At 39.5% G+C, this 57,671-nt stretch carries 50 protein-coding genes (1 of these 50 running past the window's edge); 21 read left to right on the top strand and 29 right to left on the bottom strand.

Translation table 11 applies throughout. The features are described 5' to 3' along the window. The 6 genes from folE to ycaO form a co-directional block, all read right to left on the bottom strand. On the bottom strand, window positions 1-250 hold the start of the coding sequence (gene folE, locus H5116_RS17200; protein ID WP_002962341.1) for a GTP cyclohydrolase I FolE. 305 nt of this gene lie to the left of the window's left edge; only the first 250 of its 555 coding nucleotides appear in the window; the start codon lies at window positions 248-250; its stop codon lies off the left edge, out of view. Window positions 251-272: 22 nt separating this feature from the next. After that, on the bottom strand, window positions 273-992 hold the full coding sequence (folM, locus tag H5116_RS17195) for a dihydromonapterin reductase (RefSeq protein WP_182716707.1): 720 nt from the start codon (window positions 990-992) through the stop codon (window positions 273-275). A gap of 223 nt (window positions 993-1,215) precedes the next feature. Next, window positions 1,216-2,046, bottom strand: a complete 831-nt coding sequence (gene nadE, locus H5116_RS17190) for an ammonia-dependent NAD(+) synthetase (RefSeq protein ID WP_182716706.1) — start codon at window positions 2,044-2,046, stop codon at window positions 1,216-1,218. Between the two features lie 68 nt (window positions 2,047-2,114). Beyond that, window positions 2,115-2,744, bottom strand: a complete 630-nt coding sequence (locus tag H5116_RS17185; protein WP_182716705.1) for a YceH family protein — start codon at window positions 2,742-2,744, stop codon at window positions 2,115-2,117. 43 nt (window positions 2,745-2,787) lie between these two features. Beyond that, on the bottom strand, window positions 2,788-6,150 hold the full coding sequence (locus H5116_RS17180; RefSeq protein WP_182716704.1) for an ATP-binding protein: 3,363 nt from the start codon (window positions 6,148-6,150) through the stop codon (window positions 2,788-2,790). Between the two features lie 115 nt (window positions 6,151-6,265). Continuing rightward, window positions 6,266-8,026, bottom strand: coding sequence for a 30S ribosomal protein S12 methylthiotransferase accessory factor YcaO (gene ycaO, locus H5116_RS17175; RefSeq protein ID WP_024595461.1), 1,761 nt, complete (start codon window positions 8,024-8,026; stop codon window positions 6,266-6,268). Window positions 8,027-8,182: 156 nt separating this feature from the next. On the opposite strand from ycaO, the gene H5116_RS17170 reads away from it, so the two are divergent. The 4 genes from H5116_RS17170 (at window position 8,183) to H5116_RS17155 (ending at window position 13,313) form a co-directional block, all read left to right on the top strand. Beyond that, window positions 8,183-10,468, top strand: coding sequence for a penicillin acylase family protein (locus H5116_RS17170; RefSeq protein ID WP_182716703.1), 2,286 nt, complete (start codon window positions 8,183-8,185; stop codon window positions 10,466-10,468). A 58-nt stretch (window positions 10,469-10,526) separates the two neighbouring features. Next, window positions 10,527-11,375, top strand: coding sequence for an MBL fold metallo-hydrolase (locus H5116_RS17165; RefSeq protein WP_138489820.1), 849 nt, complete (start codon window positions 10,527-10,529; stop codon window positions 11,373-11,375). Between the two features lie 88 nt (window positions 11,376-11,463). Beyond that, window positions 11,464-12,996, top strand: a complete 1,533-nt coding sequence (locus tag H5116_RS17160) for a bifunctional GNAT family N-acetyltransferase/carbon-nitrogen hydrolase family protein (protein WP_024595458.1) — start codon at window positions 11,464-11,466, stop codon at window positions 12,994-12,996. Next, entirely contained in the window at window positions 12,996-13,313 is a 318-nt protein-coding gene (locus H5116_RS17155) for a multidrug efflux SMR transporter (protein ID WP_182716702.1), read from the top strand. The genes H5116_RS17160 and H5116_RS17155 overlap by 1 nt, the downstream gene beginning before the upstream one ends. A 66-nt stretch (window positions 13,314-13,379) precedes the next feature. On the opposite strand, the gene H5116_RS17150 is transcribed toward H5116_RS17155, so the two are convergent. Then, window positions 13,380-14,258, bottom strand: coding sequence for a DMT family transporter (locus tag H5116_RS17150; protein WP_173400220.1), 879 nt, complete (start codon window positions 14,256-14,258; stop codon window positions 13,380-13,382). A 239-nt stretch (window positions 14,259-14,497) separates the two neighbouring features. Here H5116_RS17150 and H5116_RS17145 point away from each other — a divergent pair, with 239 nt between their 5' ends. Continuing rightward, entirely contained in the window at window positions 14,498-14,881 is a 384-nt protein-coding gene (locus H5116_RS17145) for an MAPEG family protein (protein WP_024605945.1), read from the top strand. Between the two features lie 73 nt (window positions 14,882-14,954). Here the strand turns inward: H5116_RS17145 and H5116_RS17140 are convergent, their stop codons facing one another. From H5116_RS17140 to H5116_RS17130, 3 genes are all read right to left on the bottom strand, one after another. After that, a complete protein-coding gene (locus H5116_RS17140; RefSeq protein WP_182716701.1) occupies window positions 14,955-16,163 on the bottom strand; it encodes a TonB family protein in 1,209 nt (402 codons plus the stop codon). 9 nt (window positions 16,164-16,172) lie between these two features. After that, entirely contained in the window at window positions 16,173-16,547 is a 375-nt protein-coding gene (locus H5116_RS17135; RefSeq protein ID WP_007377323.1) for a BlaI/MecI/CopY family transcriptional regulator, read from the bottom strand. A 101-nt stretch (window positions 16,548-16,648) separates the two neighbouring features. Further along, the gene (locus H5116_RS17130) at window positions 16,649-17,341 is read right to left on the bottom strand and encodes a pseudouridine synthase (RefSeq protein ID WP_024594609.1); all 693 of its coding nucleotides are present in this window, start codon (window positions 17,339-17,341) and stop codon (window positions 16,649-16,651) included. 89 nt (window positions 17,342-17,430) lie between these two features. On the opposite strand from H5116_RS17130, the gene H5116_RS17125 reads away from it, so the two are divergent. Then, the gene (locus tag H5116_RS17125) at window positions 17,431-17,736 is read left to right on the top strand and encodes a DUF6482 family protein (RefSeq protein ID WP_002961002.1); all 306 of its coding nucleotides are present in this window, start codon (window positions 17,431-17,433) and stop codon (window positions 17,734-17,736) included. Between the two features lie 41 nt (window positions 17,737-17,777). After that, complete coding sequence (locus H5116_RS17120) at window positions 17,778-18,185, top strand: GNAT family N-acetyltransferase (protein WP_182692771.1); 408 nt, start codon at window positions 17,778-17,780, stop codon at window positions 18,183-18,185. Between the two features lie 10 nt (window positions 18,186-18,195). Here the strand turns inward: H5116_RS17120 and H5116_RS17115 are convergent, their stop codons facing one another. The 8 genes from H5116_RS17115 to lptM all read right to left on the bottom strand — a co-directional run bounded on the left by H5116_RS17115 (window position 18,196) and on the right by lptM (window position 24,316). Then, window positions 18,196-18,552 carry a HopJ type III effector protein gene (locus H5116_RS17115; RefSeq protein ID WP_182716700.1) on the bottom strand — a complete coding sequence of 119 codons (357 nt, stop codon included), beginning with the start codon at window positions 18,550-18,552 and terminating at the stop codon, window positions 18,196-18,198. A gap of 21 nt (window positions 18,553-18,573) precedes the next feature. Beyond that, complete coding sequence (locus H5116_RS17110; protein ID WP_149603365.1) at window positions 18,574-19,677, bottom strand: retroviral-like aspartic protease family protein; 1,104 nt, start codon at window positions 19,675-19,677, stop codon at window positions 18,574-18,576. A 28-nt stretch (window positions 19,678-19,705) separates the two neighbouring features. Further along, entirely contained in the window at window positions 19,706-20,413 is a 708-nt protein-coding gene (locus H5116_RS17105) for an HAD-IA family hydrolase (protein WP_024594612.1), read from the bottom strand. 10 nt (window positions 20,414-20,423) lie between these two features. Beyond that, a complete protein-coding gene (locus tag H5116_RS17100) occupies window positions 20,424-21,368 on the bottom strand; it encodes a tyrosine recombinase XerC (RefSeq protein WP_182716699.1) in 945 nt (314 codons plus the stop codon). Continuing rightward, entirely contained in the window at window positions 21,365-21,976 is a 612-nt protein-coding gene (locus tag H5116_RS17095) for a DUF484 family protein (RefSeq protein WP_182696170.1), read from the bottom strand. The genes H5116_RS17100 and H5116_RS17095 overlap by 4 nt, the downstream gene beginning before the upstream one ends. Continuing rightward, the gene (gene dapF, locus H5116_RS17090) at window positions 21,973-22,803 is read right to left on the bottom strand and encodes a diaminopimelate epimerase (RefSeq protein WP_002960987.1); all 831 of its coding nucleotides are present in this window, start codon (window positions 22,801-22,803) and stop codon (window positions 21,973-21,975) included. The genes H5116_RS17095 and dapF overlap by 4 nt, the downstream gene beginning before the upstream one ends. Before the next feature lie 64 nt (window positions 22,804-22,867). Next, window positions 22,868-24,121, bottom strand: coding sequence for a diaminopimelate decarboxylase (lysA, locus tag H5116_RS17085; protein ID WP_002960983.1), 1,254 nt, complete (start codon window positions 24,119-24,121; stop codon window positions 22,868-22,870). Next, complete coding sequence (gene lptM / locus H5116_RS17080; protein WP_024594615.1) at window positions 24,122-24,316, bottom strand: LPS translocon maturation chaperone LptM; 195 nt, start codon at window positions 24,314-24,316, stop codon at window positions 24,122-24,124. It lies immediately after the preceding gene. A gap of 168 nt (window positions 24,317-24,484) precedes the next feature. On the opposite strand from lptM, the gene cyaY reads away from it, so the two are divergent. The 8 genes from cyaY (at window position 24,485) to add (ending at window position 34,251) form a co-directional block, all read left to right on the top strand. After that, window positions 24,485-24,808, top strand: coding sequence for an iron donor protein CyaY (gene cyaY / locus H5116_RS17075; RefSeq protein WP_002960979.1), 324 nt, complete (start codon window positions 24,485-24,487; stop codon window positions 24,806-24,808). Next, window positions 24,805-25,461, top strand: a complete 657-nt coding sequence (locus H5116_RS17070) for an alpha/beta hydrolase (RefSeq protein WP_002960978.1) — start codon at window positions 24,805-24,807, stop codon at window positions 25,459-25,461. Before cyaY ends, H5116_RS17070 begins: the two co-directional genes overlap by 4 nt. 22 nt (window positions 25,462-25,483) lie before the next feature. Further along, window positions 25,484-26,461 carry a DUF2914 domain-containing protein gene (locus H5116_RS17065; RefSeq protein WP_182716698.1) on the top strand — a complete coding sequence of 326 codons (978 nt, stop codon included), beginning with the start codon at window positions 25,484-25,486 and terminating at the stop codon, window positions 26,459-26,461. A gap of 35 nt (window positions 26,462-26,496) precedes the next feature. Next, complete coding sequence (gene hemC, locus H5116_RS17060) at window positions 26,497-27,435, top strand: hydroxymethylbilane synthase (protein WP_024605933.1); 939 nt, start codon at window positions 26,497-26,499, stop codon at window positions 27,433-27,435. Then, window positions 27,436-29,277, top strand: coding sequence for a uroporphyrinogen-III synthase (locus tag H5116_RS17055; protein WP_182693358.1), 1,842 nt, complete (start codon window positions 27,436-27,438; stop codon window positions 29,275-29,277). It abuts the gene before it with no gap. Further along, window positions 29,274-30,383, top strand: a complete 1,110-nt coding sequence (locus H5116_RS17050; RefSeq protein WP_024594619.1) for a heme biosynthesis HemY N-terminal domain-containing protein — start codon at window positions 29,274-29,276, stop codon at window positions 30,381-30,383. The genes H5116_RS17055 and H5116_RS17050 overlap by 4 nt, the downstream gene beginning before the upstream one ends. 51 nt (window positions 30,384-30,434) lie before the next feature. Beyond that, window positions 30,435-33,122, top strand: coding sequence for a CHASE domain-containing protein (locus tag H5116_RS17045; RefSeq protein WP_182716697.1), 2,688 nt, complete (start codon window positions 30,435-30,437; stop codon window positions 33,120-33,122). 127 nt (window positions 33,123-33,249) lie between these two features. Next, window positions 33,250-34,251, top strand: coding sequence for an adenosine deaminase (gene add / locus H5116_RS17040; protein ID WP_039486862.1), 1,002 nt, complete (start codon window positions 33,250-33,252; stop codon window positions 34,249-34,251). Window positions 34,252-34,305: 54 nt separating this feature from the next. Here add and H5116_RS17035 read toward each other — a convergent pair whose 3' ends face one another. From H5116_RS17035 to H5116_RS17015, 5 genes are all read right to left on the bottom strand, one after another. Beyond that, window positions 34,306-34,716, bottom strand: coding sequence for a CBS domain-containing protein (locus H5116_RS17035; protein WP_182716696.1), 411 nt, complete (start codon window positions 34,714-34,716; stop codon window positions 34,306-34,308). Window positions 34,717-34,883: 167 nt separating this feature from the next. Then, window positions 34,884-35,597, bottom strand: a complete 714-nt coding sequence (gene fre, locus H5116_RS17030) for an NAD(P)H-flavin reductase (protein WP_182694198.1) — start codon at window positions 35,595-35,597, stop codon at window positions 34,884-34,886. A 109-nt stretch (window positions 35,598-35,706) separates the two neighbouring features. Beyond that, window positions 35,707-37,173 carry a 4-hydroxy-3-polyprenylbenzoate decarboxylase gene (ubiD, locus tag H5116_RS17025; protein WP_182712540.1) on the bottom strand — a complete coding sequence of 489 codons (1,467 nt, stop codon included), beginning with the start codon at window positions 37,171-37,173 and terminating at the stop codon, window positions 35,707-35,709. A 71-nt stretch (window positions 37,174-37,244) separates the two neighbouring features. Then, on the bottom strand, window positions 37,245-39,275 hold the full coding sequence (locus H5116_RS17020; protein ID WP_182716695.1) for a methyl-accepting chemotaxis protein: 2,031 nt from the start codon (window positions 39,273-39,275) through the stop codon (window positions 37,245-37,247). A gap of 66 nt (window positions 39,276-39,341) precedes the next feature. Continuing rightward, window positions 39,342-39,623 (bottom strand): MliC family protein, encoded by a 282-nt coding sequence (locus H5116_RS17015; RefSeq protein ID WP_182696161.1) that lies wholly within the window; start codon window positions 39,621-39,623, stop codon window positions 39,342-39,344. A gap of 145 nt (window positions 39,624-39,768) precedes the next feature. Here H5116_RS17015 and H5116_RS17010 point away from each other — a divergent pair, with 145 nt between their 5' ends. Together H5116_RS17010 and H5116_RS17005 are read left to right on the top strand one after the other, a co-directional pair. Then, complete coding sequence (locus H5116_RS17010) at window positions 39,769-40,674, top strand: DUF808 domain-containing protein (protein WP_024595166.1); 906 nt, start codon at window positions 39,769-39,771, stop codon at window positions 40,672-40,674. Between the two features lie 83 nt (window positions 40,675-40,757). Next, window positions 40,758-42,719, top strand: a complete 1,962-nt coding sequence (locus H5116_RS17005; protein WP_024595165.1) for a S9 family peptidase — start codon at window positions 40,758-40,760, stop codon at window positions 42,717-42,719. 33 nt (window positions 42,720-42,752) lie between these two features. Here H5116_RS17005 and H5116_RS17000 read toward each other — a convergent pair whose 3' ends face one another. From H5116_RS17000 to H5116_RS16990, 3 genes are all read right to left on the bottom strand, one after another. Continuing rightward, window positions 42,753-43,694 (bottom strand): tetratricopeptide repeat protein, encoded by a 942-nt coding sequence (locus H5116_RS17000; protein ID WP_024595164.1) that lies wholly within the window; start codon window positions 43,692-43,694, stop codon window positions 42,753-42,755. An 86-nt stretch (window positions 43,695-43,780) separates the two neighbouring features. Further along, window positions 43,781-45,181, bottom strand: a complete 1,401-nt coding sequence (locus tag H5116_RS16995) for a M20/M25/M40 family metallo-hydrolase (protein WP_182716694.1) — start codon at window positions 45,179-45,181, stop codon at window positions 43,781-43,783. Between the two features lie 180 nt (window positions 45,182-45,361). Beyond that, window positions 45,362-47,440 carry a TonB-dependent siderophore receptor gene (locus tag H5116_RS16990; protein WP_182696157.1) on the bottom strand — a complete coding sequence of 693 codons (2,079 nt, stop codon included), beginning with the start codon at window positions 47,438-47,440 and terminating at the stop codon, window positions 45,362-45,364. A gap of 189 nt (window positions 47,441-47,629) precedes the next feature. Here H5116_RS16990 and dbpA point away from each other — a divergent pair, with 189 nt between their 5' ends. Beyond that, complete coding sequence (gene dbpA / locus H5116_RS16985) at window positions 47,630-49,018, top strand: ATP-dependent RNA helicase DbpA (RefSeq protein ID WP_002960948.1); 1,389 nt, start codon at window positions 47,630-47,632, stop codon at window positions 49,016-49,018. Window positions 49,019-49,040: 22 nt separating this feature from the next. Here dbpA and H5116_RS16980 read toward each other — a convergent pair whose 3' ends face one another. Next, window positions 49,041-49,613: a DNA-J related domain-containing protein gene (locus H5116_RS16980; protein WP_182716693.1), complete on the bottom strand. Its 573-nt coding sequence runs from the start codon at window positions 49,611-49,613 to the stop codon at window positions 49,041-49,043. A gap of 76 nt (window positions 49,614-49,689) precedes the next feature. Here H5116_RS16980 and H5116_RS16975 point away from each other — a divergent pair, with 76 nt between their 5' ends. Further along, window positions 49,690-52,509: an ATP-binding protein gene (locus H5116_RS16975; protein ID WP_182716692.1), complete on the top strand. Its 2,820-nt coding sequence runs from the start codon at window positions 49,690-49,692 to the stop codon at window positions 52,507-52,509. A gap of 63 nt (window positions 52,510-52,572) precedes the next feature. Here H5116_RS16975 and rho read toward each other — a convergent pair whose 3' ends face one another. After that, window positions 52,573-53,832: a transcription termination factor Rho gene (rho, locus tag H5116_RS16970; RefSeq protein ID WP_002960945.1), complete on the bottom strand. Its 1,260-nt coding sequence runs from the start codon at window positions 53,830-53,832 to the stop codon at window positions 52,573-52,575. 186 nt (window positions 53,833-54,018) lie between these two features. Beyond that, window positions 54,019-54,345, bottom strand: coding sequence for a thioredoxin TrxA (trxA, locus tag H5116_RS16965; RefSeq protein WP_002960942.1), 327 nt, complete (start codon window positions 54,343-54,345; stop codon window positions 54,019-54,021). A gap of 91 nt (window positions 54,346-54,436) precedes the next feature. On the opposite strand from trxA, the gene rhlB reads away from it, so the two are divergent. Together rhlB and gppA are read left to right on the top strand one after the other, a co-directional pair. Further along, entirely contained in the window at window positions 54,437-55,714 is a 1,278-nt protein-coding gene (rhlB, locus tag H5116_RS16960; protein WP_002960940.1) for an ATP-dependent RNA helicase RhlB, read from the top strand. A 43-nt stretch (window positions 55,715-55,757) separates the two neighbouring features. Beyond that, entirely contained in the window at window positions 55,758-57,251 is a 1,494-nt protein-coding gene (gene gppA / locus H5116_RS16955) for a guanosine-5'-triphosphate,3'-diphosphate diphosphatase (protein WP_182716691.1), read from the top strand. The last annotated feature ends 420 nt before the right edge of the window (window positions 57,252-57,671 follow it).

Raw genomic sequence — 57,671 nt, 5'->3', positions numbered from 1 at the left:
CAATAAAAGGCAGTAAATGATGCTCACACATAGAGTAGAGCTCTATGTCTTGTACTAATACCATGTCGTCAGCGTCAGATGTAAATACTGCTTTATTAGTTATTTCATCAAGCGTTTGACGATACCCTTGCGTTAAATATTCCATTGCTTTTGCAGCACGTTTTGGCGTATCAAGTAAGCCTTCGCGGTTAGCATCTTCGCCTACAGCGGTGATGATTTTTTCATAACTTTCTTTTAATTCATTGTGCATAAATATCTCAGTTTATTTATATTTACTTTAAATGACGACCGCCATCAATAGGCAAAGAGCGCCCTGTGATGTAGTGGCTTTGTAATAGTAAATCAATGCTATTGATAATTTCTTGGCATCCGGGTTCAATGCCCATTAATGATTTTTTAAGGGTCTTAGCTCGATATTGTTCATCGTCATGTTCATTAAAAATAATGAGCGATGGAGCAACCGAGTTCACTTTTATATTTGGCGCATATTTAGCGCTAAACGATTTGGTTAGGTTGTCGAGTGCTGCTTTACTTGCTGCATAAGCTAAGTGTTTAGGGCTGCCTGTTTCAACTACATAATCAGTAAGATGTATTATATCGGCAGGTACTTTTTCATTTTGCTGATAGTTTAAAAGCAGCTCTGCGCACATTAAATTAATTAAATACGGTGTTTTGGCATGTATCCGCATCATATTATCAAACAGTGCTGCAAAGTCAGGGTTGTTAGCTTCGCAGTCCCAGCTTGATGCGTTATGAACAATAGCGCGCAGCGATGTTGTATGCTCTTTAAGCGTATTTATAAATGTACTAATACCTTCATCGGTACTAAAATCGGCATAAATACATACAGCGCCTTGTTGCTCTAATTTATCAACAGCGGCGTGACGAGTACGATACGTGATAATAATACTCTGCCCTTGGGCTATATAATGCTGAGCGAGTGCTAAACCAATGCGTTGGCCTGCGCCGGTAATTAAAATGGGCGATGTCATATAAGGCAGTGTTCTCTTTGGCGGGTAGTTATACCAATATAATTAAAAATATCATCATTCTATCGCTATTTCATAGGGCTATAATAGCTCACTAATTTAATGCAATTGGTATTATAAAATTCAAAGCGTTAATTTATTAAAATATACGCAGCTTCTTAATCTGTCGATCAAAAAAGCAATTAATCCTCAAAGGCATTAATTGCTTTATTTTAGCTACTAAACCTTAATCGTAAATTGTCGGAATTGGTTGACGCTTATGTTGTGTACGCGTGTAAATGTTTACAAGCTTTTGTTCAACATCATTAGACACAGGTTTACCTTCTAAAAAGTCATCAATTTGCTCATAGCTCAAACCAAGTGCTTCTTCGTCTGTTAAACCTGGGCGGTCACTTTCTAAATCAGCTGTAGGTGCTTTATCTACCAATAAAGCTGGCGCACCTAGCGCAGTAGCAAGTGCACGAACTTGGCGTTTTGATAAACCAAACAGAGGGGCTAAATCGCACGCGCCGTCACCAAATTTAGTATAAAAACCAGTAATGTTTTCAGCACTATGATCGGTACCCACTACTAGGCCTTGGCAAAAACCTGCAATTTCGTACTGAGCAACCATACGTTGACGCGCTTTGACATTACCTTTAATAAAATCTATTTGAGCTTGCTCAGGCAGTGCTTCACCACAGCCAACTACGGCAGCTAGCGCTTGCTCATGCAATGCATCAGCCGCAGGTTGTACGTTTACGGTCATACGTTTACTTGGCTGAATAAAATCAACCGCCATTTGTGCTTCATCTTCGTCAGCTTGTACACCATAAGGTAGGCGCACTGCAATAAACTGATACTTGTCAGTATCGTGTTCTTTATTTAGCTCGTTTACAGCAAGTTGACATAAGCGGCCGCAGGTTGATGAGTCAACACCACCGCTAATACCCAGTACTAACGAGCGTGAATGAGCTGCTACCAAACGTGTTTTAATAAAATTAACTCGGCGAGTTATCTCAGCATTTACATCAATCGTTGGCTGAACCTTCATTTCAGCCATAATTTCGGCGCGCATTGCCAGCTCCTTATAAAATTTAATATGTGATACGCAATAAACTTATTATGTGATTTAGTTTTAGTTAATTAAAGTTTTAAATGAGCTTTTATTTGGCGAAGCTCTGCTTTTAATTTTTCTACTTCTTCAAGTAAATCGCTTAATTCTTTGTCTTTAATTACTTCGCTTGGTAGAGCAACGAAGGCATCGGCAGGATTATTTTGTTGTTCGCCAAATAAATGAATATATCGGCTGTCACGTTTACCAGCTTCACGCTCTAGCTTTGTGACGTACTCGCTTTCAATCAGTTTATTGAGCGCTGTCTCTACTTCATTTACGTTATTAAAATCAGCAAGTCTAGCACTGCGGGTTCTTAATTCACCAGGGGTTTGAGCACCACGCAAAAGTAATAAACAAACAATGGCACGCTGCTGAGCAGAAAATTGCAGATTACTAAATTCAGTGTTGCAAAAGCGGTGATCGTATTTATTTACGCGACCCGAAAGACCTTCATCTATTGTAACCAAACGCATTTTTATTAGTTCATCAAGTGCGTTTTGCACGTCTTCATCTGTAAGACTTAACACAGGATCGCGATTAGACTTTTGGTTACATGCGTTCACGAGAGCGTTTAACGATAGCGGATAATGCTCTGGCGTCGTGCTTTGTTTTTCTAATAGGCAACCAAGAATACGTTGTTGATTTGTTGATAACTGCATAAATAATCTCAAATTAGTAAGCGTATTTTATTAGCTTACACCTTTATTGAATGCCAAGCCATTGTTGAAGCTTTGGTTGTAATGCAGCTAAATCGAGAGGCTTACTTAAATAGTCGTTCATGCCTGCGGCTAGACATTTTTCTTTATCGCCCTGCATGGCATTGGCTGTTAGCGCAATAATAGTAATATTTTCATTATCTTTACCTGCATCACCTTCTCTAATGGCTTTAGTGGCTTGGTAGCCATCCATTTCGGGCATTTGGCAATCCATTAAAACTAGCTTATATGGTTTACCTTGTTTTGCATTGAGCTTTACAATTGCCTCAAGGCCATTTTCGGCAATATCAAAAGTAACACCCGCCTGCTTTAATAGCGCAGAGGCAACCACTTGGTTTATTTTATTGTCTTCAACAAGCAATAGTTGTGGTTCTGATGAATCGAGTACTGGCGCTTTAGTTAGCTTGTTTTGAAGCTGTGCTTGTTGCTGCTGTTGTTCAATGTATTTATCGTTTGTGAGTGAGTCAAACAAATCAGACGGTGTGAGAGGTTTGAAAATCATACAGTCGACTTCCATACCTACTTTAGACTCCTCAGACGAATAACTCATTGGCGCCATAATAACTAACTTGCAACTATGCATATTTATAAAGTTTTTAAGCGCGGTGATATGCGTTTGTGGGGCTTTTTCAAAAAAGTAGTAATCAACTAAAATAGCACCAGGGTGGGTGGTTACATTACTTAAGTAATCATCAACCTCAAGATAGTTATGTATACAATTAACTTTTGCACCCCAAACAGTGAGCTGCTTATTAGCGGTGTTAGCATTTAACGAGCACTCATCAATAATTAAAATATGTTTGTTTTTAATTAAATGACTCGGTAAATCTTGTTCTTTACTTAAGCGCGGTTGTATTTGTACTGTGAAAGAAAATGTACTTCCTTCACCTTGCATACTGTTTACACTCACTTCACCGTTCATCAGTTCGCACAATTGTTTTACTATGGCAAGGCCAAGCCCTGTGCCCCCAAATTGGCGTGTTGTTGAAGCATCGGCTTGTGTGAATGAGTCAAATAACGACGCTTGTTTTTTAGGGTCAATACCAATACCAGTATCAATAATCGAACATTGAAGGAACGAGCCATCCGTTGTTTCATCTATTCTGGCAGTAATGACTACTTCGCCATCAATAGTAAATTTAACCGCGTTGCCAATTAAGTTATTTAAAATTTGGCGCAAGCGGTTAGGGTCACTAATTATCTCGCTAACAGTTATTTGAGTAGCATCTAGAATAAGTTTTGTATTGTTTTGTTCTACCTTTAAAGCAAAGGATTCCACCACTTCGCCTAATAACCGAGGTAAATTAAATTGCACGTTTTCAATATCGAGCTTACCGGCTTCAATTTTAGAAAAGTCTAATATGTCATTAATTATATTAAGCAAAGATTGAGCTGATGATTGAGCAAGTTCTATATGATGTTTCTGCTGTAGGTCCAATTGAGTTTGCTTAATTATGTTAAGCATCCCTAAAACACCGTTCATTGGGGTGCGAATTTCGTGGCTCATACTCGCTAAAAATTCACTTTTAGCTTCAACAGCTTGTTCGGCGGTTTCTTTGGCAGAAACTAGTTTTTGTTCGGTTTCAATTCGCTGTTGGCTTGAGTGCAAGCTGCCTATTAACGCAGCAACGGCAATTAAAAAGCTTTCTTCGTTTTTAGACCAGTAGCGTTTTGATTGACATTGCTCTGCGCAGACGACTCCTATAGCGCCACTTCCTGCAGGGATTATTACGCACAGCATTGATTTAATCTCGAGAGTCATTAAATACTGTTCTTTAATTGGCTCGAGTATTGGGTGTTCTTGGGCGTCAGGCACATTAAATACAGGCTGGTGATCTATTGCATTAAAAAAGCCGGGAAGATTTTTTCTTAGCCAAATAGAGTCAATTTTATCACTAGACGAATGTTTACTATGTATGGCAAAAGGGCTTAGTTGGGATTTGTCTTCATTAAAAAACCAAATACTGGCACGTTTAATATCAAATGCTTGGCAGATTGCTTCAGTGATAATATCTTTCGATTGGCTCAGCTGCCCAGTTAATATTAATTTATTAACGGTAAGGGAAGCTAAAATTTCGTTGTGTAATGCTGTTTTATTATTTTCTAATTCAATCTTTTTACGGGTATCAATATTCTGTAATGAGCCAAAAATACGTGTGCATCGTCCATTTTTTCGTTCTGCTTCACCATGTACGAGTACCCAAACAGATTCACCTTCTTCATCCATTACTTCTAATTCAACTTCGTAGCTTTCACCATATTTTATGGCTCGTTCAATTAAAGGTTTAATTGTTTCTCTGCTAGTGCCTTTTTTAAAGTAATTTAAATCTTTAGGCCATTCTGGTTGGCTATTTAATGGGTATTTAAATAGTTTTTTGGTCATATCAGACCAATACACTTGTTTCGTTTCTAAGTTAAATGACCATGCGCCTATTTGGGCTAGATCACTCATTGCCTCAAGCATTTTTTCGTTTTGTTGCTGGCGATTAAGCATTTTCAAAAAGAATAAAAAGGCCCAAATTAATAACCCGCAAATAATTATAATTGATAGCCTAAGTGGCCATACAGCTGAATTTGGTGGGCTCCAACCTATTTTAGGTGCTACGTAAAGTTGCCAATTGCCACCTTGAAAGCTTAACGTAAACTCAAGGGGGTCTTGCTCTATTATATTTTGATTACCGTAAAAAAACTCCCCTTTGCTGCCAAGTCCATGCCTGCCTTGTAAAGCGACGTTGTATTCTTTTTCTAGCTCATAAATACCTGAATTTTCATAGACTTTGTCAATGTTGAGAACAACTGAAAGTAATCCCCAAAAGCGATTATCTGGCGGTATGTAAACAGGAACTCGGGCTATAAGTGCTATGTCACCTTGGATTAATTTTAATGGGCCAGCCATTACAATGGTATTTGTATCACGAGCTCTAATAGCATCAGCGCGTTGGTTTTTTTCTTCTAAAAAGTTTAAACCGAGTGCTTTTTCATTACCTTTTAAGGGGTAAGTCATACGAATTACCATATCGGGTGCGCCACCAATATTGCGAAGCTCATTTGAGGTTTTAAATAGTGGTTGGGCAATTTGTTCAAACTGTGTTTGCTGTAAATCAGGCTGCGCTGCTACGGCAACACCTAAGCCTCGAACTAGTTGGATATTAGAAACTAAAATAGATTCTAATTGAGCTCGATATGTACTTACTTCAGAAAGAATTTGTAGGCGATGGGCATCTTTAATACGATTGTAGTTAATACGATCAAGTACGATACCAACTAGTACAGTTAGCGTAAGCGATAACCAAAAGGTCAACTTAAAGTTATGAACGTTCGTTTTTTTATTGTTAGTAGATGGTGGCATTTGCTACATCGTGGCGTTAATTTAGGCAAATTAACTATAGCTAATTTATTACACAAATGAAAACGGCGCATTAACAAATGCGCCGTTTATTTTTTATAATTAGTAGTTTAGCGAGTTACGAGTCGCTAACTTCACGCGCCCAGTGATTTTGCTTTGCTACATGTAGCTTGCGGTAACCATCAAGTAGCGCCGCATGCTTTTTAAAGCCTTCAAGCGATAAACCAGGGAAAGTTAAACCGTTAAACTGCTTTTTACCTTCGGCAATTTCTATAGCCAGCGCTACATTATTAGCACCAAACATTAAGCCTAGTGCATCTTGGTAATCTGCGTATTCGCGCTCGTCATCGTATTTAATTTCAAGAACTGCTTTTAAACAGCGGAAGTGGCGCATTGCCTCTTCGTTTACTTGGCCTGTATGAAGTATCCAGTCAACCCAATCAATGGCTTCTTCGCTGCCTGCAGCTAAACATAGGTGTGCTTTAAGCTCACCTATACGCAGTGTGTGCCATGGTGTGTCGGCATCGGTTGCAAGGCCAATAAATTCTGCGGCGCGGATAATATCGCTGTGGCCTGCTTCTTCTAGGCTGTCGTAAATTTCCATCCATTGCTCTGCATCGTACTGATCAAGCGATAGGAATGTTTCGCGAAATTTTGCGCCTTCGTTGTTGTTACGCCAAATAAGCTCATCAACAGGGTAAATGTCAGACATGCCTGGTACTAAAATACGACACGCGTATACGTTTAGGTGCGTGTAATCCATGATGTAGATATCATGATCCATGCTATGAATTAGGTCAGTACAGAAGTTATATTCTTCTTCAGTTGTTCCGCTAAAGTCCCAGTGTACAAATTCAAAATCAGGTTTTGCACGGAAAAAATCATGCGAAATCAAACCGCTTGAATCAATAAAGTGCAGTTCAATGTTCTCTGGTGTTGCTACTTCATCGTTATCAAATGTTGCAGGTTGGAATACATCTAGCTGATCAAGACGTCGACCTTGTAGTAACTCAGTCACGGTACGCTCAAGTGCAACTTCAAATGATGGGTGAGCACCAAAAGAAGCAAATACAGAACCATCTGTTGGGTTAATAAGCGTTACGCTCATTACAGGGTATTTACCCCCAAGTGACGCATCGGCAATACGTAAATGAAAGCCATGGCTGCGAAGCTCTTCACACGCTTCGTGAATTTTAGGGTATTGCTTAACAACGTCTTCAGGCACGATTGGTAAACAAATACCTTCGGCGATGATACGGTTTTTAATAGCACGTTCAAATACTTCTGATAAACCTTGTACGCGAGCTTCAAACTTGGTGTTACCTGCGCTCATACCGTTAGATACAAAAATATTACCGATAACGTTTACCGGAATGTATACGTCTTGGTTATCGCGTTGGCGTGTGTATGGCAGGGTACAAATACCACGATCGATATTGCCTGAGTTAAAATCAAAAAGGTGTGATGCGTTTAGTTCGCGCTCTGGGTCAAAGTAATCCCATAAGCTTTCATCCATAATGCCCTCTGGCACTTCATCGCCTTCAACTTTAAACCATTTTTCGCTTGGGTAATGAGTAAACTCGCCATTAGCAAATTCTTCACCTAGATAAAAGTCTGCAAAAAAGTAGTTACAGCTTAAGCGTTCAAAGTATTCACCGAGTGCTGAAGCAATAGATGCTTTGTCGGTTGCGCCTTTACCATTGGTAAACATAACACCGCAGTCGCTGTCTTTTATATGAACCGAATAACAGTTAGCTACAGGGTTAAGCCAAAGCGCTTCTTCAACATTAATGTTTAGGGCTTTAAGCTTGTTTTGCATGGTAGAGATTGACGATTCTAGGTCGCGGTCTTTACCTTTGATAAATGTTTTTTCAGTCATATTGATCTCAACTAGTTCTGCACGATGTGTGGAGCTGACATTATCGTGGATTTTGATGTTTATTTCACCCTTTGCGAGCAAGAACATTATTATTTAATAAAACTGTGGTTATTATATGTGCTTAACGCTTGGTCAAAACGTGCAAAGGAAACGGTGATGTTTAAAGTAATCAAACGCTTGTTGTTATTAATTGTGATATTAGGGCTGGCAAGTACCGCTGTTGTTTATGGGGTACTTAGTTTAAGTTTACCCACCCTTGATGGAAACGGACGCAGTAACGCGGTAGTAGAGCCTGTAAAAATTTCGCGCGATGCACTAGGGCAAGCAGTAATAAACGCCAATAGCCGAAACGACGCTGCCTATGGTTTAGGTTATGCGCATGGGCAAGACCGATTTTTTCAAATGGATTTACTAAGGCGTAATGCCGCAGGTGAGTTAAGTGAATTATTTGGCCAAGCAGCGTTGGGGCTCGATAAAAAAATGCGTTTTCATCAATTACGTAAACGTAGCCAAATTATTTTACAAACCCTGCCAGAGGCAGATAAGCAATTACTTAAAAGTTACGCTCAAGGTGTAAACGAAGGCTTAGCGCAAGTAGGGTATTCAAGCTTTGAATATTTACTAACCGGTGCAGCACAAAAGCCATGGCTAAGTGAAGACAGCCTACTTGTGATATTTAGCATGTACCTTGATTTACAAAGCGCCACATTTGAGCGCGACCAAGCACTTATTCAAATTGAGCAAGCGTACACAAAGCAAATGGTTGATTTTTTAACGCAACCGAGTAATTACCAAGCCGCGCTTGATGGCAGCAAATTAGCGCCTTATAGTGACGGCATACCTACCTTTCCAACTCAAACAAAGCATATAGTTAAAAATATTGAATCAAACCAAGAGCGCGGCAGTAATAACTGGGCTGTTACAGGAGCGCTTACTAAAACAGGGGCTGGAATGGTGTCGGATGATATGCATTTATCGATGGCAGTACCTGTAATTTGGTACAGGGCACAATTAAATTACATGCACAGTGGTGAGCAGACTCAGGTGACCGGTGTATCGCTGCCCGGCGCACCTGCCATTGTTGTTGGCACTAACAACAATGTTGCATGGGGATTTACTAACGGTTATTTAGATACAGCCGATTGGATTGCATTAAACGATGATAGTAAAACATGGCAAGTTGATGAACCTATTGCATTACCCGATGGGGAGGTTGAAAACTATTCATTAATACTCAGTGAATACGGACCTGTAAAATATATTAACGAAAAACCTTATGCGTTGAGCTGGGCTGCCCATCAGCCTTATGCCGTTAATATGCAGTTATTAAAATTAGAGCAAGCTAAAACAGTAGATGATGCACTTACTGTAGCAAGCGATGTGGGCATTCCGGTACAAAACCTTATGGTGGTAGACAGCCTTGGTAGCGCAGCGTGGAAAAACATGGGCGGTATACCGGCTCGTAAAACGCCAAGTGAGCTTGGCGTAAATGCCGATGACTACTCAGCGCTTTGGCAGCAAAATGAACTACAACGCCCTTTTATTAAAAACCCGCAAAGCGGTCGATTATGGACTGGTAATTCTCGCGTGGTATCGGCTGAGGATGACGCGCGTTTTGGTAATGGTGGTTATGCACTCGGCGCACGTTCGAGTCAAATTCGCGATAGATTATTTGAAAAACAAACATTTGCTGAGAGCGACTTTTACGCATTACAACTTGATAATCAAGCTCGCTTTTTAATGCCTTGGCATGCTCTGCTATTAAAGCAATTAAAAGCCGATCAAACTAAAAATCAGCAATATATAACAGCGCTTGAAAACTGGCAGCAATGTGCGTGTTCAACCTCCACAGGGTATACCTTAGTTAAGCGCTACCGCGATGAAGTGATTAATATTTTATTTAGCAATATGGAAGATGAATTAAATAAACAACAAGGCACACTTAAATACGTAAAACGAGATTTAGAGCCCGCTGTTTGGCAGCTTATAAACAACAAGCCCGACGCATGGATAAACCCACAATTTAAAAGCTGGGATGAGCAGCTACAAGGAGCATTTAGCCAGACTATTACTAAGCTTACAGAACAGTTTGGTAATAATGTACAAAACTGGCAGTGGGGCAAGGTAAATGAGTTAGTGATAGAGCATCCGTTTGCAAAGCAAATGCCGTTACTTGCTAAGTTATTAAATATGCCCACAGCAGCGGGTTTTGGAGATAGTTATATGCCCGCCGTACAAGGGCGTAGTTTTGGCGCATCGCAGCGTTTTATTGCTCAACCTGGGCATTTAGAGCATGCAATTTTAGCTATTCCTGGTGGGCAATCGGGGCACCCTCTTTCTGAATTTTACAGAGCGGGGTTTAGTGATTACGTTGAAGGTAAGCATACACCTTTATTGCCTCAAGAATTAATACATCAAATAGTAATAAAGCCGACACGATGAACTAAAGTATAGCTAAACACGTTCTATATAATTACCAATAAAACAACAGAGAACTAAAATGAAAAAAATACTACCCGCATTAATAACAGGTTTATTACTAAGCACTACAGCGCAAGCAGATGATGGCCCAGTAACAGCACAAAAGCTAAGTGACCATGTATACGTACTATTTGGGCAAGGCGGTAATATTGCAGCAAGTGTAGGTGATGATGGCATTTATATTATTGATGATCAGTTTGCCAAGCTCTCAGATGATATTAAAAAAACCATTAGCGATTTAAAACCAGGCAGTGCAGAGTTTGTCATTAATACTCACCATCATGGCGATCATACCGGTGGCAACGAGAACTTTGCTAAAGCGGGTGCGCATGTTATAGCGCACGACAATGTACACAAACGTTTAGAAGAGCAGCACGGGGAGGGGTCAGACTTTTTACCGCGCATTAGTTTTGGTCACGACTTAAAACTACATTTTAATAACGAACACGCCCATGTAGTGCATTACGAACATGCACACACCGATGGCGACTCCGTTATCTTTTTTAGTAACGACAACATAGTGCACATGGGCGACATTTACTTTAATTTTGGCAGCTTACCGTTTGTTGATGTAGATAGCGGCGGCAGCGTTGATGGTATTTTAGCGGCAGTAAACGATGTAGTTAATCAAATTGACGACAACACTAAAGTAATACCAGGACACGGCAAGGTAAGTGACCGTTCAGGACTGATAGCGTATGGTAAGCTAGTTCAAAACGCGAAAGACGTAATGCTAAAAGCAATGCAAAATAATGCAAGCTTAGAGCAAGTACTTAAAGCCGATCCATTGGCTGAGCTGAATCTTGAATACGCAGGCTGGTTACCAAAAGAGAAAGTAACCACACTTTTTTATCGTAGCTTAAAGTAGTACGCGTAACGTAAAAAACATGATACAAAGCTGAGTGTACTTTAACGTACATTCGGCTTTTATTTTCTTATGCCCAAAGGAGTTGTGTATGTCGGCAGAAAAAACCCATCTTGAAATTTGTAACTTAACCAGAGAGCAATATCCGCAAATTAAAACCTTGATGGATCAAGCGTATCCCGACTTAGGCGGTGCGTGGCCAAGTCATACCATTTTTAGATTAATAGACCAGTTTCCTGAAGGGCAAATAGGTATTGTGGATGACGGCGTGCTGGTGGGCTTAGCATTAAGCGTGCAGGTTGATTACACGCGTTTTTCAAACCCGCATACATACGAAGATATTGCAGACGGTCACGACCGTGTATTTAGCGATACCGACGGCGATGCGCTATACGGCTTAGATGTTGCTATTAGCGAAAGTCACAGAGGCATGCGTTTAGGTCGTCGCCTTTATGATGCCCGTAAAGAATTGTGCCGCCAATATAACTTACGCGCTATTTTAGCAGGTGGGCGTATTCCGCGTTATTACAATCACAGCAGTGAAATGACGCCAATGGAATACATTGCAAAAGTAGATCAAAAAGAATTATACGATCCTATTTTAAGTTTTCAGTTATCTAACGATTTTCAGGTAAAACGATTACTTAAAAAGTATTTACCGGAGGATCAAGAGTCTGTTGGTTACGCCACTCTACTTGAGTGGAATAACATTATGTATGAGCCAACCGACACGGTACTTGAGTCAACTAAATCGATAGTGCGCGTAGGTGCTGTGCAATGGCAAATGCGTTGTGTTGAATCGGTTGAAGAAATGCTAAAGCAGGTTGAATACTTTGTAGATACCGTATCTGACTACAAAAGTGACTTTATACTATTCCCTGAGTTTTTTAATGCGCCACTAATGGGGCTAGGAAATCAAAGTAATCAAACAGAAGCGATTCGCTATTTAGCGGAATACACCGAGACATTTAAAAACGCCATGTCGCGTATGGCAATAGAATACAACGCTAATATTATTACCGGCTCTATGCCACTTGCCGAAGATGATAAAATTTATAACGTAAGTTACCTATGCCATCGTAGCGGTAAAATAGACGAGCAACGTAAAATACACATAACCCCGCATGAGCAAAACGATTGGGTTATTCAAGGCGGCGATAAAATTGCCGTGTTTGATACCGATGCCGGTCGTGTAGGTATTCAAATTTGTTACGATGTAGAGTTTCCTGAGCTTTCACGCATATTGGCCAAACAAGGGTTAGATATTCTGTTTGTGCCATTTTGGACTGATACTAAAAACAGTTATTTACGTGTGCGCCACTGTGCACAAGCGCGTGCAATAGAAAACGAATGTTATGTGGTAATTGCAGGTTCGGTGGGTAATTTACCAGAGGTAGAGAGTCTTGATGTGCAGTACTCACAATCGGCGGTATTAACGCCATCGGACTTTTCGTTCCCGCACGATGCAACACTTAACGAAGCCACACCAAACACCGAAATGCTGCTATTTAGTGACCTTGATATGGATAAGCTTAAAATACTTCACAGCGAAGGCACAGTGCGTAATTTAAAAGATCGCCGCGAAGATTTATACGAAGTGATTGTTAAAAAGAGAGACGTTTAATGGCGTGGGTGTACTTAATTATTGCTGGGTTACTTGAAATTGGCTGGCCGATTGGCTTAAAAATTTCGCAAAACGCTGATACACGCTGGCAAGGCATAGCAATAGCGGTGGTATTCTTAGTCGCTAGTGGTTTTATGTTGTGGCTTGCACAAAGGCAAATATCAATGGGTACCTCATACGCCGTATGGACAGGTATTGGGGCCGCCGGTACGTTTTTAGTGGGAATATTTTTTTATAACGATGCAGCTACATTTGGTCGTATTGCGGGAGTATTAATGATTATTAGTGGTGTGATAACACTTAAAATAAGCTCTTAGAACCAGTTCTTAAAGCTATAAAAATTATAACAGCGCAGGTATAAAAGCCTGCGCTTTTTTATGCCCTTAATTCGGCAACATAACCAAAACAGCGGCAATGGCTATGAGTATTAAGCCAGCAGTATCTTGTTTCTTAAGTGGCTGCTTTAACCAAAGAACGGCAATTAGCATGGTAAAAAACACTTCAACCTGTCCAAGTGTTTTAACGTAAGCAACGTGCTGTAAGCTCATTGCACTAAACCAGCCAATAGAACCGACACAACTAAAAACACTAATTGCGGCTGTAGTACCTTTGTATTGCCACAGTTTACTAAGTGTTTGCGGCTCTTTTAATAATAAATAGCCCAGTAGTATTAGTGTTTGTAAGCTAATTACAAACAGCAAAACCCAAGCTGCTGAGTGAGGAAATAATAATCCTGAATTTAAGCTCGCTTCTCGTACCCACAGCGATGTAAGTGCAAAGCAAGTACCACAAGCCAGTCCTAGTAATGCTGTTTTAGCATTAAAGTGTTTAACGCTTGTTATGCCACTGAGTAGCAATACGGCAATAGCGCCAAAAAACACACCAAGCCAACCGAGCAAAGAAAGTGCCGAGCCAAAAAATAATACACCTAAAATGGCTGCTACTAACGCCTCGCTTTTGGCAAGACCAGCACCTACGGCGTAATTATTCATTTTAAATAACTTAACCATTAAACCAGTGGCAAGTATTTGCATCACACTTGCGCCTACAATAAATCCCCAAAAGGCATTATTAAACGTAGGCATGGCTGTATCTTGATATTGATACAAACCATATAAATACACCGCAGCAATAGGGCCTGCGATAATAAAGCGAGAGAGTGTTACGCCAGCCACACTCACATCGTTACTTAATTTACTTTGCAGGGCATTACGCCATGCTTGCATGAAGGCGGCTAAAAAAGTGAAAAATATCCAGGTCATGGTCGTCATCGTTAAAATGTAAGGCAGTAAAGTTAACAAGCTTTGTGAAGTAAAGCGATGCATTAACTATGATGTTGAATATTCATCATCTGCGATATTATGTCGCATGAGTTTGAGGATAAATTTAGCTATAGTAGGTCTGATGTTATTGTTAGCCGCCAGAGTTTGTCATAAAACGTATCTGGCGGCTTTTTTATTACGCTTATGCTAAATTATCCGAAACATCAAAAGGATAAATTATGACAACATTAGTTGTATGTGCATTACTTGCGGTATTAATGCCTTATTTTGCAAAAGTGCCGGTTGCTATAGCAATGGCAAAATTAGGTCGATACGACAATAAACACCCAAGGGCGCAACAAACAAAATTAACCGGCTTTGGTGCACGGGCGCTCGCTGCTCATCAAAACTGTTTTGAATCGCTTGCTGTTTTTGCTGTCGCTATTGCAGTTGTACTGGGCACTAACTCTGTAGGTGCAGTGACCGAAACGCTAGCGGTTACGCATATTGTGTCGCGTATTTTGTATTGCGTATTTTACTATATGAACCTAGATATAATTCGCTCATTAGTGTGGTTTATTGGTTTGGGTACAGCCATTGCCATGATTGTGGTGAGTTTGTAGGTTTATATTTTAAAACCACAAAGCAAGCAGCCTAAAAGGGCGCTTGCTTTGTAGTCTTGAACAACTCGTGGCGTTAATGCGATACTTTAATTCGCTCAATTAAATCGGTAGGCGCCACTTCACTATTAATCGCAAAATCTAGTTGTACAAGTACATCTTCAAAACCTGAATCAGATGCTTTATATTTCCATTTTGCTAGCGCCTCTTTCGCTGATTTATCAAAAATATCTTTAGGTTTAGATTGAATAACACTAATGTTTTTTGTTTTACCGTTTGCTGCAATATCGTATTTTAATACAACAGAGCCGCTGATCCCTTGTTGAGCTGCTTGTATTGGGTAAGCAGGTTCAATGCGTATTGTTGGTGAAATGTAATCCTCTTTAGTCATTGCTTCTGGTTGCTTTGCAATTGCTAAGCCGCTTAGCATGCTTGCGGCTACAAGTAATAAGCCACCTTTAGCAAACTTTGAACGCTCCCCGCTGTGTTTTATATTAATTAGTCGTTGTAACATGGTTTTTTTATCTCCGTAGTGTGAATAAGCCATAAGTCCTGTGGGCGCATTTGCCGCGCAGTTTATTAAGGCTTTGCTATATAAAATATGTTGTTGTGTGGTTTTATTGGCAAGTACCCGTTCATCACAAGTCAACTCTTGTAGTCGGCGCATGCTTGCGTAACAAAACCAAGCTAGTGGGTTAAACCAAAGTAAAATAGTAGGTAGTAATATAAGTGCGTTTGTTAGGTTGTCTTTGCGTTTTATGTGTACGTTTTCGTGCTCTAAAATAAGCGCTAATGTGGCTTTATCAAACTGGGTATTGTAGTTCCTCGGTAACACCAGCTTGCTGTTTAAAATACCGACCACCATTGGCGTGGCTACATGTTGGCTGGTATAAGTTTTAACATCAGCGGTAAGAGTGCCTTCAAATTGTGTTAACTCAGTTAACTGCAGGCTTTTAACAAAGCGGGTATGCGTAATAAAGCTAGCTATTAATAACCCAGCGGTAATAAGTACATACATGAGCGCCCAGCTAATACCTACCTCGTTTGTAAAAGATTGGTTAGGGGTGATTAAGTAATGGCTAATATTGCTATTTTGCAGTGGTTTAATCGCATTTGGTAAATTAGCAATCACCAATGCCGCAGGTAATAGCCATGCTAATTTATATACAAACCGCGAGCCAAGGGCTTTTAAACCAAATCGCTCGAGTAAAATAAAACCACAAAACAAAATGCTTAATAGTAATTGCTGCTCAATTAACCAATTAAAACCAGTTTGAATAACCATGTTAATCCCTTACTTTTGGTTTTTTTCCCAGTCATCTATAACTTTTTTAAGCTCGTTTATATCTTGCTGAGAAAGCTGCTCCGATTTAGCAAAGCCACTCACAAGTGGCGCAATACGCCCACTAAAAAATCGCTCAATAAAGTTTTGGCTTTCTTTTAGGGTGTAGTCGGCGCGCTCCATACAGGGAGTATAAATATATTGGCGACCTTCTTTTTCAAATGTAAGTGCGCCTTTTTTTACTAGTCGACCTAGCAGGGTTTTAATGGTTTTTTCGTGCCATTGCTTATCGTCGCTTAAGCGCTCAATTATTTGGCTCGCGGTGGCGGGGTAGTTAATCCAAAGTGCGTCGAGCACGTCAAACTCTGCTTTTGATAATTCAATCATTTTATCGCCTACAAGTGTAATCTTTAATTTAAGACTACACCTGTAATCTATTTTTGCAAGTTTATTTTTAACTTTTTGAGATATAGTTAAGTGACTTGGTATTAGATTTTTGAAATATCGGTTTTATTAATTTGTATATATTGGTTTTCAGGTAGGTTTAGCTTTGAAAGGGTGAGGTCACTAAATTGCACTCTAAATAAGTCAATTACTTTGTATCCGCAGTAATGCGCCATTTTACGTATTTGTCTGTTTAGCCCTTGTTTTAAAACAATACTAAACTGATTGCTGGCTATTTTATTTACCTCACAAGGCAGGGTTATGTGTTTATCAACGGGTACGCCTGCTGCCATTTTTTTACAAAAACCATCGTCTAAAGGCTTATTTACGGTGACTAAATAATGTTTAGGCTGGTGGAAGTCAGGATGTATTAGTTGATTACAAAAATCCCCATCGTTGGTCAAAATAAGCAAACCGCGAGAGTCTTTATCTAATCGACCAATAGGGTAAACGCGGGTGAGTGTGGGCAAATGGTGAATAAGGCTGGCAGGGTCATCAATATTTAATTTGCAGTCAATACCTACTGGTTTGTGGTACGCAAAATAAACTAAATCGGCAGCACCTTTAATTTCTTTTTCGTTCACTATTATTGTGTCTTGCTCATCAACGTGATCTATATGATTCGCTGGGCGATTATTTACAGTCACTACACCTTCATCAATTAAACGCGATGCCTGTTTACGAGAACAAATACCTGCATGGGCAATATATTTAGCGAGTCGGATTTTTGTGCTCATAACGTGTGACGCCAGCGGCTAATAAAAATTTGATCGTGATTATAGCAAAGCTGCGTATCGATAATGCTAAATATAAAAAGGTAAACATGATGGGTATTAAATTTTCACAGTTAAAAAAGCACGAACCGCTACAAAAAGTTATTGTTCACTCGTTAGATATGGCGCTTTATCAAGTATCAGTGATGATTAATAACGTTGAATATTATGTAACAGAAGACAGCGGTGAGTTTTTAAGAGCACTCAGCCCACTGCATGTACAAAAACGTTTTGAAAAAATAGCGTACGCACAGATGATGTTAAGGCAAACAAGCGCTTACGACGAAATGTGCGGCCAGCCGGATAAAACCAGCAGCAATATGCTTGAAGTACCTTATGGTAAAAATAATCTGTATTGATGGTATGAGTTTGCTAATATTCGCTTTTTAAGAAGCGCAATATGTACCAATTACAAGCAGATCACTCCGACGCATTAAGTTCTATACTACGCAGTAAAATAGTTGAATTTAACGCCGAGCATTTTGATGCGCAAAGGCTGCCATTAGGCTATAAATTTACTGATGAGCAGGGCGAGCTTGTTGCCGGTATTAGTGGGTGTGTGTTTGGAAACTGGCTGATGATTAGTTGGCTTTGGTGTAGCGATAGTGCGCGAGGTAAAGGGCTTGCAGATAAACTGCTAACGGCACTTGAACAAGCAGCTATTGAGCTAGGTGCTACAACTGCTCAGCTTGATACACTTGATTTTCAAGCAAAACCCTTTTACGAAAAGCGCGGTTATAGTGTTAAGTATCAACTTAATAATTACCCACGCTCAGGTACGCGTTACTTTATGGAAAAACCACTTTAATTTTTGCTGGCTATTTTGCTTTTAGTGGCTCGCCTTCAAAGGTAATACCTAAAAAAGGTGTTGCCTCTGGTGCTAACATAAACGTGCGAATGTTCATATGATCATCCCCTTTAGGGTTTTGCAGCACGTCTTCTCGGTAAAACTTACCAAAACAATCCAACGTATTTTGTTTACTTAAATCGTTTAATTTAGCAAATGCAAAAATTTTACACGAGCCATTGTTCTCACTCGCAGCGCTAAGTAATCCATGGTTATTAAAGCCACATGTAGTAAAGTCGTAATTTGCTTCTATCACGGCCATTGTATCGGTAAATTGAATGCTTTTTGGGTTTTCAGCAAGTGCTTTTAAATAGTTATTTAGTGTCATGTGTTACCTTTGGGTTTTTAATTATTTAGCGCTCAACTCTAGCTCATCTGTTTGCTGATTTATATTGAATTTAAATCGCGATAAAAAATTCATTCCTAGCAAACCTTGCCCACGGGTGTTTTCAATACTCAACACTTCAAAACCATAAATAATTTGCGAGCCCACTTTAAACGATTCAATTTGATAACGCTTTACAACAATTTGACCGTTAGCTGTGTTTACCGTTACATCACCTAAATACAAAGGTTGTGGCGAAATTTGCTCAATTATACTTGTGGGTAGTGAGGTTACGCTTGCGCCTGTATCAATCATTAGTTCGGTCGATAGATTGTTATTTATTTCGGTGTTTATTAAGTAATGCGCGCCGTAAGGCGTTAAAGCAACGAAGTCGTCTTGCGATTGTGCTTTATTGATCATCGCTTGCAGTGTTTGCACTTGGCTTTTTAGATTGTGCTGGTTTGGCATTCGATCAAGGGTTGCTTGTGCGCTAATTAAATCGCCTTGCTGATAGTAGGCATACGCAAGCGGATATAAAAACTGCGCGTTATCGCTTTTATAATCAAGCCAAATTTGTGTTTGCTCAATAATAGCTTGCCAATTTTGTTGCTCAGTTAATGTGTGTAATTCGTTTTGAGTGAGCGTATTTAAACGTGTATTTACATTACTTTGCTGATCAGCAGGCAGTAATGAATTAAGCTCAAATAAAGCAATAATGGCATTTTGTGTTTGCTCGCTATTTATTAAATACTCAACCTGTAAATTAAGTAACTCTACGTTATAAGGGCTGTTATTTAATAGCGCATTGAGAAATGACTCGCTGAGTAATAAATTGCTATTTAGCCATGTTTTAAGCTGCACTAGCCACGATGAATAAAGGTTTTTTGCGATTTCTGGATTGCTGTTTTTGAGTTGTTGATAGCTACTAAGTGCGGCTTCAAATTGGTGTTTTTTAAACTGCTGCTTTGCCGTATTTAATAGCGTATTTTGTTGTTTAGGCGATATGCTTTTTTCAGCACCTTGCGTTTTTTGTACTTTGGTTGGCGCGGGCTGCGGCCACAATAAATAAGCGTTAAGGCTAAGTGAGCCAATTAATAGCAAGGTAATTAGCTTGGTATAGTGGCTCATTGTGACCTCTTATTTAATGCAATTGGTATTATTTAATAAAGTGCGTTAAGGCATGAATATTGGCTATTTCAATATCAGCCAGCCCTTTATAAGCATAATTGGCGCCTTGATCGTTTAACCATACCGATTGGCAACCGGCATTATTTGCGCCTTGTACGTCGGTATCTAGGCTATCGCCAATATGTAAAATTTCACTTTTAGCAACGTTTAAGTGCTCGGCGGCTTTATCAAATAAGGTGCTGTGAGGTTTTGCTTTACCGTGCATACCGGCTTGTAACACGAGTTCAAATTTATTGTGTAAGTTAAAGCGTTCAATTTCAACATTACCATTAGTTATAGCAACCAGCGTAAAGTGCTGGGCTAAGTTATCTAGCAGCTTTAGTACGTCGTCGGTTACCACTATTTTACTGCGCGCATCGGCAAAGGCGTTGTAGGCAGCATCGGCATGGTACTCTACCTCTTGCTCGTTCAAATCTAGTTTAGCAAGGGCTAAGCGCAATGTATGTTGGCGCCATTTAGTGACGTTATCAGCAAGTTCAGGTAACTGTAATACGGCTTCATTGCGGCATTGTTGCCAGTATTTTTGGCCTTGGGCTAAGTAGCTAGGGAGCGCGTTTAAATAATCTTGCTGCGCTTTAACCGCTGCTTTTATAATGGGGTGATTGTTGTAAAGAGTGTCGTCTAAATCAAAGCTCATGACAGAAAATGGCTTAATAGCACGATTAAATCGGATCATATTTATTTACCTAATCAGTTCGTTTTTTTGCACGAGGGTGAGTGTTGTCGTACACCTTGGCTAAATGTTGAAAATCTAAATGCGTATACACTTGTGTAGCCGACAAACTGCTGTGCCCTAGTAATTCTTGCACAGCGCGTAAATCACCAGATGATTCTAAAATATGTGACGCAAACGAGTGGCGCAGCTTATGCGGATGAACCTGCGAGCTAATACCTTGTTTTATTCCCCACTCTTGCATGCGTAGGCGCACTTGGCGAATCGAAATACGGTTTTTTTGGCTACTTAAAAATACTGCTATTTCATCGGGCTTTGCAAACTGAGGGCGTATTGTGAGCCATTTTTTTAATGCGTCTAACGCTTTTTTGCCCACCGGAATTAATCGCTCCTTATTACCTTTACCACGCACTAAAATTTCACCATTGGCAGCGCTAATATCTTGCATGTTAGCGCCAACTAACTCGCTTATACGCAGCCCTGATGAATACATTAACTCCATCATTGCTTTATCTCTAATTGCGAGAGGTTCGTCGTCGGGTATTTCGAGCAAGCGTGCCATTTGATCTACATCGAGATTCTTAGGTAGGGGCTTTGCAAACTTAGGGCCTTTTATACCTATTGCCGGATTATGGTAATGCGATTGCTCGGCAATATTTTTTGCTTTTAAAAACTTATATAAGCTGCGAATACAACTGAGCTTTAAGCTAATTGTACGGCCACTTAATTGTTTTGATCGCAGTGCCATGCTGTAGCGGCGAATATGCTCGCCTTGTACGCCAAACCAGTCATCACATAGTTTGCTAAAATAGAGGGCTGCAAAGCCAAGTTGGCTTACGTATTGATTAACTGTGTGCGCTGAATATTGTTTTTCAAACTTTAAATAATCGCTAAATAGCATTATGGGTGTACGCCAGTGGTCGCTTAGCGCGGTAATATTAGGCGCATCGTCACTCATGCTAGTTTTTGTAACCGCAGGTGTAATGCGTTTATAAAGTCGAGCACAAACAGGTTATCTTGCGCGGGCTCAAAATGGTTTACGTTATTGCTACCAAACGCCAAAATAGCGATAGGGTGCTTGGTGTCGCCAATTAAATAAATAGCGACGGATTGTGTATCTTCACTAAATAATTGTTCGCGCTCTTGTTTATTAATTCGCCCTAAATAATGCCCAGAATGGGTAAGGCGATGCGCAATAAGCTCGTCGTACTCGGGATTGTATTTTACTAATTTGCAGTCGTTAACATCTTCACTTGAGCAGATTATATTGCGTAGATTATTTGCAAGAGTGTCAAAATCGTCATGATTCCAAAGCTGGCGATGACATTGGCTAAACAAACGATATACGAGCTCGTTTTGCGTTGCATGCTTGCTCATAGCATCTATTTGGCTTTTTAAAAGCGTGTTGTGCTCGCGTAATTGACGTTGCTGAATATGTACTAGTGACGTTGCACCTTGAGCTTGCTGTTGCAGCTCAAGTTGTGCGAGTAGCTCGGGGTGATGAACTAAAAAGTCAGGATGTTGCTGTAAGTAATTAATAATCTGCTCTGTACTTAGCTCGCTCATAGTGCTACTTGTCCGTCGAAAACATGCTCTGCGGGACCAGTCATGCGTACCGGGTGACCTTCACCACTCCAGCGCACTTGCAAAGTACCGCCCGGCAAATCTACTTGAACGGTTGTTGATAGTTTATTTTGCATATGACCAATCACCATCGCTGCACATGCACCTGTGCCACAGGCTAGGGTTTCGTTAACGCCGCGCTCCCACACTCTTAGCTTAATGTGTTCTTGCGATACAACCTGCATAAAGCCAATGTTCGCTTTTTGGGGAAAGCGTTCATGGTTTTCAAGTAATGGACCCAATATATCAACTTGCGCGGTGGTTACGTCGTCAACCTCTAGCACGCAATGCGGGTTACCCATAGATACCGCGCCACTAAATACAGTGTGTTCTTGCGTTCTAATAATATAAGTAAGCTCGCGTTTGCTGGCTTTTAACGGAATTTTACTTGGCTCAAAATTAGGATGGCCCATGTTAACAGTTACTTGACCGTCTTTTTCTATGTAGAGCGTTAAGTTGCCCGACTTAGTCGATACACTAATTTTGTGCTTGTTAGTAAGGCCTTTCATGCGTACAAAGCGGGCAAAACAGCGTGCGCCGTTACCGCATTGTTCTACTTCGGTACCATCGGCATTAAAAATTCGATAATGAAAGTCGAGATCAGGTGAATATGGTGCTTCAACCATCAGCAATTGGTCAAAGCCAATGCCAAAGTGGCGATCTGCCAGTTTTTTGATTTGGTCTCGCGACAAAAAAACATTTTGTGTAATGTTATCAATCACAACAAAGTCGTTACCTAAGCCGTGCATTTTGGAAAAATTAACTAACATAGCGCTCTAATTCGGTTTTGCTCTGTGCTAATCATGCCACAGAGCAGCTAGTAGACAAAAACGTTTATGGTAAAACTTTCTCACCTTGATAAAGGCTTTCAATAGTTTCGCGTTCACGAATAAGGTGATGCTGCTGACCATCTACCATAATTTCTGCAACACGCGGGCGCGAGTTGTAGTTTGAGCTCATTGTAAAGCCATATGCACCCGCACTTCGTTGTGCAAGTAAATCGCCTTGTTTGAGTGCAAGTTCGCGGTCTTTTCCTAAAAAGTCGCCGGTTTCGCACACCGGACCCACAATATCAAAGTTGTGAGTAGGTGTTTCGTCGTCGCGAACGGATACCGGAATAATTTTTTGCCACGCTTGATAAAGCGCAGGGCGAAGCATATCGTTCATACCAGCATCTACAATTGCAAAAAACTTGTCTTGGTTTTGTTTGATAAATTCAACTTGAGTGACCAAAATACCTGCGTTAGCTGCAATAGCGCGCCCTGGTTCAAAAATAAGTTCAAGATGTTTGTAGTTAGCTAAGCGTTCGGTAACTTGCGCTGCATATTCACTTGGGTGTGGTGGTTGCTCGTTGTCGTATGGCACACCTAAACCGCCGCCAATATCTAAATGAGTTAGCTCAATACCGTTAGTTTTTAGCTCATCAATAAGCGCCATTAATTTATCAAGGGCTTCTAAAAAAGGTCTAACTTGCGTTAATTGAGAGCCAATATGGCAATCGACACCAATTACTTTTAAACCAGGTAAAGCCGCTGCTTGTTGATAAACACTCACTGCTGTTTGAATATCAATACCAAATTTATTTTCTTTTAAACCGGTAGAAATATACGGATGTGTTTTTGCATCTATGTCTGGGTTTACGCGAATAGAAATAGGCGCTTCTAGGTTAAGCTCGCAAGCCACTTCAGAAATACGCTCAAGCTCAGACGCCGACTCTACATTAAAACATTTAATGCCCAGTTTTAATGCGTAAGCTATTTCGTCAGACGTTTTAGCCACGCCTGAAAAAACCACTTTAGAAGCATCGCCTCCCGCTTTAATTACACGCGCTAGTTCACCTTTAGATACAATATCGAAACCCGATCCTAAGCGCGCTAATATATTAAGTACGGCAATATTTGAGTTTGCTTTTACAGCGTAACATACCAAGCTTTTATGATTTTTAGTGGCGTTAGCAAATGCTAAGTAATGGCGCTCAAATGTAGCACGCGAGTATACATAACACGGCGTGCCGTATTGCTGCGCTATGCTTGCTACGCTGACGTCTTCGGCAAATAATTGGTTGTTTTTGTAGTTAAAATAATCCATTTATTGCTCCTGACTTTGCGATGCTTTAGCTTGCTCAGCGGTAGTGGCTGGTTTAGCTGTATTTTGAGGTTGGTTTTGCTCTGTTTGTTGCTCTGGTAAATATAACGGACCGCTTTGTCCGCAGCCAGCTAAGGCGCTTAACAGTACAGTGCTTATTAATAGTCTTTTTAATTGTAAGGTATGTGTCGCTTTCATTAGATTAATACGGTTGCTGGCTTTATAATCGCAGAGTAACAGAATATCTAAAAAATGCAGCTATTCGCGGATGATTTTATTCCTGTTACACTAGCTGCACATTTTTAAAGCTAATTTAAAGCTAAAACGTACCCAATATTAGGCGGCTCGCCTGCAAAGGAAATAACAATGACTGAACACGAATATCACCAATTAGCCGAAGCTCTTATGTTCACTATTGAAGAGCAGGTTGATGATTGCGAAGCTGATTTAGATTATGAATCGGCACAAGGTATTTTAGAAATTATTTTTCCTGATAAAAGTAAAATAGTGATCAATAAGCAAGCACCTCTTCACCAAGTATGGGTTGCGACTAAGTTTAACGGACATCATTTTGAAATGCGTGATGGGTTATGGATTGATAACCGCTCTGGCGCTGAATTTTGGGCGTTTATAAATGAAGCCTCAACTCGCCAAGCAGGCCAAGAAGTTAAGTGGCAATCATCACTATGAGTTTAGAATTTGTAGAATATGCAGCCCAAAGTGAACACAAAGCAACGGTTATTTGGTTACATGGTTTAGGTGACTCTGGGGATGGTTTTGCGCCAGTAGCCCCACAGCTAAATTTACCAAGCGAGCTTGGTATACGGTTTATTTTTCCGCATGCGCCAGTGCAACCGGTCACCATAAATGGTGGCATGGAAATGCGCTCTTGGTACGATATTAAGTCTATAGAATTAGATAAGCGTGCCGATGAACAAGGCGTAAGAGATTCTGCTGCAAAGGTAGAAGAGTTAATTAATAAAGAAATTGCTAATGGCATTCCTGCTAATAAAATAATTTTAGCTGGTTTTTCTCAAGGTGGTGTTGTGTCTTTGCATTTAGCGCCGCGCTTTGAGCAAAAGCTTGGGGGTGTTATGGCGCTTTCTACTTATATGTGTGTGCCACACAAATTTGCTGATGAAGCAAAACATACTGATTTAAACGTATTTATGGCTCATGGTAGCCAAGATAACGTTGTACCGCACAGTGCGGGTAGAAATGCGTTTGAAGTATTAACAGCACATAACATGGATGTAAGCTGGCAAGAATATCCAATGGCTCATCAAGTTTGCGCAGAAGAATTGCAAGCTATTCGCCAATGGTTAATTGCTCGTTTAAGCTAATTTTGGAACCGCTGAGGTCAATATGAGTCAAAAAATAGTTATAAAAGCAAATGTTAAACGCGAATTACAACAGAGCGTACCAACGGTAAGCTACGAGTGGAATTGGCGTCGTATTGTGAGTATTGCTATGTTGGTATTAATGACCTCTGCAGCAGTTGTTTATGGCTTAACCACCTCTGTTAATGCAGATCAAGGTGAGCACCCAAATGAGCAGGAACAATTCTTAAATTTCAGCAGTAACGCTGAAAACCAAACAAGCGATGAGGTAATGGATGTTGAGCCTCAATCATCAGTAAATAATACCCCTGCTGAGTCTGTAGAGGTAACTCAAGCGAGTATTGAACCTTTGTTAGCTGAGCAAAATGAGACTCAACTAAGCATTTCAAGTAATACACCTGCCGAAGTAGACCTTGTAAATAATCCCCCGGCTTTGTTGGCTAACAACAATATTGTTACTGATCAAAGCGAAAGTATTAATACAGAGTTAAACTCAAACCTTGATAATGATGAGCAAGAAGAAACCGCAGAAGCCCAAAACGTAACTGAGCCTGCAAGTCAAAGTGACTTACTTTTAGAGTTAGAAAGTGATGATGGCGCATTGAGTGGCACTGAAGGTTTTTCCTCTACAGCACATGTGGCAAGTGTGGCATTGGGGGCGCAAATAGACACGGGTAAAATTAGTCGCGCGGTACTTACTCGTAAAGTAAGTAAGCGTGAGCCTACTAATGTGTTTGCTGCTGATATTAGGTTAAGCCAGTTTGAGGAAGGGTTATCGTTTTTTAGCGAGATTAAAAACCTTCAAGGCCAGCAAGTTAAGCATGTTTGGTCGTTTGAAGGTGAAACGATGGCTGAAATTACACTTAATGTTACTTCGCCTCGTTACAGAACGTACTCAACAAAAAATATAATGAACACACAAACAGGTCATTGGCGTGTTGATGTAGTTGATGAGCAAGGTAATTTAATTGCCCAAAAAGAATTTAGAATTTTAGCTGACTAAAACTGGCTAAACGCAGTAATTAATTGGATACCCCTATGACAGAAAAAACAAAATTAGTACGCATCGCAACGCGCAAAAGCGCTTTAGCACTTTGGCAGGCCGAATTTGTAAAAGCAGAGCTTGAGCGTTTTCATGCAGATGTGCGCGTAGAATTAGTCCCAATGTCGACACAAGGGGATATAATTTTAGATACGCCATTGGCCAAAATTGGCGGTAAAGGCTTATTTGTTAAAGAACTAGAGCAAGCCATGCTAGATGGCCGAGCTGATATTGCCGTACATTCTATGAAAGATGTGCCAGTAGAGTTTCCTCAAGGGCTAGCACTGCATACTATTTGTGAGCGTGAGGATCCACGCGATGCGTTTGTATCAAACAATTTTGCAAATTTAAGTGCCCTACCACAAGGCTCTATTGTGGGCACTTCGAGCCTACGCCGCCAGTGCCAAATTAAGGCACTTCGCCCTGATTTAGATATTCGTGATTTACGCGGCAATGTAAATACGCGTTTAGGTAAATTAGATGACGGCCAATATGATGCTATTATTTTAGCGGCTGCAGGGCTTATTCGTTTAGAAATGGAGTCGCGTATTGCTGACTACATTGAGCCAGAAGTGTCATTACCAGCAAATGGTCAAGGCGCTGTAGGTATTGAATGTCGTATTGATGATGAAGTAACCAAAGCATTACTTGCACCACTTGAGCATACACAAACACGTATTCGCGTAAACGCAGAGCGTTCGATGAATCGCTATTTAGAAGGTGGTTGCCAAGTTCCTATTGGTGCTTATGCATTGGTTGATGGCGAACAAGTGCATTTACGTGGTTTAGTTGGTGCTGTTGATGGCAGCGAAATTTTACGTGACGAAGTAACAGGCCATGTAAATGACGCAGAAAAACTAGGTATTGAGCTTGCTAAAAAATTACTAGCTCAAGGTGCAGACAAAATACTAGCTGAAGTTTATAGAGACGCATAAATGACACATATTCTGATAACTCGGCCCGAAGGAAAAGGCGCAGCCCTTGCACAGCAACTTGAGCAAGCGGGTTATCAGGCGTCTTTATTTCCGGTATTAAAAATAACGCATTTAACACCCTCCAGCACTGAGCTTAGTCCACTATTAAATGCAGATAAAATAATATTTATATCGCAAGATGCAGTCAGTGCACTTTCGCAATTAAAACCAGATATAAATACCAAAGCGCAGTTTTATGCGGTTGGACAACAAACAGCCGATGTTATATATGAGCAATTTGGTGTGCGCGCAGCAGTACCAAAGCAGTATGATTCAGAAGGGTTACTTGCGCTTAAATCACTCGCCGAGGTGGATGGCTGTAATATAGTATTAGTTAAGGGCCAAGGTGGCCGCCCTGAGTTAGCTAAAACGCTCAAAGAGCGCGGTGCTTTTTTGAATAATTGTGTTGTGTACAAACGTGAACCGACAGAGAGTATTACCTCTAACTGGACAGACCACTGGAAAAGCCAGAATGTACACGGTATAGTCATAACAAGTAATGCAGCAGTTGATGCTATATTTAAAAGCCTTACTGCAGACCAACTACAATGGTTACAACAGTGCCGATTTTATGTTGCTAGCGAGCGTATAGCCGCTTATTTAAAGCTGCAACAGGTAAGTTCGGCTAATATACACATTGCAGCAGGGGCTAGCGATAATGCTATGTTTACCTGCATAAATCAGCAAGGTAGCAACATGAGCGAACAGTCAAAGCCAGTAACGGCAGAAAAAGCCACACCAACAATAGCTAACACGACCTCTGCTAAATCAACTAAGCAAGAGCCTACAGCTACAAAAAATACGGCAGACAAAAGTAAACAAAAAATAAGTAAGGTTGCAGTACTTGCGCTTCTTATTTCGTTAATTGTGGCCTCTGGTGTTGGATACGAGTTTTATCAAAAATTAAATGCTGGTAAGGCGCAAAACCTAGCCGTTAATGAGTTAAGCGAGCAAAATAAGTTACTCACCCAGGAGCTGCAAGCACTTAAATCGGCGCAATCTAATTTGCAACAAGCGCTGTTTAATAGTGAAGAAAAAGTTGCCGCAGCCCTAAATGAAAGTGCAGTTCAAAATCAGCAAGAACTAAAAGCGGCTTTGCAAAAGGCGCAGCAACAAGGCTCATCGTTAAACCCGCAAGAAGTAACCAGCTTACAGCGTATGGCTGAGTTTAAACTATGGGCTGAAAAAGACTACCAAGGCACTAGTGCTGTTTTAAAGCGCTTAGATGGATTACTTAGTGAACATCCAGGAACAGTTGAAGTTCGCCAAGCGATTATGCAAGATATACAAACACTTGATAGCCTTAAACCTGTTGCAACAGAGGCTATTTATTTACAGCTAAACAGTGTACTAAGCAGTATTGACGACTTAGTTTTTAATGCGGTTAATTTACCAGAAGAAGCAGCTGCAATAGATGAAAATGCTTTAAGTGGTGACGTGAGTGATTGGCAGCAAAACTTGAGTAATAGCTGGAATAAAATTGTGGATAGCTTTATTACTATTCGTCAGCACGAAGGTGTTTCCATTGAGCCATTACTTACGGATCAAGAGCGCCATTTAATAAATCAACGAATCAAGCTTAATATAACTCAGGCACAAGATGCACTTATGAGTAAGCAGGCGAGTATTTTCTTTAGCGCCTTAAGTGAAGCAAAACGTTTAGTTGGTGAGTACTTTAAGCAAGACGATGATACAACTAAAACGGTACTTAAAGCGTTGTCTAAACTTGAAAAAGAGCAGCTTAACTTTAATCCAAAAGTAACCTTAAACAGTACACAAAAGGTTAAGGAGTGGGCGCAATGATAGGGCTAATTATTTTAATTGTAGCTATTGTTGTTGTACTAGCGGTTACTCCATTCGTTCTAGATGAAAAAGGTTATGTACTTATTTCATTTAACAATACGACGATAGAAGGCACGATAGTATCGTTTTGTATAATGGCAGTCATTACCGCTGTTGTTTTATATTTAACATATAAGTTAATTCGTTATTTATTATCGATTTATCATAATACTAAGCATGGCTTTTTTGCACGTAGCCAAGAGCGCAAACAAGCAGCTATTGAGCAGGCTCTTTGGAGTGCTATTAATGATGATTACGAGCACGTAGAACAGGCTTTATCGGGTAATAGCGTACCAGATAAGTTTGAAGATATTCGCTTAGCATTACTTGCAAAAGCAGCGCTTGCTAATAATCAAACAGATAAAGCACTTGAGCGTTTATTTGAAATAAGCCCAGAGCATCAATTAAAAGTAGCAAAGCTATGGTTGGCAAGTGGCGATAGTAGCGCGATTGAATCACAAATGCGTATTAGCGCAGAAGCTAAAAAAGCCACCGCACTTGAGTTAAAACTTTATGCAGAAGTATTAGTACAGCAACAACACTTTAGTGCGCTGGAAGACTTTTTGCCGCGTTTACTGCGCAAAAAAGCACTTACTGATGCACAGTGGACGCAGTTATTTAGTGCTTATTTTAGTGCGTTAGATGCAGACAAGCTGAGTGAAAAATATAAACAGCTGCCTAAAAAGCTGCAAGCTCATGCCCACACCGCATATTTAATGCAAATGGCGCAAGCAGGTCAATTGGCTGTTATTGAAAGTGACTTAATTAAAATGGTTAAGCACAATGAGCAACACTTAGAGCTTGCCAATATATTAAGTAAAGCAACAGCAGCCGATGCAGCTAAGTTGCAAATAAGCATTCAAGAACGGCTTAAGAAGGATGATTCAAATAATTCACTATTACTTGCGCTAGCTTGCCTTGCTAATGCTAAGGGTGATTATGACTTAGCAGCTAGAATTTTTGATAAAGCACTGAATAGTGAAAATAAAAAACAGTTCTCTGAACAAGCTGTGTTGAGTTATAAAAATAGTGCACAGGCAGAAAAGGCGCTCGTTTTATATCAATAAATGACTACACTATAATTACATAGCATTTTTTGTAGTTCAGGAGCACAAGCTTTGAGACAGTTTTTAATATTAACCCTTAGCTTGGCTTGTGCTTACTTCTTTACAGGATACTTTAGCAACTCACTTCTTTCTGTAGATGGCTATGCGGTCGCCTCCTGGCCGCCCTCAGGAATTGCTTTAGCGAGCTTTTTAATTTGGGGACGTAAGTCATTTATTGGCCTTATTATTGGGGCTTTTTGTACTAACTTAATTCACCTTGAACGCACCGTAGATATTTTTCATTTTATTGTGCTTTTACAAGCTATAGGCATTACTTTAGCCTCTGTTTTACAGGCTTGGATTGGCCGACAAATTATAGTGAATGTTATAAAAGCGCCGTTGGATTTATCTTCTTTAAAACACAGTGTTCAAAGCTTAATAGTAGCGGGGCCAATATGTTGTGTTATTGCTGCAGGTGTAGGAACAAGTTTATTAGCATTGAATAATGTGATTCCGACCAATGCTATTTTTGATAACTTTATAGCATGGTGGATTGGCGACAGTATTGGCGTACTTATATTTACACCTTTAGTACTCGCCGCTTTTAATTACACACAAGTACGCCACCGTATGCTGGTAATTTTACCCTCGCTATTAATTTACATACTGATCAGCGTTAGTTTTTATGGCGCTGCTAGTGTTAAAAAAGAAAAAGATATTCAAAAGCAAGAAGCCAAAATACTTTCTGTGCAAAATGCTATAAGCCAAAAGCTCGATGGTATTACTGCTCATTTAGGCTTATTAGCTACATATTTTGCTAGTAGTAGTGACGTGGATTTTAAAGAGTTTAAACAATTTACTTCAAAGCAGTTGGGCTACAGCCAAGAAATTCTGGCTTTTGAATGGATACCTTATATACCAGCAAATAAACTCGCAGATTTTGAAACACATGAAAATCCAGCCACAGGCAAACCTCTATATATAAAAGAAAAGTCACTAGATGGAGCTTGGCAACCAGCAGGTACGCGTAGTAATTACTTTCCAGTAAAGTACGTATATCCCTTAAAAGGTAATGAAGATGTTTTAGGGTTTGATTTAGCTTCTAGTAAAGTAAGAGGTGCAGCGCTTAGCAAAGCGAAAGAGCTTAATGAACTTGCACTAAGTGAGCCAATTAACTTGGTCCAAAATACAGCCGAACACGGTGTGCTTTTTTTATATCCTGTTTTTAGAGAGTCCTCTACCGAAGATGATTTTCAAGGCTTTGTGGCAGCGATAGTCAGTCTGAAACGCTTATCGCAAACACTATTATTTGATCACAACAACTCAATTTCAGCTAGTTTTTTTGATACAACGGTACCAGGGAAAAAGCAGGCAATTTATATTGCAGATACCGCTAATTCGCAAGCGCTATTTAAAGAATATCAATTGTTGATTGGCAAACGTATGTGGCAGGTTGAGTTATATGAGCCAATAGTTAGAACGTCTTGGTTAGTATATTGGCTTGCACAAATAGTAGGTATGTTGTTTGTGTGGTTACTGATTACATTTTTGATTTCAGTTACAGGTACAAACATACAAATTCGCGAACAAGTGGCCAAGCAAACACATACATTACGCAAAGAAAAACAAAAAGCAGATGAAGCGAGTCATATTAAAGGACAGTTTTTAGCAAACATGAGTCACGAAGTCCGCACCCCTATTAACGGTATAAAAGGGCTGCATTATTTAGCGCTGCAACAGAATGATTGGCAACAAGCTAGAAGTTACATTGAACAAGCAGATGGAGCACTGGGTGTTTTACTGCGGGTATTAAACGATGTGCTCGACTTTTCAAAAATGGAAGCAGGCAAGCTAGACTTAATGCAAGAGCCTATTAACGTAGCGAGTTTAGCGGATGAAATGCTTAATTTACTTCAGTTTGAAGCTGACATTAAATCAATAAAGTTAAGTCTCGATTTTGATAAAACATCAAATTTGGTCATTAATACCGATCCAATCCGCTTAAAACAAGTGCTGCTGAATCTGCTCAATAATGCGGTTAAATTTACAGGGGAAGGTGAGATCACTCTGAAAATTTGGCAGTCGAAAAAAATGACTTACTTTAGTATTAACGATACGGGTATTGGTATTAGTAGCGAAGCACAAAAACAATTGTTTAAACCGTTTGCGCAAGCCGATAGCTCAACCTCACGTCAATATGGTGGTACAGGCTTAGGGTTAAGTATTTGCAGAAAGCTGGTTGAGTTAATGGGTGGTGCAATTGATTTAGTCAGTTATGAAGGCAAAGGTTCTACATTTACATTTAGTTTGCCGCTTATATCGCCTTTACCAAAGGCAGGGCAAATTCAGCAGCAATACAACGAAATAGACGTAAGTACATTATCATTTACAGGCTATAAATTACTTTTAGTAGAAGATAATCCACTTAATCAGCATGTTGCTAATGCTATTTTAAAAACGAAAGGCTGTATTGCCGACATTGCTAACGATGGTTTTGAAGCCATAGAAAAGCTAGCCGAAAATAGCTACGACATTGTGCTTATGGATATTCAAATGCCAAAAATGGATGGACTCAAAGCAACAAAAGTAATTCGTCGTGATTTAGAGTTAATTGATTTACCCATAATAGGGCTATCGGCGAACGCCCATGACGATGACGTTAAAAAGGCACTAGCCTGTGGAATGAATGGCTATATTACCAAACCTATTGATGCAAATACGCTTTTTAAAACTCTTTGGCATCACTTATCAGGAAAATAGGCTATATCATTTTTTTGCACAAAAAGCAGACATATGACCGCTAAAACTTACCGCAAATCATATAGACTTGAAATATAACTGTATCTGCGTATCATGCGCGCAAATTTAACTAAACTGGGTTGCTATTATGATCAATAGAAAATTACCTTTGCTAGATATTCACCGCCATTTAGACGGTAATGTACGTGCGCAAACCATATTAGAACTTGGTCGACAGTTTAATATAGAGCTACCTGCAGATAACGTTGAAGCATTAATCCCTCATGTTCAAGTTATTGATCCTGAACCAAACCTCATGGCTTTTTTACAAAAGTTAGATTGGGGAGTTACTGTGCTTGGCGACTACGATGCGTGTAGACGTATCGCAATTGAAAACATTGAAGATGCACAAGCACAAGGTCTTGATTATGTGGAGCTTCGATTCAGCCCTTACTACATGGCACAAAGCCAAGGTTTACACCCAGAAGGCGTTGTAGAGGCAGTTGTTGATGGTATTAAATCAGCAACAAAGGGCGCAAATATAAAAGCTAACTTGATTGGTATTTTATCGCGTACTTATGGCGTAAAAACGTGTCAAAAAGAGCTTGATGCATTACTCGCATTTAAAAATGATTTAGTCGCTGTTGATTTAGCCGGTGACGAAATTGGCTTCCCGGGTGAGTTGTTTGTAGAGCACTTTAAACAAGTACGAAATGCGTATTTAGCTTCGACTGTCCATGCTGGAGAAGCACTTGGTGCTCCAAGTATTTGGCAAGCAATTAATGAGTTGGGTGCGAGCAGAATAGGGCATGGCGTTAAAGCAATTGAAGATCCAAAACTAATGGATTATTTACGCGATAACCGTATTGGTATTGAGTCATGCTTAACAAGTAATATTCAAACCAGTACAGTAAACGATTTAACTAAGCACCCACTTAAACAGTTTTTAGATCATGGTATTTTAGCGTGTATTAATACTGATGATCCTGCGGTTGAAGGTATTGAAATTGAGTATGAATATACCGTTGCTGCACCTAAAGCAGGCTTGTCTCAAGCTGATATGGAAAAAGCCCAAAAAAATGCGTTAGAAATAGCATTTTTAAGCGATGGCGATAAAAAAGAACTTTTAGCACTCGTTAGCGCACGTTAATTTAAGAGCATTAAAAATGCCGCTTTATATAAGCGGCATTTTTGTATCTGCAATTTAATGTGTTTGGCAGCTTATGTAATTATCGTAAAGCGCTTTAAGTACGTCTGCTCGGCTGATCATACCGATTACTTTAACACCCTCTACAACAGGGTAGTTTTTTGGTTTACCAGGCTGCATCTGCTGTGCAAGCTCAATAATGTTGGTATCGCCGCTAACGGTCACTACCTCTGTTTGCATAAGCTGCGAGACTTTAACCATCCCATCACAAAAATAACTGCTTTGCGTAAGTGGTTTTAACAGCTCTTGCTCTGATATAAATCCAACTAAGTATTTATCTTTATCAAATACTGGTGCGCCAAGTAGTTTAAATTTTTGTAGTTCTGCTATGGCTGTCGTCATTTCTGTATCTGGTGTGATATATGGCAACTTGCGTTGCATAAAATCTTTTACTTTTGTATTTAGCATTTGGGTCTCTCCCGCTGATGTTCTATACAAAGTATGGTTTATAGATAGGGATTTAGGAAATTGTTTATATTGATGGAGTTGATAGGTTTTAACTATTAAATATTTGTTGTTATAAAAATAAAGGCACCGATTAGGTGCCTTTATTCATAACTGAAAGTAAATTTCAATTATTTGATAAATGCGAATGCATCTGCGTACATGTTTTCACGAATTGCACCATGAGTAATAAAGTCATCACGGACAATACCTATCATGTCAAAACGACCTGCCATATAAATATCGTATGGTTCTAGTGACACAATATCTTGCATTACTGCTTTGTGTACGTAGCCAGTGTGTCCTTGCCAATTAGCAGATGGATTTTCTACTACAGGAATAAACTTAAAGTTCTCATGGCTATCTGCCCATGTTTGCATTTCTGTATGTGCATATAAAGCAGATTCTTCTTTTACGCCCCAGTAAAACAATACAGGGCGCTCGCATTTTATTTCAGCTAAATGATCAGCCATTGATTTTGCGTATGAAAAACCAGTACCACCGGCGAGTAAAATAATAGGGCGCTCACATTGCAGGCGCAACTGTGAAATACCCAAGCCAGCTTCAATGTCTACTAACTGCCCTGTGGTATGGGCGTTTCGTAAATGCTCTAACGATTGCATTGCATACGAATCGGCACCTGAGGCGCCAATATGCAGTTCTATTGCATCGCACTGTGAAGGGCGACTAGCTATAGAAAAAGCACGTTTGTCTTTTTCGCCTAATACGAGTTGCATGTATTGGCCAGCTTCAAAGGTCACAGGTTGTTGTGGCTTTAAAATTACTTTATGAACAAATTCTGTAAGTGGGCTGATAGCTACAACTTCAGCTTTTAATGTTTGCATTTTTTACCTTTTAGCAGCGCTTGTAACAGCAGATACGCAATCGAATAGCTAGATTCTAGCATATCTGCAGGGTTATTTTATAGCCTGATATGTACTTACATATAAACACTTAAACAATATTAAGGCTTTCCCAAATATCATCTACGCGGTCTTTGGTGTCTTTATCCATAACAATAGGCTCGCCCCATTCGCGGGTGGTTTCGCCAGGCCATTTATTGGTAGCATCCATTCCCATTTTTGAACCAAGACCTGAGACTGGTGATGCAAAATCGAGATAATCAATAGGTGTGTTTTCTATTAATGTTGTATCACGCGCTGGATCCATTCGGGTTGTTATAGCCCAAATAACATCTTCCCAATCGCGGGCGTTAACATCGTCATCGCAGACGATTACAAATTTGGTGTACATAAACTGACGTAAGAACGACCAAACTCCCATCATCACGCGCTTCGCATGGCCTGGATATTGTTTTTTCATTGTTACAATCGCCATACGATATGAGCACCCTTCAGGCGGAAGGTAAAAGTCGACAATTTCAGGGAATTGCTTTTGTAGTATCGGCACAAACACTTCATTAAGTGCCACACCTAAAATAGCAGGCTCATCAGGCGGACGGCCAGTAAATGTGCTGTGATAAATAGGTTCTTTACGATGCGTTAAATGAGTGACCGTCATTACTGGAAAGTCATCGACTTCATTATAGTAACCGGTATGGTCACCATAAGGGCCTTCTGGCGCCATTTCACCAGGCATTATGTAACCTTCAAGTACTATTTCTGCACTGGCAGGGACTTGTAGGTCATTTGAAATAGATTTTACAACTTCGGTTCTGCTGCCACGTAATAAGCCAGCGAATGCATATTCGCTTAGAGTGTCAGGTACAGGCGTTACGGCACCTAATATAGTGGCAGGATCGGCACCTAATGCTACCGATACAGGGTAGGGTTGCCCTGGGTTTTCTTTACACCATTCTTGAAAATCAAGCGCGCCACCACGATGTGACAACCAGCGCATAATTATTTTATTTTTGCCTAATAATTGCTGGCGATAAATACCTAAATTTTGGCGCTTTTTATAAGGCCCTTTAGTAACGGTAAGGCCCCAAGTAATTAATGGTGCTGCATCACCTGGCCAGCAATGCTGAATAGGTAATTTAGTTAAATCTACATCATCACCTTCTAAAACTACTTGTTGGCAAGGCGCTTTTTTAACTTCTTTTGCAGGCATATTAAGCACTTGCTTAAAAATAGGTATAGCGCCTAGTGCTTCTTTAATACCCTTTGGTGGATCAGGTTCTTTTAAAAAAGCGAGTAGCTTACCCACTTCGCGAAGCTCGCTAACATCTGTTTGGCCCATGCCCATTGCTACGCGTTTTGGTGTACCAAATAAGTTGGTAAGCACCGGCATATCGTAGCCTTTTGGGTTTTCAAATAATAACGCAGGGCCTTTTGCACGCAATGTGCGATCAGATATTTCGGTCATTTCAAGATACGGGTCGATTTCTTGGGTGATACGTTTAAGTTCGCCTTTTTTTTCAAGCAAATCGATAAAATCACGTAGATCTTTATATTTCATTGTGGGCCGCTATTAAGCAAAAGAGTTAAAGTATTATACCCATTTCATGCAAGGCAAGTCATTACTTGCACTTAAAACTTAAAGCGCTCTACGGCACTCGTTAAAGAGTGTGCAAGTTGGTTTACGTCTTCACTTTCGCTTGCTAGGGTTGTCGCGTTTTGGGCATTCAAGGTTGCTTGCTCTGTCACCTTTGCCATTATTTGTTGAATGTCGCCACTGTTAGTCAATTGCTCATGTGATGCATGAGCAATTTGCTCACTCATCTGATTAACAGACAACAATGTGCTTTTAATACGCTCTACGGCTTTATTTAGTTCAGTGCTGTTTTTAACACATTGCTTGGCTTGGTGTTGGCCATCAGTAATGTGTTCTTGAGTTGTTTTAGTGTGTTGTTGCAATGTTTGGATCATGGTGTTTATTTCGCTAGTCGAGGTTTGTGTACGTGCAGCTAATGATCGAACCTCATCAGCAACTACAGCAAACCCGCGTCCGTTTTCACCCGCTCGCGCTGCTTCAATTGCAGCATTAAGTGCAAGTAAGTTAGTCTGCTCGGCAATGCTACTAATTGTTTCAACAATGGCTTCAATTAGCTGAGTGTACTGTGCGAGCTCTTCTGTGCTGCCTACTGCTTTATCAAGACGCTGCAATAAAGTTTCTATACTTAGACTATTTTGATTAGCAATCTCGTTTACATCATTTGCAAATTGCGATGCGTTTGTTATTTCACTTGATGTTTTATCTGCTTGTTCATAAACCGCTTGTGAGTTGATTAGCATATTGTGTGCAAGCGATGTTGCCTGCGCGCTTCGCTCTAACTGCTGTTGTGCAACAACCGTCATTTGCTGACCTTTTTCACTGGTTTTAATAGCGCTGCTGTCTAGTTCGTGGGCGTCGCTACTAATTGCACCAATTAGGTTAGTAAGGTCTTCACTGAGTTTATTTATGTTATTTAGCAAAGTACCAAATTCATCCTTACTACGTGGGTGGCTTCGCTTTGATAAATCACCTGAGGCGATTCGGGCTAAATCGCGGTTTACTTTTTTAAGCGGTTTTAGCATTGCGCGAGTTGTAAAAATAGAGATAGCGATAATCAATATAATTAAAACAATCGTAATAATTACTACAGAACTAATCCCTGTATTTATGGCGGCCTTTGCATTAGTTTGTAAGGCATTAAAGCGCTCATCAGCCAATTTATTAAGTTCAATAAGCTGATCTTCTGTTGTTATAAATTGCTGTTGAAAGTGTTCAAAATTTTGAGCCGCAGCAATAGTACTTTTGAGTACTTTATTTTGTTGGGCATAAATTCCTGTATCGTTGTTAAGTAACTCTCTTAATTGATTAAACTTAGCCGTTAAATTTTTAGCATTAAACGCATTATTAAAAGGTAGCGCTTGTTGCTCTAAATAGGTGAAATTAGGTTGGATGTTATCTAGTAGAAATAGAGTATCTTGCTGATGGCTATTTAAATCATTGATACTTGTAGTTTGAGTAATGCTTTTTATATTATTACTTAAGTTAAACAATAAATCGTCTATACGGGTCGCTGTTCCAAACATAGCATTAAGTAACGCCTGCTGTTTTACAGGCACTTCTAAAAGTTCTATATCAAGTAAGTTAGAACTTAAATTGTAAAGTTGCTCGTTAAACGTTGCTGATAATTCTATGGTGGAATTTTGCGCTACAAACTTACGCTCTTTAGCGCTAAACATTGCGACACTTACTTCAGTCAGTTGCTCGAAACCTGCGTTGGTACTGGTGAGTAAATTTTGCATTGTTATTTGTTGATTTAGTTGAGTGCTTAACGAATTGAGCATATCGCTAAATTGTTGTTGCTCAACTTGCGCCTGTTTTTTATTCTGTTGAAGTAAATCAAGGTTTGCTTGGCTGTAAGCTAAGGCGTTAAATTTGGTAATAGACAGTAATGATAGCCTTAAATCTTTGCTGAACTGTTGTACCGGAACCGCTAATTTTTCGGTTCGGGTATTGTTAACGCTAATTTTGTTTAATGACCAATAAAAAAATACACTACTTGTTAGCACCAATATGCCAATGGCTGTAAAGGCTAAAATTATTTTATGTTTGATCGCAATTGAACGCATAACTTCATCACAATAATGGGTCTTTAATTATTGTAGCATTATTGTAATTTATTGGTTGTTTTTATGTTAGGCCTTGGTGCACTGTCTTTTTTTACCTGCAATGATTAACATGGCTTCATTGCCCTTACCCCAAAACAGTACCTCTTCATTTATATATTTATTCCCTGAGGCACTTTTTTCGTGATTAAGTACATGCACTTTATTGTTAAAGATAAGTTCGGCTTCAGAATTGTTAATGATGTTGAGTTTTACGCTCTCATCATCGCATTGGTAAGCAGTACTGGTTTTTAAATCACTACAAGCGGTTAAGCTTAGTAAAATAGCGATTAATGCTAAATATACTTTCATTTTTCCTCCCATCTTCTTTAAGCGTTAGTTAAAACATAGGGCAAAATTTTAATCTAATGTAAGAATAACAAAGCAAAATTAACCGTTGGTGAAAGTAGCGCTTTAAGTTATGTTTATAGCAATATTTTTTGAGCTCGGAAGCTTTATGGCAGGTACTAACCTTTTAACGTTATTAGATGATATAACCACTTTACTTGATGACATTGCGACAATGAGTAAGGTTGCAACAAAAAAAACAGCGGGTGTATTAGGCGATGACTTAGCGCTCAATGCACAGCAGGTTACAGGTGTAGCAGCAGAGCGTGAATTACCGGTTGTTTGGGCTGTGGCAAAGGGCTCATTTTTAAATAAAGCGATACTCGTACCCGCTGCTTTATTAATAAGCGTATGGCTGCCTTGGTTAATAACACCGCTTTTAATGATGGGTGGTTTGTTTTTATGTTTTGAGGGAGCTGAAAAAGTATTTGCTAAGTTTTTGCCTCATAACAGTGAAGCGGTAGACGAAGATGAAAAGTTAGATTTAGTTGAGTACGAAAAACAAAAAATAAAAGGGGCAATAAGAACCGACTTTATTCTTTCTGCCGAAATTATTGTGATTACTTTAGGTACTGTGGCTGGTGCTACATTGCTTAATCAAGCTTTAGTGCTTTGTGTTATCGCAATTATAATGACTATTGGTGTTTATGGCTTAGTGGCAGGTATTGTAAAACTGGATGATGCAGGGCTTTATTTACTCAACCAATCAAAGGTAACAGCTAATAAATTTAAAGAATTACTTGGGAAAGGCTTACTCGCAGCAGCGCCTAGGTTGATGCAGTTTTTAGCATTTGCGGGCACCATCGCGATGTTTTTAGTAGGTGGCGGGATTTTAGTACATGGTGTTGAGTTACTGCATCATACTCAAGTCGATGTAACAAACTATGCCCAATCTGTTGCTGGCGGTACAGGAGAAGTATTAGCTCCTCTGTTGTTTGATGGTTTGCTAGGCGTGATTGCTGGCTTAGTTGTCGTGCTTATACATGTAGGTTATACAAAGTTATTTAAAAAATAGCAGACACATTTAGTTATCATTTTCGTTACATTTTATAAGACTTTATATATTATGACTTCTTGTTGTTAATACAGGGAATTATGATGAATTTTCTTTTAAGATGTAACTTGTTAGTACTTCTGTTATTTGTAAGCTTTTTTAGCTTCTCAAAGCAGCCCCAAATCCCCGTGGAGTACTTCAGTAAAAATAAAGAGTTTAATCACGCTACTATTTCTCCAGGCGGCGAGTATTTAGCGGTTATAAATAAAGTTGCAGGTAAAAATGCGCTTGTTATTTTTGATACTGAAAACTTTAAAATGCTTCATGCAGTTGCCTTTGAAGGAAATGCTCAAGTTGGTGATTATCATTGGGTTAATAATGAACGAGTTGTTGTCACTAAAGAGTATTTAAAAGGGTGGCAAGACCACCCTGAATATCATGGTGAGATATTTGGCGTAAATGCTAATGGGGCTAGAGGTAAGTATCTAATTGGTTACCATGGTGAAATGCAAACAGGTACACGCCTTAAAAGGCAGACTCCTTTATACGGAACTTCATTTGTATTAGATCCCTTAGTTACTAACAAAAGAAAAATGTTAGTAGTTACCTATCCTTGGACCTCGAGTAATGAGCCGCATACTATTGTCTATGAAGTAGATGTATATACGGGCAAAAGGAAGCAAGTTACTTTGTCTCCATCACGTATGGCTGAATTTTTAACTGACCACGATGGTAATGTTCGTGTTTCAGTATCTACAGATAATTATATAGATGCAAAAATACATACTAAGGCAAAAGATGGCGGTGACTGGGAGAAATTAAATTTAAGAGAGGTTAGTTATGGCGATATTAGACTAAAAGCTTTTGATAAGTCTGGTGACAACATTTATATGACTGCTTCTGTTGGTGGCGAAGCTGAAGGGTTATATAAACTAAATTTAAATACTAAGGAAATTGAATTAGTTCATCAAGAACAATATATATCTCCAAAAAGAGTATGGGTTGATGAAGCTTCAAAAGAATTATTTGCAATAGAAAGTGAGTTAGGTTATCCAAACTATGCTTTTATAGATAAAGACTCTCATAAAAGTGTTCGTTTAAAGTCTTTGATAGAAGCATTGCAGGGCGACCAAGTGCAGTTAGTCAGTAGCACCTCTAATGGCGATATTAATGTTATTTACGCATCAAGTGATACCAACCCTGGTAAATATTACTTATACGATGGGGTACAAAATAAGCTAAGAATATTATTTTCAGCGCGTGGCTGGCTGAACGAAAATGAGCTTTCAAAGACAAAACCTATTCAATATAAAACTCGGGATGGTTTAACTATTTATGGGTATTTAACTGTTCCTAATGGTCTTGAAGATAAAAACTTACCTCTAGTTGTAATGCCTCATGGCGGTCCACATGGCCCTCGTGATTATTGGGGTTATGATTCTGAGGTACAGTTATTAGCAAGTAGGGGAATGGCTGTACTAAGAGTTAATTTTAGAGGTTCAGGTGGGTTTGGTCGAAACTTCGAAGAAGCAGGTTACCAAAAGTGGGGTTCTGATATTCAGTTTGATATTATTGATGGTGTTAAGTTTTTAATTTCTAATGGAACGGTAAACAAAAACAACATTTGTATAATGGGATCAAGCTTTGGTGCTTATTCAGCTTTGCAGAGCGCCATTTTAGAGCCAGACATGTTTAAGTGTGCAATTGGAACAGTTGGTATTTATGACCTACCGCTAATGTTTGAAGAAGGTGATATTTCAGGGCGTAGTACAGGACAAAACTATCTTGAAAACGTTTTAGGCACTGATGAAACGCTTTTGAAGGCATTTTCACCTAGCTATAATATAGATAAGCTTAAAGCAGCTGTGTTCATAGTTCACGCAGGTGAAGATGCACGAGCCCCTATTGAACAAGCCGAATCATTAATTGCTGCATTGAAAAAAGCTAACCATCCTTATAAGTACGTGTTATTGGAGGATGAGGGCCATGGTTTTTACAAAGAAGAACACAGAACTGCTTACTACAAACAAGTAATTAATTTTTTAGATAAACATTTAGAGTTATAAAATATTAAAGCAGCAAGTAACATACTTGCTGCTTTATTCACAGCTAGCTATTTTACAAAGAGATTCCAATTCAAATTGTGCTTTAGTATTTTTTTGCTCAATGGCCTTTTTATACCAATAAATAGCTTGCTGTTGATCCTGATCTATTCCCTGACCATCACGATACATTTGCGCTAAATTTAATTGCCCCCATTGAGAGCCCGATTCAGCAGCTTGTTTAAAGCTATTAAATGCTTCAACAAACAAACCATCTTTAAAATAAATAATGCCTTGTTGATTGTTTTTATCGAGCTTTAAGCCTTTATATAGTGGCTTAGGTTTGGGAGGATGCATCACAAACCCACCATAAAGGATGTTGGCATAAGGGCGCAGTACGTCGTAAATAGCTTCGTCTTTATACAAACGCTTTACTTCATCACGAGGGAGGGTGATCGTTTTAGTGGAAAAGTAATTGTCTTGAATTAGCTGGCTAGTACGCATTGCCAAAGTAATACTATTATTACGTTTATAGCTGTAGTTGCTTATCTGAAAGGTAATAAATTGTTCGTCAAAATTTAAAACTTGAGCAATTCTTAAATTGGTTAGGGTCCAAGGCTCGTGTGTAAATTTGTCGGCGTGTACTAAGTAGGTATCATATATTTTAGGCGTATTTAAATAGTTTTTCTTTTGAGTCTCGCTATTAAGGTGCTGTTGATAAACAAATAAAACAATCCAAAGTAATAAAAATACACCAATAAAGTATTTAGGTAGGCTTAGTTTTTCTATTAACGGTAGTTGCGATATTTTAACCGGTTCGCTTTTTCCGCATTGATAGCACTCGCGTTTATAGCTTAATTTTAAGGCAAGCATAGGTAAAATGCTAAATCGTAAATAGCGGCTTTTATTTACTAAATGGTAGGCGTCGCTTTGACAATGAGGGCAGCGTGTTGTTTGTGCAAAATGTGGAAATGATTCACTCGTGTTGAAAAGTAACATAAAGCACGCTCCTTGTTTAATTACCTAAAGGTAAAACAAGAAGCGTGTTAGTTAAAGCTACAAACTGTAAGTAAGTATGTCTGTTATTACTTATTTTGAGCTTTAGGCTTAATTGTTGTTTTTGCATCGGCAGCCATTAGAGCAAATACAGCATATGCAGCGGTATTTTGACGAAGCTTAGCAGGTGTTACTTTATCAAGCGTATCGTCAGCTGTATGGTGGTAATCAAAGTAATCTGTTCCATCTTGAGCAAGTTCAAAAATAGGTGCTGAGGTTGCTGCTTTAAGTGGAATTAGATCAGGGCCACCATTCGCTTGGTTTTTACCAATATGCTCAATATTTAACGGCGAAAGTTCTTCTGCAATAGCACGCACTACAGGAAGTGACTCTGCGCTTACGTTCGATTCAAAAGCATATACAACATCAGCGCCAAAATCAGACTCAGCTGCTGCAACAATATTGCTTAGCTCGTTTTTATGCTTTGCAAAATAGGCTTTTGCACCCCAAAGGCCTAGCTCTTCGGCTGCAAAAAGTACCACACGAATACTTCGCTTAGGACGCTTTACATCGCTAATATGTTTAGCGGCTGCCATTGTTAGTGCAACGCCTGCGCCGTCATCTAGTGCGCCAGTCCCTAAGTCCCAAGAATCTAAATGCCCGCCAATTAATACATACTGCTCAGGGTTTTCGGTACCATTAAATTGGCCAATAACGTTATAACCAGTGCCTTCACCAAGGCTTTCGGTTTGCACATTAATATTTACCGATACGTCTTTATCTAAAGCAATGAGTCGTGCTATTTGATCGGCATCTGGGTTAGCAATGGTTACATTAGGTATTTTTGTAACACCTTCTTTGTAGTAACTACCGCCAGTGTGTGCAAAACGATGATAACCAGTACTTACCGAGCGCATCATGTAGGCAACAGCGCCTTTTTTAGACGCCTCTATAGCGCCTGTGCCACGTGCTTTTACTGCAGGTCCGTAACCATTCCCGTCTATATCGCGGTTCATGCGGTAATTAATATAAGCAATTTTACCTTTTAGGCTGTTTGCAGGTGCTGCAATTAACTCATCAAGTGTTTCGAACAAGACTACTGATGCTGTGATCCCACCTTTAGGCGTGCTTATACTGTTACCTAATGCAGTTAAATGTAGAGGTTGCTCGCTTGGTGTTAGTATTTTTCCGCTTTCGCTATAACGGCGCCATTCAGGAAAAGTCGCTTCTTCAAGCCATACTTTATCAAAACCAAGCTCATTAAATTTAGCTTTAGCCCATGCCACTGCTTTTTTATCATTTTCAGTACCAGGTAAGCGAGGGCCAACCTCAGTTGTTAATGACTCTAGTAATTTATAGCTTAGATCACTATTTAGTGCAGAGGTGCGCACTTCATTGACTTGTTGTAATTGCTTTTGGGTAAATTCGGCGTTGTTAGCGTTTGCAGCCATACTGCTAGTAAGCAGCAGTGCGGTAATTAATTTTTTCATTTGGGTAAGCCTTTTTAATAATTAGCGCTATTAGAACATGTAACAAACATGATAAAAAATAGATGAGATGAATAGGCTTTGTAATAGGTTTAATGCTGTTAGGTATAAACGTTTAGATATAAAAAAGCCCGCGTAAATGTACGCGGGCTATCTTTTAACACTGTTATTTAAGGCATTTATTTAAAAGCTAAATTGCGCTGCTAAACGAAGATTTGTGCCCTCGCCAATAGTTACATTACTCGTGCCGCCACCACCTAAATAGCTTTTATCAAATAAGTTTTCGATGTTAAGACGTAAATTAATATCGGTATTGCTTAAGTTAAACTTATAAGTGGCGCCAACATCAACACGTGTATATGCATCTTTAGTAATTGTATTATCGCTATCTGCAAAGCGCTCGCCTTCGTAAAAAGCGCCAGCGTTAATGGCAATGGCGTCGTTTAATTCATAACGAGTCCAAAGTGATGCCGACCATTTTGGTGCATCGGTAGGGCGTTTACCTTCCAATACTTCATCGCGTTCAAAGTTAGCATCTAGATACATAGTTGATGCCATAACAAATAAGCGGTCGGTAGCAGCACCTTGTGCGCTTACTTCAACACCTTTATGGCGTTGTTCACCCACTTGGTTTGTTTCACTTGTGAATGAGCCAATAGGCGTCTCAAGCTGTTCGCTAACAAGTGTGCCTTCTTTACTAATATCAAAAATTGCACCTGTAAGCAGTAAACGGTCATCAAATAATTGCCATTTAATACCAATCTCTCTTTGCTCTGAGGTAATGGCATCTAGCTTCATGCCATTATTTACATCGGTTTCATCAATCAGAGTTTCACTACCTTGAGGCTCAAAACCTTCTGAGTAACTTGCATATATAGTTGCCGAAGTATTTGGATGATAAAGCACACCTACCTTTGGTACAAATGACTCGTTATCTGCACCTTCTCGAGTTTGCTTATCGTAACGGCCACCTAGCGATAATTGCCATTGTGGTGAGAACGAAATTAAGTCCTGAACGTAAATACCGTAATAGTCGTATTCAGTTTCGCTTACTGTATCATCTGTTTTATAACTTACAGATGGGCGTGATGGTTCTGCCTGTCCTGCAGAAAAATCAAAGTAGTCAGCAGAAGTACGGCGTTGCCCGTAGTAGTAATCTAGCGAGTTTGCGCCAATTAAAAACTGATGCTGTAAGCTACCTGTTTTAAATTCACCAATAAAATCAATAAATGCAGTTTTAAATTGCCAATCGTCAAAACGGTCGTAAGGACGAGATTCATAGCTGTCACCTTCAGCAAAGCTACTAGGCATGCGAGGTGCTGACTCAAAGCGTTGACGTTCAAACGTTTGTTCGTTATAGCCAAGTTTTACTTGCCAGTTATCGGTTAAAAATACTTCTAGGTCTACACCTAGGTTTTCTACGGTAATATCGGTAAACGCCCAAGACATATCACGGATTGTTTTATCGCTACCAATTACATTAGCATTATCGTCTATCCATGCGCCAGTATCTAAACCTGCTTCGTCATCTGTGCGGTCGTAATGCACACGTACTAATGCGTTATCGCTAATATCGTAATCTACAATTAAAGCACCTAAAAAGCGGTCGCGTTCACGATTTTCACCGTTTTGGTACTCACGCCAGTAGTCAACGTCTTGCTTTACTAAAATCCCGCGAGCACGTAAATCTTCCGATTCAGTCAAGGCACCTGCAGCATCAACCATAAAGCGGGTTGAGCCATGCTGATCTACATCGGCACTGGCATTAAATAGTGTTTGTGCTGTAGGTTTTTTAGTTACCATGTTAACCAAGCCACCCGGGCCTGACTGACCATATAAAATACTTGATGGGCCTTTAATTACTTCAACTTGCTGCAAAATTTCGATTGGTTGCTGATAGTGCGACCAATGCTGATGACCGTCGCGTAAATAACCTGTCGATGAGCTCAGCTCAAAGCCGCGTAAGTTAAATACCTCACGATTTCGTTGTTGTGAGCCTGCAGTTAAGCTTGCGTCATTTGTGAGTACTTCGCCAAGTGTAGTGGCAAGCTGTTCGCTAATAATAGTGTCGGTTATTACAGTGACAGATTGTGCAGTTTCAAGTAATGAAGCTGATGTTCTCATTGCGCCATTAGCGTTATCTACTTTGTAATCGTTAAAGTAGCTACCCTTTACTTCTATGCGTTCAAGGTCGGTAGTGTTTGCATATGTGCTTGTCGTAATGCTTGCTAATAGAGCTATGTAAATAGAATTCAGTTTCATTAATTGCTTCCAGCGCAGGTATGTAAAAAACAATCGTGATCTTAATGCAAACTACTATCATTTTCAACACCTTTCATTAACATGTTTTATAATGTGTTTGTTAATGGTTGCCAATTACGAATTCTGCTATTATAAGCTGCATATTAGTGGGGCTTTCTCCCATGTTATTTTATTGCTATGGAACTTACTGTGACTTCAACTGCTTTTTCATCTTTGGCTTTACCGGCTGGACTCGTTGATAACTTATCAACCCTTGGCTATGCCCACATGACACCTGTACAAGCGCAAAGTTTGCCGCCTGTACTTGCTGGTAAAGACATCATTGCTCAGGCAAAAACCGGTTCAGGTAAAACTGCTGCGTTTAGCTTGGGTGTGTTAGCTAAATTAAACGTAAAACGCTTTCGTATTCAATCTTTAGTCTTGTGTCCTACTCGCGAACTTGCCGAGCAGGTTGCGGTAGAAATGCGTAAATTAGCGCGCGGCATTCATAACATTAAAATATTGACGTTATGTGGTGGTGTTTCAATTGGCCCGCAAATAGGTTCACTTGAACATGGTGCGCATATTATTGTTGGCACACCTGGGCGTGTTGATGACCATATTCGTAAAGGTACTCTACGCTTAGATGATGTGGAAACATTGGTGCTTGATGAAGCCGATCAAATGCTTGATATGGGTTTTCAAGACACACTTGATGCAATTATTGAGCGTATTCCACAAAATCGTCAAACATTGTTATTTAGTGCTACATTCCCAAGAGCCATTGAAGCAATTGCTAAGCGTGTACTTAAAAACCCAGAAATGGTTAAAGTAGAAGAAGAGCAAGCCAAAAGCACAATTAAGCAGTACTTCTACAAAATGGATAACAATAAGCAGCGCTATCCAACGCTTAAGTTATTACTTCTTAAATTTACACCACAAAGCTGTGTTGTATTTTGTAATACCAAAGTAGAAACTCAACAAGTGTGTGATGATTTAGCTGACGAAGGCTTCAGCGCTGTTGCATTGCACGGTGATTTAGAGCAACGCGATCGTGAACGTACGCTAATTCACTTTTCAAATAAAAGCGCTTCAATACTTGTTGCAACCGATGTTGCTGCACGAGGTTTAGATATTGATGACATGGATATGGTTATTAACTACCATTTAGCGCATGACACGCAAACACATGTTCACCGTGTTGGCCGAACTGGACGTGCTGGTAAAAAGGGCATTGCTTGTTCTATTTACGGTGAAGCTGAAGCGTTTAAAATTGCACAAATTGGCGATCATTACGAGCGTGATATTACTCCAGAACAAATGCCGCCGTTTAATTTATTAGATAAACCGCCGTACCGCCCTGAAATGGTTACTTTGATGATTGATTCAGGTAAAAAGCAAAAAGTACGTGCAGGCGATATTCTTGGTGCTCTAACAGGTAAGGATGGGGTTGCAGGTCGTCAAGTAGGTAAAATTAACGTACTTGATAACGTAGCATTTGTTGCTGTTGAACGTAACTCATCAAAACCAGCACTTCGCAAACTAACCGAAGGCAACATTAAAGGGCGTAAAATACGCGCTCGTCGCCTTACTCGTTAATTTAAACCGCTAAATTTACAAATTAGCGAGCAGCTACCTTTAGCTGCTCGTATTGTAATTTTATTTTTTTAAACTTAACTTCACAACCATTTGGTTTATCTGGGTGCATCTGTAATGCAAGTTGTCTCCAGCGCTTTTGAATGTTTTTAAGAGTGAAATTTTCGGGTAACTTCCATTCTAAAGCCAACGCTTTAAATTCATTGTCATTTAATACTTGTTGTGGTGATGTCGTTTTAAACTGACGCCAAAAACTATTCAAAAGCTCATCAATTTTCTCTTCATCGGTATCGTAATTACGCCAATCTAAATAATAATCTCGCAAATTTTCGTTCGTTGTTACTAAACTATTATCTTCTTTTTCTAAAAGCTCGATATGCAGAGTTGAAATGAGTAAACTTTGAGGGCGTAATTGTGCCTGCAGTTGGTACAATGCATTCATAATTAAAAAGTTACGTTTAAATAAATCACGTTCAGGGCTTTTATCGAGTGTTGTTATTGCGCTGCGGTTTGTCAGTTCTGCTGCTAAAGTATGAACTTGCCAAACCTGCCTTGTTAATATCAGCTCAAAAATCTCATCAATCAGTGGGTTAAGCATTGTTTAGGCCCTAGTAGTTAGTGTATCTTCAATAAAGATTACACTGATATAAGTAACGGTTTGAAGGATTAAAATTATGCTGGGCAAGTTTAAATGCCTCTTATTTACTATATGCTGTGTACTAATAGCTCCTAGCTATGCCCAAAATAGTGATTCGTTATTTGAGCAATTCAAAAACGAAGTGCAGTGGGAGCCTAAATTACAATTAGCAAATACGTTACTTGCTAATAAAAACGTTTCTAAAAAAGAGCGTGTCGCTGTTTATTCGGCATTAGGTAATAGTGCGTTATCGGCTGATAATTTTAAAGAATCTTTACACTATTTTAAATTATTAGAAAAAAACACTTCAGATACTTTCTTTCCTGACGAGCACTTTCGTGCAATAAAAATGCAAGGTGTAGCACTTTTTTATCAAGGCTTATTTCAAAAGGCCATAAGTGAATATACCCGCACCCTAGTATTAGCTGAAAAAAATGAACAACTACTTGAACAAGCAAATTTACTAAATAATATTGGTTTGGCTTATTTTAATATGAATAAGCTAGGCGATACCCTAGAGTTTTACTTAAAGGCAAAAGCTATTTACGAAGCGCACGGTAGTGAGCAAGATCAAACCGACATATTACTTAATATAGCAGGCGTTTATATACGCTTATCACGCTACGATAGTGCATTTAGTCTTTATCAAGATGTACTTAAAGTTTATCAGCGGTTAGATGATAAAAGCGGTATTGCGCAGGTATACAACAATATGGGTGTTGCTCATATGGAGAGTAATCAATTTGACTTAGCACTTCATTATTACCAGCTAGCGCTGCGTTATTATATTTCAGCCAATGATTACAATAAGTTATCTACGCAATATACTAACTTGGCAAATACTAATTTAGTGTTAAAAAAAGTAGATGAAGCGTACGAGCAAGCTAAATTAGGTGAGTACTATGCGCTTAAAATAGGTAACCATAATTTAGAGCTTAATGCGCTACATGCGCTTGGTAAAATTCAGTTTGTTAAAGGCAACTTAGAAGAGGCGAAAATAAGTTTAGATAGAGCTATTTCACTTGCTCACGAATATGGCAGTGAGCGAATAATTAGGGAGGGTTTAGGGACTAAAGCACTACTTGAAGCCAGTAAAGGCGATTATTCAAGCGCAATGGCCTTGCAACAAGAATATATTAGTGAGCTACGAAAGCTCAGAAGTACAGCAATTATAAATGCACTAGCGGTACTTCAGCATCAATTTAAAGCAACACAATTAAACCAAGAAATAGAAAAACTTAAACAAGATCGACGTGTGCAAGAGCTAAAAATGTCGCAGCGTTCTCAGCTTACTTTATTCTCTTTTTTACTATTACTTTTGGTTGTTGTAACTGGTATTGCGCTTTACCGCCGTGGCGCAGAAAAACGCGCTAAGCAGCAGTTAACAGAGCAAGTTACGCAGCGCACTGCAGAGTTACAGGCAATAGCACAGGAGCTAAGAGAAGCTAACGATGTTAAAAGCCAGTTTTTGGCCAATATTAGCCACGAAATCCGCACTCCACTAACGGCTATTTTAGGGCAAACAGATGCTTTAATTAATGAATTATATGAGCCTGAGTCACTTAAAGATGAATTAAGAGTAATTCAGCGCCATAGCGACCATTTAAAAAGCTTAATAAACGACGTGCTCGATTTAAGTAAAATTGAAGCTAATAGGTTAGAGTTAAATATTTCGTGCTTTGATATTGTAGAGCTTGTAAATGACGTACATGCAATGTTTATCACTCAAGCAAAAGCAAAAAATTTACGCCTCATTTTAGACAATCAAGTGGGTAATGAGTTTTACACTAAGCTGGATTTAATACGCGTAAAACAAATTCTTATAAATTTATGTGCTAATGCTATTAAGTTTACTCACGCTGGCCAAATCATTATTGCTTTAAATAAGAGTGAACAAGGGCTAGTGATTATTGTAAAAGATACCGGTATTGGTATGAGCTCTAAACAGTTAAAGCTTATTTTTGAATGCTTTAGCCAAGCTGATAACAGTATTAGCCGTCGCTTTGGGGGGACAGGGTTAGGCCTTAGCTTATCGCAACAATTAGCCGCGATGATGGGCGGTTATATCAGTGTACAAAGCGAATACAAAAAGGGCAGTCAGTTTTCGTTCTTTTTACCGTGCGCAGAAGTAAATAAATCGCAAAGCCTGATTGAAACTCAAAGTGCTCCAAAGGTAAATAAGCAATTGGCAGGGCGTGTTGTACTAGCAGAAGATCACCCTGATAATCGAAGGTTAATAAGCCGCTATTTACGTTCAATGGGGCTCGAGGTTATTGCCGTTGAAAACGGTGAGCAAGCGGTAGAGCAGTGCTTAAAAGAGTATCCTGATTTAGTGCTACTCGATATTCAAATGCCTGTGATGGATGGGCGTTCTGCTTTTCAGCTATTAAAACAGTGTGGTTTTGAGCGGCCTATTTTTGCTTTAACTGCAAATGCTATGAGTCATGAAGTGGATGGCTATTTAGAGTTAGGGTTTAGTGGTTACTTAGGTAAACCGATAGATAAAGAGTCATTTTATAAAGCGCTTTCCAGCCACCTACATAATGCAGAAGATCAGCCAACTACAAAGCAAAATGAAGTTGATATGAGCGATCTTGTCATTAGTTTTAAGCAAAGCTTTGCTTTGGAGAGTGAAACGATTACTCAGCATTTTATAAGTGAAGATTTAGCCGCGCTACAAAAAGATAGTCATCGCATTTTAGGAGCGGCGCAAATGTTTGGTTTAGATGAAATTGCGCAATCGGCTCAAAGTTTAGATAGAGCCCTTTTACGCAGGACCCAAAAAAGTAGTGCGAATGACTTTAAAGCGCTCGTTGATACGCTGCAAAGTGTACTTAAAAAGTATAACGAAAGTTAAACTGTGTTTAATCCAGACATAAAAAAAGCGCCTTAGGCGCTTTTTTTATTCAGCTAAAACGCTTTATTGGCGTCTCATCGAATCAAAAAATTCATCATTGGTTTTGCTCATCGATAGTTTATCGATTAAGAATTCCATTGCATCAATTTCTGACATGTCATGAACAATTTTACGTAAAATCCAAAGCTTTTGAAGCTCATCTGGTTTTGTTAGTAATTCTTCACGACGAGTGCCTGAGCGATTAAAGTCGATAGCAGGGAATACACGTCTTTCCGCAATTTTACGGTTAAGGTGAAGTTCCATGTTACCAGTACCTTTAAACTCTTCGTAGATAACTTCATCCATTTTAGAGCCAGTGTCGATAAGCGCTGTAGCTATGATTGTTAAGCTACCACCTTCCTCAACGTTACGTGCAGCACCAAAGAAGCGCTTAGGTTTATGTAATGCGTTAGCGTCAACACCACCAGTAAGTACTTTACCTGATGAAGGAATAACGGTGTTATAAGCACGTGCTAAACGAGTGATTGAATCCAATAAGATAACAACATCTTTTTTATGTTCAACTAAACGTTTTGCTTTTTCGATAACCATTTCGGCAACTTGTACGTGACGAGAAGCTGGCTCATCGAACGTTGATGCAATAACTTCACCTTTTACTAGGCGTTGCATCTCTGTTACTTCTTCCGGACGTTCATCAATAAGTAAAACCATTAATGTTACATCAGGATGATTATGCGTAATTGATTGTGCAATGTTTTGAAGTAGCATTGTTTTACCCGCTTTAGGCGGAGCTACTAACAAGCCACGTTGGCCGCGACCAATTGGAGATGCTAAATCAAGTACACGGGCTGTAATATCTTCTTTACTGCCGTTACCACGTTCCATGCGAAAACGTTCGTTTGCATGTAGTGGAGTAAGGTTTTCAAAAAGAATTTTAGTTCGAGAGTTTTCAGGTTTATCAAAGTTAACTTCATTTACTTTGAGTAAAGCAAAGTAACGTTCACCGTCTTTAGGTGGACGAATAAGGCCTGAAATTGAATCGCCAGTACGCATGCTGAAACGGCGAATTTGGCTAGGTGAAACATAAATGTCATCTGGCCCAGCTAAGTAAGAGGCTTCTGATGATCTTAAGAAGCCGAAACCATCTTGTAAAATCTCTAATACACCGCCGCCGAAGATATTCTCTCCGCCTTTGGCATGGGATTTAAGAATGGCAAAAATGATATCTTGCTTTCTTAAGCGGGCTACGTTTTCGAGCCCCATGGACTCAGCTAAGTCTACAAGCTCTTTAATCGACTTGTCTTTTAATTCGCGTAAATGCATATTGGTGGGTTCTTTATTACAGTTGTCATACTCAAAATCGCTTTGATCGTTGAGTGAGGTTTGTTGAATATAACTAAGGATTAGTTGGCTTTATAAACTAGCAGTTCACTGGCAAAGCGTCCAGTCTTTATACAAAATAAATTTAAAAAAGGGCAAAAAAGCCCTTTTTATTGTTCTAGCTTACCGTTAGATGTTGTTTTCTAAAAACTCGATAAGTTGAGTTTTTGAAAGAGCACCTACTTTCGTTGCAGCTACTTGGCCATCTTTAAAAAGAAGTAAAGTAGGGATACCACGAATACCAAACTTTGGCGGTGTGCCAGCATTTTGGTCAATATTTAATTTAGCAACAGTCACACGGCTGTCGTATTCATCAGCAACTTCGTGAAGAATAGGGGCGATCATTTTACAAGGTCCACACCATTCAGCCCAGAAATCTACTAGTACTGGTTTGTCTGATTGTAATACGTCAGCTTCAAAGCTATCGTCAGTAATTTGGATTATTTTCTCGCTCATTGCGCTCTCCGATTTAGTTAGGCGAAATATTTAGTGCGTATTTAAACACTCTTGTTTCTTATTGCAAGTTTAAACGTTATGCTTAAACGCTATGACTAAGACACATTTAACCGATAAAAAGTTTTCAGACTTTGCTATCGCACCGGAAGTGGTTGCCGGTTTAACCGAGAATGGGTTTGAATATTGCACACCTATTCAAGCAAAATGCCTACCTTTTATTTGTGATGGACGCGATATCGCGGGCCAAGCTCAAACGGGTACAGGCAAAACGTTGGCGTTTTTAACCGCCACGTGCCATCGGTTATTACAATCTAGCAAAGCACCTAGTAAACATCCAAGAGCCCTGATCATGGCCCCTACTCGGGAGCTTGCGATTCAGATACACAAAGATGCTAAAATTTTAGCGCCGCACTGTAATCTTAACTTAGGTTTAGTATATGGTGGCGAAGATTACGAAAAACAACGTGCACAACTAGAAAAAGGCGTTGATATTTTAATTGGTACTACAGGTCGCCTAATTGATCTGTATAAGCAAGGCTGTTACACCCTTAATGAAATTGAGGTAGTCGTGCTGGACGAAGCCGATCGTATGTTCGATTTAGGTTTTATCAAAGATATTCGCTATATGTTCGATCGTATGCCAGATACATCAAAGCGTTTAAACTTATTATTCTCTGCCACATTGTCGTACCGCGTACAAGAATTAGCTTTTGAGCACATGACAAACCCAGAGCATGTTCAAATTGAACCTGACGTTAAAACGGGTAAACGTATTCAAGAAGAGCTATTTCATCCTTCGCAAGAAGATAAAATTAAGCTGTTGTTAACCTTAATTGAAGAAGAATGGCCAGAGAAGGCAATCGTGTTTGCAAATACCAAGCATAGTTGTGAGACGGTTTATGCTTGGCTTAAATCAGACGGTCATCGTGTAGGTATGCTTACTGGTGATGTTAACCAGAAAAAACGCCAAACTATATTAGCGCAATTCAGTAAAGGTGATTTAGACTTTTTAGTTGCGACCGATGTTGCAGCGCGTGGTCTTCATATTCCAGAAGTAAGTCATGTGTTTAACTTTGATTTACCTGACGATTGTGAAGATTATGTTCACCGTATTGGCCGTACTGGCCGCGCTGGTGCATCAGGCCACGCAATTAGTTTTGCATGTGAGCAATATGCATACAACCTGCATGAAATTGAAGAATATATAGAGCATAGCATTCCTTTATCACATTATGATAAAACAGCATTGCTAGATGATTTAACTCAGCCTATTATTCAAAGAAAGCGCAACTATTCAACAGGTCCACGTAACCGTAGTAATAACAGCGGACGTCGCCCAAATAATAGTTACCAAAAAGGACGGTCGTAAGCGACCGTTTGTATAAGTAGTAGTAACTAGAGGTTTTTGAACGGTGGGGCAACTTAAACCGCAAAAAAATGTGTACGCAGTTATTGATTTGGGCTCAAATAGCTTTCATATGCTTATTGCCAAATCAATTGCTGGCGGTCTACAAACAATTGGACGTGTTAAACGCAAAGTCCGATTAGCCGCAGGGCTTGATAAAGGAAACGTATTAAGCACAGAAGCAATGCAGCGAGGCTGGGAATGCCTTGCCCTTTTTGCTGAGCGTCTACAAGATATCCCAGACAAAAACATCACCATAGTAGCAACAGCTACCTTACGCTTAGCAACTAACGCCGACGTATTTAAAAATCATGCCGAAAAAATTCTAGGTCATAACATTAATGTTATCAGCGGAGAATTAGAAGCGCGCACAATTTATAAAGGTGTTGCCCATACTTCATCTTGTACTGGCAAACAGCTTGTTATTGATATTGGTGGTGCAAGTACAGAAGTTGTAATTGGTAAAGCATTTGATGCCCTACATTACAAAAGCCTCAATATGGGGTGTGTTACCTATCTTGAACGCTATTTTAAAGATTGCCAACTAAGTAAGAGTAATTTTAACGCAGCAATAAAAGCGGCTCGTACAGTCATTGATGAAATTTCTCCAGAGTATAAAGCAGCTGGATGGGAAATTGCATCTGGAGCTTCTGGTACAGTACAAGCAATTCAAGAAATTATGGTCGCGCAAAATCTTGACGACTTACTTACACTTGAAAAGCTCAACACCATAAAAGATCAAGCAATTGCATTTAGCACTATTGCAGCGCTAGACCTTCCTGGGTTAAGTGAAGACCGTCGACTGGTATTTGTATCAGGACTTGCAATCTTAATCGCACTATTTGAATCTCTTGAAATAGAAAAAATGGGATTGGCGGGTGGAGCACTGCGTGAAGGTGTTTTATATAGCATGGTTCCGGAGTTTCATAATAACGACATTCGCAAACGCACAGTTGATGGGTTTATGAGCCGTTATCATGTTGATCAAAAACAAGCGTGTCGAGTTTCAAGCTTGGCAATGCAGTTAGCGCTGAGTATTGATAAAGATTGGCCAATTGAAAGCTTAAATGGGTTACCACTATTAAAAGCGGTAGCGCAGCTTCATGAGATTGGATTACTAATAGAGTATAAGCAGTACCATAAACATACCGCTTATATTTTGGAAAATACCGATATGCCTGGTTTTTCACAGTCAGAGCATAAATTAATAGTAGCGGTAGCAGATGCACATCGATCTGATTTTCCAAAAGGTTGTTTTAATTCACTCGGCGTAAATAGTCTATTAGCGCAATATATAGTGAGATTACTACGAATAGCAGTCATTTTATCAATGCGCAGACAAGATGATGTACTGCCTAAGTTTGAGTTAACTGCTAAAAATGAAGTGTTAGACCTTAAGTTTGAAAGTAACTGGTTAAAAGATCATCCATTAATGGCCAGTGAGCTGCAACAAGAGTCTAAACAGCAAGGAAAACTTGGCTGGAAGCTCATAGTAAACTAATTAAAAAGGCCCATCAGGGCCTTTTTAGTGTTTAAAGTAACCATTTCGATGTAAATATGTGCGAACAGCACATTATTTCAAGTTTTATTCAAAAAAGGGTTGATCTGTTTTCGGATCTCCCTATAATGCGACCCCACTGAGACGGGAAACGCCAACGCATAGCTAAGCACGAACTACTCAGTGTGTTAAGTAAAACTTAGATTGAATCTTTTTAGAAAGTTTAAATTTAAGTGTTGACAAAAAAATAGGAAAGCGTAATATGCGCAGCCCTAGCGAGATAAAGTTTAACTTTAACCGCAACGTTCTTTAACAATATAAAGCAATCATCTGTGTGGGCACTCGTACAGATTGAGTTCTAACAGCCAAGCTACTTCGTTCTTTATTGAGCAAGTAACGAGGCAAACAAATTAGAGTCTCAAT

Source organism: Pseudoalteromonas sp. SG45-2 (assembly GCF_014164115.1).
Taxonomy (GTDB): Bacteria; Pseudomonadota; Gammaproteobacteria; order Enterobacterales; family Alteromonadaceae; genus Pseudoalteromonas; species Pseudoalteromonas distincta.
The sequence above is the reverse complement of the archived record's forward strand: the minus strand, read 5'-3'. Positions and strand labels throughout refer to the sequence as shown.

Bases quoted from the DNA above. Each gene is read 5' to 3' on its own strand.
- folM (WP_182716707.1), bottom strand. From the start codon at position 992: ATGACATCGCCCATTTTAATTACCGGCGCAGGCCAACGCATTGGTTTA.
- nadE (WP_182716706.1), bottom strand. From the start codon at position 2,046: ATGCGCGCCGAAATTATGGCTGAAATGAAGGTTCAGCCAACGATTGAT.
- H5116_RS17185 (WP_182716705.1), bottom strand. From the start codon at position 2,744: ATGCAGTTATCAACAAATCAACAACGTATTCTTGGTTGCCTATTAGAA.
- H5116_RS17180 (WP_182716704.1), bottom strand. From the start codon at position 6,150: ATGCCACCATCTACTAACAATAAAAAAACGAACGTTCATAACTTTAAG.
- ycaO (WP_024595461.1), bottom strand. From the start codon at position 8,026: ATGACTGAAAAAACATTTATCAAAGGTAAAGACCGCGACCTAGAATCG.
- H5116_RS17170 (WP_182716703.1), top strand. From the start codon at position 8,183: ATGTTTAAAGTAATCAAACGCTTGTTGTTATTAATTGTGATATTAGGG.
- H5116_RS17165 (WP_138489820.1), top strand. From the start codon at position 10,527: ATGAAAAAAATACTACCCGCATTAATAACAGGTTTATTACTAAGCACT.
- H5116_RS17160 (WP_024595458.1), top strand. From the start codon at position 11,464: ATGTCGGCAGAAAAAACCCATCTTGAAATTTGTAACTTAACCAGAGAG.
- H5116_RS17155 (WP_182716702.1), top strand. From the start codon at position 12,996: ATGGCGTGGGTGTACTTAATTATTGCTGGGTTACTTGAAATTGGCTGG.
- H5116_RS17150 (WP_173400220.1), bottom strand. From the start codon at position 14,258: ATGACCTGGATATTTTTCACTTTTTTAGCCGCCTTCATGCAAGCATGG.
- H5116_RS17145 (WP_024605945.1), top strand. From the start codon at position 14,498: ATGACAACATTAGTTGTATGTGCATTACTTGCGGTATTAATGCCTTAT.
- H5116_RS17140 (WP_182716701.1), bottom strand. From the start codon at position 16,163: ATGGTTATTCAAACTGGTTTTAATTGGTTAATTGAGCAGCAATTACTA.
- H5116_RS17135 (WP_007377323.1), bottom strand. From the start codon at position 16,547: ATGATTGAATTATCAAAAGCAGAGTTTGACGTGCTCGACGCACTTTGG.
- H5116_RS17130 (WP_024594609.1), bottom strand. From the start codon at position 17,341: ATGAGCACAAAAATCCGACTCGCTAAATATATTGCCCATGCAGGTATT.
- H5116_RS17125 (WP_002961002.1), top strand. From the start codon at position 17,431: ATGGGTATTAAATTTTCACAGTTAAAAAAGCACGAACCGCTACAAAAA.
- H5116_RS17120 (WP_182692771.1), top strand. From the start codon at position 17,778: ATGTACCAATTACAAGCAGATCACTCCGACGCATTAAGTTCTATACTA.
- H5116_RS17115 (WP_182716700.1), bottom strand. From the start codon at position 18,552: ATGACACTAAATAACTATTTAAAAGCACTTGCTGAAAACCCAAAAAGC.
- H5116_RS17110 (WP_149603365.1), bottom strand. From the start codon at position 19,677: ATGAGCCACTATACCAAGCTAATTACCTTGCTATTAATTGGCTCACTT.
- H5116_RS17105 (WP_024594612.1), bottom strand. From the start codon at position 20,413: ATGATCCGATTTAATCGTGCTATTAAGCCATTTTCTGTCATGAGCTTT.
- H5116_RS17100 (WP_182716699.1), bottom strand. From the start codon at position 21,368: ATGAGTGACGATGCGCCTAATATTACCGCGCTAAGCGACCACTGGCGT.
- H5116_RS17095 (WP_182696170.1), bottom strand. From the start codon at position 21,976: ATGAGCGAGCTAAGTACAGAGCAGATTATTAATTACTTACAGCAACAT.
- dapF (WP_002960987.1), bottom strand. From the start codon at position 22,803: ATGTTAGTTAATTTTTCCAAAATGCACGGCTTAGGTAACGACTTTGTT.
- lysA (WP_002960983.1), bottom strand. From the start codon at position 24,121: ATGGATTATTTTAACTACAAAAACAACCAATTATTTGCCGAAGACGTC.
- lptM (WP_024594615.1), bottom strand. From the start codon at position 24,316: ATGAAAGCGACACATACCTTACAATTAAAAAGACTATTAATAAGCACT.
- cyaY (WP_002960979.1), top strand. From the start codon at position 24,485: ATGACTGAACACGAATATCACCAATTAGCCGAAGCTCTTATGTTCACT.
- H5116_RS17070 (WP_002960978.1), top strand. From the start codon at position 24,805: ATGAGTTTAGAATTTGTAGAATATGCAGCCCAAAGTGAACACAAAGCA.
- H5116_RS17065 (WP_182716698.1), top strand. From the start codon at position 25,484: ATGAGTCAAAAAATAGTTATAAAAGCAAATGTTAAACGCGAATTACAA.
- hemC (WP_024605933.1), top strand. From the start codon at position 26,497: ATGACAGAAAAAACAAAATTAGTACGCATCGCAACGCGCAAAAGCGCT.
- H5116_RS17055 (WP_182693358.1), top strand. From the start codon at position 27,436: ATGACACATATTCTGATAACTCGGCCCGAAGGAAAAGGCGCAGCCCTT.
- H5116_RS17050 (WP_024594619.1), top strand. From the start codon at position 29,274: ATGATAGGGCTAATTATTTTAATTGTAGCTATTGTTGTTGTACTAGCG.
- add (WP_039486862.1), top strand. From the start codon at position 33,250: ATGATCAATAGAAAATTACCTTTGCTAGATATTCACCGCCATTTAGAC.
- H5116_RS17035 (WP_182716696.1), bottom strand. From the start codon at position 34,716: ATGCTAAATACAAAAGTAAAAGATTTTATGCAACGCAAGTTGCCATAT.
- fre (WP_182694198.1), bottom strand. From the start codon at position 35,597: ATGCAAACATTAAAAGCTGAAGTTGTAGCTATCAGCCCACTTACAGAA.
- ubiD (WP_182712540.1), bottom strand. From the start codon at position 37,173: ATGAAATATAAAGATCTACGTGATTTTATCGATTTGCTTGAAAAAAAA.
- H5116_RS17020 (WP_182716695.1), bottom strand. From the start codon at position 39,275: ATGCGTTCAATTGCGATCAAACATAAAATAATTTTAGCCTTTACAGCC.
- H5116_RS17015 (WP_182696161.1), bottom strand. From the start codon at position 39,623: ATGAAAGTATATTTAGCATTAATCGCTATTTTACTAAGCTTAACCGCT.
- H5116_RS17010 (WP_024595166.1), top strand. From the start codon at position 39,769: ATGGCAGGTACTAACCTTTTAACGTTATTAGATGATATAACCACTTTA.
- H5116_RS17005 (WP_024595165.1), top strand. From the start codon at position 40,758: ATGAATTTTCTTTTAAGATGTAACTTGTTAGTACTTCTGTTATTTGTA.
- H5116_RS17000 (WP_024595164.1), bottom strand. From the start codon at position 43,694: ATGTTACTTTTCAACACGAGTGAATCATTTCCACATTTTGCACAAACA.
- H5116_RS16995 (WP_182716694.1), bottom strand. From the start codon at position 45,181: ATGAAAAAATTAATTACCGCACTGCTGCTTACTAGCAGTATGGCTGCA.
- H5116_RS16990 (WP_182696157.1), bottom strand. From the start codon at position 47,440: ATGAAACTGAATTCTATTTACATAGCTCTATTAGCAAGCATTACGACA.
- H5116_RS16980 (WP_182716693.1), bottom strand. From the start codon at position 49,613: ATGCTTAACCCACTGATTGATGAGATTTTTGAGCTGATATTAACAAGG.
- H5116_RS16975 (WP_182716692.1), top strand. From the start codon at position 49,690: ATGCTGGGCAAGTTTAAATGCCTCTTATTTACTATATGCTGTGTACTA.
- rho (WP_002960945.1), bottom strand. From the start codon at position 53,832: ATGCATTTACGCGAATTAAAAGACAAGTCGATTAAAGAGCTTGTAGAC.
- trxA (WP_002960942.1), bottom strand. From the start codon at position 54,345: ATGAGCGAGAAAATAATCCAAATTACTGACGATAGCTTTGAAGCTGAC.
- rhlB (WP_002960940.1), top strand. From the start codon at position 54,437: ATGACTAAGACACATTTAACCGATAAAAAGTTTTCAGACTTTGCTATC.